Here is a 57,392-nt window from a genome sequence, read left to right as displayed (position 1 = left end):
GCACGATCGCCAGGTACTTGGCGTTGTCGTGGAACGCGTCCCGGCCCTTGGCCGCCCTCACCTCCGTAGGGGCCGGGGCGGTCGTCAGGCTCACAGGTGGCGGGTGATCGCGGGCATCAGGTCCTGGAAGGTCCGGCCCGCCGCCGGCTCCCCGATCGCTCTCAGCTTCCAGCCGGCGCCCTCGCGCTGGACCTTGGCCATGATCTGCGCGGTGTGGCCGCCGCCGCCCGCGAGGGTGTAGCGGGCGAGTTCCTGCCCGTTGGTCTCGTCGACGAGGCGGCAGTGCGCGCTGCCCACCTCGGCGAAGGTCTGCCCGGTGAACGAGTTCACGGTGAAGACGATCTGGTCCACCTCGCGCGGGACGCGCGGGAGTTCGACGGTGATGGACTCGTCGTCGGCCTGCCCGGTGCCGCCCACGAGGTTGTCGCCGCTGTGCCGCACCGAGCCGTCCTCGCTGACGAGGTGGCGGAAGAAGACGACGTCGACGTAGCTCTGCCCGGCGAAGAGCACGGCCGAGGCGTCGAGGTCGATCTCACGGGTGCCGGTCAGCTTGGCGAGGAAGCCCTTGCGGGGCGCGGCCTGCCAGCCGAGTCCCATCCGTACGACGGTCAGGGCGTCGCCGGAGTCCTTGCTGAGGCTGATCTGCTGGCCCTTGGCCAGGTTCACGGACATGCGGTGCCTTCTGGTCGGGCGGTCGGATGGTGTCGTACGAGGCGCCGCCCGCCCGGGGTCCCGGGGCGGGCCGCGCCGGAGCGGCGCGTGCCTCAGACGTTGACGCCGAAGTCCTGCGCGATGCCGGCGAGGCCCGAGGCGTAGCCCTGGCCCACGGCGCGGAACTTCCACTCCGCCCCGTGCCGGTACAGCTCGCCGAAGACCATCGCGGTCTCGGTGGAGGCGTCCTCGGAGAGGTCGTAGCGGGCGATCTCGGCGCCGCCCGCCTGGTTCACGACGCGGATGAACGCGTTGCGGACCTGGCCGAAGCTCTGGCCGCGCGGCTCGGCGTCATGGATCGACACGGGAAAGACGACCTTGTCGATCTCGGCGGGCACCCCGGCGAGATTCACCTTGATGCTCTCGTCGTCGCCCTCGCCCTCACCGGTGAGGTTGTCCCCGGTGTGCTCGACGGAGCCGTCCGGGCTGGCGAGGTTGTTGTAGAAGACGAAGTGCTTGTCCGAGAGCACCTTCCCGGACGCGTCGCACAGCAGGGCGCTCGCGTCGAGGTCGTAATCGGTGCCCGTCGTCGTGCGCACGTCCCAGCCCAGGCCGACCGTCACCGCGGTCAGGCCCGGCGCCTCCTTGCTGAGCGAGACATTGCCGCCCTTGCCCAGGGAAACTCCCACAGCTGCTACCTCCACATCATTTCCAACACTTGCGCAATACTTAAAGTGGCCCGCTTACAGTGGTGCCGCGGTCTCGTCGCTCTCCTTCATGGCCTTCGTCTCGCTCTTGAGGATGCGCAAAGACTTGCCCAGGGAGCGTGCGGTGTCCGGCAGCTTCTTGGACCCGAAGAGCACGATGATCACGACGCCCAGGACCAACAGGTGCCAGGGCTCCAGTGCGTTTCGGAACATGGCTTTCACCTCTTGTCGTGGTCGGACCGCGGCCGGGGTGGACGTGCCACCCGCACAGCCGCGCTTGCTACATTGCGCAACTGTACAACCAATGGGTGGACCGACAGCAAGGGCATGGGTATGGGGCGACGGCGTAAGCGCAGCCGACTGCGGATCACACTCGTGACGGGCCTTGCGATGCTCGTCCTGATCACCGGCGGGGCCGGGTGGCTGTACCTGAAGCTGAACGGCAACATCGACACGTTCGGATCGGACGGCCTGTCCAGGAACCGCCCCGCCGACACGTCCAAGGGCGAGAACGTGCTGGTGATCGGCACCGACGCGCGCACCGGCGGGAACAGCGATCTCGGCGGCGGCGACAGACACGACATCGGCCGCTCGGACACCGCGTTCCTGCTGCACGTCTACGCCGACCACCGGCACGCCGTCGGCGTCTCCGTCCCCCGCGACACCCTGGTCACGATCCCGCCGTGCAAGCTGCCCGACGGTACGTGGAGCAGCACACGCACCGACGTGATGTTCAACGCGGCCTATACGACGGGCCAGACCGCCGAGGGAAATCCGGCCTGCACCCAGAACACCGTCGAGCAGCTCACGGGGCTGCGCGTGGACCACACCGTCGTCGTCGACTTCAAGGGCTTCTCGCAGCTCACCGACGTGGTCGGCGGCGTCAGGGTCTGCCTGCCGAACGACGTCTACCAGAACGACCTCAACCCGAACCGGCCCACGCAGGGCAAGCGCCTCTTCAAGAAGGGCGAGCAGACCGTCTCCGGGCAGCGGGCGCTCGACTACGTCCGCATCCGGCACGGCATCGGCGACGGCTCCGACATCGGCCGCATCCAGCGGCAGCAGTCCTTCGTCTCCAGCCTCATCAAGAAGATCAAGTCCGACGGCTTCACCCCGACCAGGCTGCTGCCGCTCGCCGACGCCGCCACGAAGTCGATGACCGTCGACCCCGGCCTCGGGTCCGCGGACAAGCTGCTCGCGTTCGCGATGTCCCTGAAGAACGTCGACCTGCACAACACCAAGTTCGTCACCGTCCCCTGGAAGTACGAGGGTGATCGCGTCGCCGTCGTGCACCCGGACGCCGACGCGCTGTGGGCGGCGCTCAAGGAGGACCGCACGCTCGACGGCAAGGACGCGAGCGGGAAGAAGGGCGGCGCCAAGGCCGGCGCCTCCCCCAGCCCGAGCGCCACCGATGAGGTCTCCGGCAAGGGCGCCTCCGGGGAGGTCTCCGGCGAGGGCGTCTCCGTCAGCGTCTACAACGGCACCGCCACCCCCGGCCTCGCCGCCGACGCCGCCGCGGCGCTCACCGGCCGCGGCTTCACCGTGCCGGCGACGGGCAACGCCGCGGACCGGGCCCTGTCCACCACGACCATCACCTACGGCCCCGGCGAGAAGGCCCACGCCTCCGCCGTCGCCCGGCTCTTCCCCGACGCCGAACTGACCGCGGGCACGGCGCCGGGCATCGGTGTGGTGCTCGGCGCGGACTACCGGCCGGGCAGCGCGGCCTCGCCGACGCCGACCCCGACGACGGTGCCGTCCGGCGTGGCCTTCACCGCGCGCTCGGCCGACCAGGACATCTGCTCCCACCTGTCGTACGGGTGACGGGCCGGGCGGTGTCCTACGGGTGACGGGCCCGGCTGCGCCCTAAGGCCTCACCGGCCCGGCCGCCCGGCCGTCTTACGGGAGGTCCGCCCAGCTCCCCCGCCGCCGCAGCAGGACCAGCGCGAGCGCGTACGCCACGAGGATCGCCGCGAGCAGCGGATAGTAGAGCGGCGGCAGGCCCGAGACGCCGAGCCAGGGGCCGAGCGGGGTCAGCGGCAGCAGGATGCCGACGGCCGCGAGACCCGTCGCCGCCCAGCGCACGGGGCCCGGCGTCCGGCCCTCGGCGGTGCGGCGGCCGGTGCGCAGCAACAGCATCACGAGGGCCTGGGTCAGCAGGTTCTCGGTGAACCACCCGGCGTGGAAGCCCTGTTGATCGCCGAGGTCGAGGGAGCCGGGCAGGCACAGGGCGAGCGCGCCGAAGGTCGCGAGGTCGGCGAGCGCGCCCAGGGCGCCGAATCCGGTGATGAAGCGCAGGAAGGGCCGGGGCCGCAGCACGGTGGGGCGGCGCAGCGCGGCCGTCCGGGGCCGGTCGAAGGCGAGCGCGAGCTGGGCCGCGTCGAAGCACAGGTTCTGGACGAGGACCTGCGGCGGAAGCATCGGCAGGAACGGCAGCAGCAGGCCCGCCGCGAGCATCGCGATCACGTTGCCCAGGTTGGAGGAGAGCGTGATCCGCAGGTACGAGGCGATGTTGGCGCTGGAGTGCCGGCCCGCCACGACGGCGTGTTCGAGCGCGGTGAGGTCCTTGTCGGCGAGCACCACGTGCGCGCTCTCGCGGGCGACGTCGACGCCTCCGGCGGGGCAGACGCCGACGTCGGCGGCGCGCAGGGCGGGCAGATCGTTGACTCCGTCGCCGAGGAATCCGGCGGTGTGGCCGCGGCCGCGCAGGGCGGCGATGACGCGGGCCTTGTGGTCGGGGGTGCAGCGGGCGAACACGGTGGTGCGGGCGGCGAGCTCCCCGAGCCGGTCGTCGTCGAGGTGCTCGATGTCGGCTCCGACGACGACCTCGCCGGGCTCGATGCCGACGTCGCGGCAGACGCGGGTGGCGGTGGCCGGGTGGTCGCCGGTGAGCACCTTGACGGTGACGCCGCGCTCACCGAGGGCGCGTACGGCGTCGTGCGCGGTGTCGGCCGGGGCGTCGTGGAAGGCGACGAAGCCCTGGAAGGTCAGGCCGCGTTCGTCGGCCGGGGTGTAGCCGCGGGTGCGGGCGGTGCGGTGTGCGGTGGCCACGGCCAGCAGGCGCACGCCGTCGGCCGCGAGTTCCCCGGCCCGCTTCCGCAGTACGGCCCGCTCGTCCTCCTCTACGGCGCAGCGCTCCAGGACCTCCGCCACGGCGCCCTTCACCGCGAGGACGTGCACGCCCAGGGTGCCGGGTTCCTTGACGACGGCCGTGGCCATGCGGCGTACCGGGTCGAAGGGCAGCGCGTCCACCCCGTCGTACGCGTCCCAGTCCTCGGGTCCGGTGGCCGCGAGCAGTGCCTCGTCGAGCGGGTCGGGGTCGGTGAGTTCGGCGGTCTGAAGCGTCCACCAGGCCGAGGCACCCGCCCAGTGCAGGGCCTCGGGGTCGGTGCGCCCGGGGTCGACGGCCGGCTGGTCGCGGGTGAGGGTGCCGGTCTTGTCGACGCACAGCACGTCAACGGCGCCGAGGTCGTGCAGGGCCGGGAGGCGGCGCACGATGACGCCGTGCGAGCGGGCGAGGAGGGAGGCGCCGCGGGCCAGGCAGATGGTGACGATGACCGGCAGCATCTCCGGGGTGAGGCCGACCGCGACGGCCACCGCGAACGGCAGGGTCTCCAGGCCCCGGCCGCGTACCGCCGCGTTCGCCATCAGGACCAGCGGCGGGGTCAGCAGCATGAAGCGGATCAGCACCCAGGAGATGCCGTGCACGCTGCGGTCGAAGGCGCTCGCGGGCCGGTCGCGCCGCGCATTGTGCACGGCGGCGAACCGGGTGTCGGCGCCGGTGGCGACGACGACCGCGGTGCCGCTGCCGGAGGCGACACTGCTGCCCTGGAAGACCAGGTGCCCCTCGCCGTCCCCGTCCGGCAGGTCGGCCGGCTCCTTCGGCACGGGCGCGGACTCCCCGGTCAGGGCGGCCTGGTGCACGGTGAGGCCGCGCGCCTTCAACAGGCGTACGTCGGCGGGCACCAGGGCGCCGGGCGCGAGGCGCACCACGTCGCCGGGCACGAGGTCGTCGACCGGTGTCTCGCGCACCCGTGGCTCGTCGTCGGGGCCTTCTCTGCGCTGCACGCTCGCGGTGCCCGCGACCAGTTCGCGCAGCCCGGCGCCGGCCCGGTCGGCCCGGTACTCGCCGTGGGTGCGCAGCACGCTGCTGACGATCACCAGGGCGAGGATGACGCAGGCCGTGCCCCAGGAGGCGACGAGCGCGGAGACGAGCCCGAGGCAGAACAGCACGGTGGTGAAGGGGTCGCGCAGGCTGCGCCACAGCCGCAGCGGCCAGGAGGGCTGCCGGGCGGTGGGCAGGGTGTTGCCGCCGTACCGGGCCAGGCGCCGTTCGGCCTCGTCCGTGGTCAGCCCGCGCGGGCTGGTGTCCAGGGCACGCAGCGTCTGCAACGCCGTCGGTCCTTCGGGGGCGGTACGCGGCTGCGGGAGCGATCCGAGGGCGTCGGTCCGCTCGGCCGGTTCGGGAACGGCCACGGGCCGGCCTTCAGGCCCCCGCGCCACGCAGGCGGCGCACCGGCGCCTTCGCCTGCTCGGCGCGCTCGGCGAGCTGGCCGATCATGAGGTGGACCACGCTCACGACCTCGGGATCGTCGACGTAGTACACCTGCCGCCGGCCCTCGCGCCGGGACCGTACGAGGCCCGCGAGCTTCAGCTTGGTCAGGTGCTGGCTGACGGCGGGCAGCGCGCCGCCCACCCGCTCGGCGAGCCCGCTCACGTCGCTCTCGCCCTGCGCGAGCGCCCACACCATGTGCAGCCGCACCGGCGACGCGAGCAGCGCGAACGCCTCGGCCGCTTCGGCGAGCACGTCGGCGGACGGATCCTCGAACCGACTTGCCCTTGCCGTCACTGGCCCACTCCTGTCCCGCGCTCCTGTGTATGCGTACGGGGCAAGTCTAGGCGGGCGTACACCGTCGCCGGTTCGCGGTGGCCCTGCTCAGGCCCCGCCCTCCCACGTCTCCGGTCGCCAGAGCCCTGCGCGGTTCAGGGACTGCGGGCAGTGGAGGTAGATCTCGTCGATGTGCAGGAGGAGGGCCAGGCTCGGGGGCTCGCCCTTCAGCGCCATGTCCGTGAAGAAGTGGGCGTCGGTGAGGATGCGGGCCCTGCCGTTGATGCGCAGGACGTCCTTGGCGCCGGGTATCAGGAAGAGCAGGCCCGCGTGCGGGTTCTGGAGGATGTTGTGGAAGCTGTCGCCCCTGCGGTTGCCGGGGCGGTCCGGCAGGGCGATCGTGCGGTCGTCGACGACGTGCGCGAAGCCGGGGCCGTCGCCGCGCGGTGACGTGTCGCAGTTGCCGTCCGCGTCGGACGTGGAGACCAGACAGAACGGCGAGCGGGCCAGCAGCCCCCGGTCCTTCCCGGTGAGTTCCCCGTGCACCTTCTCGATCACGATGGGCCACGGCTCGCCGAGGATCTCGCGCAGCTGCTCCGGGGAGCGCAACTCCTCGTAGGTGTCCGTGACATGCGGGACGTGCGACAAGCCGACTCCTGGGTCCGGGGTGGTTGATTCCCGCACCTTATACGACGTTAAGTTAGGGTCACCTAACAAGCCTCACGTCACAGCCCCCGGTCACACCCTGCTCCCCGCCGCCGTGTCCGACGACAGCCGCTGCGCCACGTACACGGGGATCACCGACAGCAGCACGAGGACGACGGCCACCACGTTGACCACGGGGGCCTGCTGGGGCCTGGACATGTTGGAGAAGATCCAGATGGGGAGGGTCTGGACGCCCGCGCCCGCCGTGAACGTCGTCACCACGATCTCGTCGAAGGACAGCGCGAACGCGAGCAGGCCGCCCGCCGCGAGCGCCGAGCGCATCAGCGGAAACGTGATGTCGCGGAACGTACGGAAGGTGCCCGCGCCGAGGTCCATCGCCGCCTCCTCGTACGAGCCGGCCAGGCGGCGCAGTCGGGCCGCCACGTTGTTGAAGACGACCACGACGCAGAACGTGGCGTGGCCGACGATCACCGTGAACAGGCCGAGGCCGATGCCGATCGGTTCGAGGACCGTGCGGAAGGCCGTGTTGAGGGCGACGCCGGTGACGATGCCGGGCAGCGCGATCGGCAGGACCACCGCGAAGGAGATCGCCTCGCGGCCGAAGAAGCGGTAGCGGGCCACCGCGAACGCGACGAGCGTGCCGAGGACGAGGGCGATCGCCGTGGCGCCGACGCCGGCCTTCACCGACGTCCACAGCGCGTCCCTCGCTCCCGCGCTGTGCCAGGCGGCGCGCCACCATTCGAAGGTGAGGCCGGGCGGGGGCCAGCCCGAACTCCGGTCGGGATTCAGCGAGTTGATGACGACCAGGAGCAGCGGGACGTAGATCACGGCGAAGCCGAGGACGGCGCCGACGCGGAGCGCGATGCGTGCGGGGCGGGAGAGATGCATGCCTGGCCCCCTTCAGAGGCTGCTGAGCGCGCCCGTGCGGCGCACCGCCAGCAGGTACAGGACGATGACCACGACCGGCACGGTGCCGAGCGCCGCCGCCAGCGGCAGGTCGAGCGTGATGTTCGCGTAGACGAGATTGCCGATCAACTGCGTCTTCCCGCCCACGATTTGGACCGCGATGTAGTCGCCGAGGCTGAGCGAGAACGTGAAGACCGAGCCCGCCGCGACCGACGGCAGAACGAGCGGAAACAGCACCGTGCGGAAGGTGCGCCAGGCGCGGGCGCCTAGGTCGGCGGAGGCGTCGAGCATGCTGTCGGGGACGCGTTCGAGTCCTGCGTGGATCGGCAGGATCATGTACGGCAGCCAGAGGTAGGTCAGGACGAGGACCGTCGCGACGAGCCCGTAGCCGGGGGCATTGAGGCCGAACGGCTTCAACAGCCAGTCCAGCAGGCCGCCTTGGGCCAGCATGACGCGCCACGCGTACGCCTTGACCAGATAGCTCGCCCACAGGGGCGTGAGGATCGCGACCACCAGCAGCGGGCGCCATCGTGGCTTCGCGACGCGCGCCGTGTAGAAGGCGATCGGGAACGCGATCACGATGCACAACGCCGTCACGCCGAGCGCGACACCCACGCTGCGCAGGGCCACTTGGCGGTACACGGCGGTCGTGAACAGCGCCTTGAAGTTGTCCAGCGTCCACGTCCGCACGATGTCCGACGTGAACGGATCCGTGGTCCACAGGGCGGAGAGGAACAGGACCGCGAGCGAGCCGAGGTAGGCCACGACCAGCCAGGTCAGGGGCGCGGCGAGCAGCAGGGACAGGCGGAGCCGGGGGCTGCGGTGCAGCGCTCCGGCGGCCCGCTTCGTGGTCAGCGGCACGTCACCCCTTGATCTCCGTCCACGCCTGCACCCACTTCGCGTACGGCACGCACTTGGTGTCGGTGCGGCCGTCGAGGCACTGGGGGATGGGCGTGGTCCAGAAGTGGACCTTCTTCCAGTACGCGGCGTCGTCGGCGTGATAGGTCGCGCAGTGCTTCGGGTCGCTGGTCTGCTCGCAGGCCTTCGCGTTGGCGGGGGCCTCGCCGAAGTACTCGGCGACCTGGGCGTTCACCTTCGGCGAGACGATCCAGTCGAGCCATTTGTAGGCGCAGTTGGGGTGTTCGGCCTTGGCGGACACCATCCAGGTGTCGGACCAGCCGGTGGAGCCCTCCTTCGGGAGGACGGCCTTCACGGGGGCCTTCTCGCCCTGCGCGGTGTTCAGGATGACCTGCCAGCTGGTGCCGACGACGGAGTCGCCGCTCTTGAACGCGGAGACCTCCTTGAGGTAGTCGCTCCAGTACTCGCCGATGTTCGCGTTCTGCTTCTTCAGCAGGGCCACCGCCGCGTCGAACTGCTTCTGGTCGAGCGCGTACGGGTCCTTGATGCCGAGATCCGGCCGGGTCTTCATCAGGTACAGGGCGGCGTCGGCGATGTAGATCGGCGAGTCGTACGCGGTGACGCGGCCCTTGTGCTGCCCGGCGTCGTCGAAGACGGCCTTCCAGGAGTCCGGCGCGGGCTTCACCTTGTCCGTGCGGTACATGAGGAGGTTGGCGCCGCGGCCGTGCGGGATGCCGTACGCGACCTTCTTCACCGAGTTCCAGGGCTGCATCTTCAACCCCGGGAAAACATCCCGGTAGTTGGGCACGAGCTCGGTATTGACCGGGGCCGCGTCGCCGGACGCGATCAGGCGCAGTGAAGCGTCGCCGGACGCGGAGACGGCGTCGTACTGGCCCGTCTTCATCAGGTTGACCATCTCGTCGGAGGTCCCGGCGACCTTCGTGGAGACCTGACAGCCCGTCTGTTTCTCGAAGGGGTGCACCCAGTCCACTTTGGGGTCGTTGGAGCCGTCCTCGGCGTAGCCGGCCCAGGCGATCAGGTTGACCTTGCCCTCGGTCTTGCCGAGGGACTTCGGGGCGGACATCTTCGGCGGGGTGAAGCCCTGCCCGCCGGGCGCGCTCTTGCCACCGCCGCCGTCGTCGGAGGAGCCACAGGCGGTGGCGAGCAACAGCCCGCCGAGCGCGGTGGCGGCCATCAGGGTCCGGGTTGCGCGCACGTGAACACTCCCAGGTCGTCGGGGTGACTCAACTTGGCTGGTGCAGAGGGACGTTGTGCCGCCGGTGCCAGCGCAGCAGGACGCGGGCGCCGGGCGGCGCGGGGGCGTCCGCCGTGTCGGCCGCGTCGGCCGCGGTTCCGGTGTTCTGGCGTACGACGACGAAGCGCACGCCCGCGTCGGTGTCGACGACGACGCGGGTACTGTCCCCCAGGTACACGGCGTCGGTCACGGTGCCGCACACCTCGCTGTGGTCGGCGCGATCGTGCTCGGCCCCGGGGTCGAGGACCCGGATCTTCTCGGGTCTGACGCCGAACGTCCCGGGTTTCCCCACGAGCAGTTCGGCGGCGGATCCGGTGAGCGTGTTGGAGGTGCCGACGAAGGACGCGACGAAGGCGGAGGCCGGGCCCTCGTACAACTCCCTTGGTGTGCCGACCTGTTCGACGTGTCCCGCGTTCATGACGGCGACGCGGTCGCTGAGGGCGAGGGCCTCGGCCTGGTCGTGGGTGACGAGGACGAAGGTGATGCCGACCTCGCGCTGGAGCTCCTTCAGCTCGATCTGCATCTGTTCGCGCAGCTTGAGATCGAGTGCGCCGAGGGGTTCGTCGAGCAGCAGGACGCGGGGGCGCACCACCAACGCCCTTGCCAGGGCGACGCGTTGACGCTGGCCACCGGAGAGCTGTCCCGGTCTGCGCCCGCCGAAGTCCTCGAGCCGCACGGACGCGAGGGCGGCGCGGACCCGCTCGGCCTGCTCCCGGCGCGGGACGCCGCGCACCTTCAGGCCGTAGGCGACGTTCTGCTCGACGTTCATGTGCGGGAACAGGGCGTAGTCCTGGAAGACGGTGGTGACGTCGCGCTCGAAGGGGGCGCGCCGGGTCACATCCTCACCCGCGAGGTGGATCGAGCCGCCGGAGGGGGTCTCGAAACCGGCCACGAGCCGCAGCACGGTCGTCTTGCCGGACCCCGAGGGCCCGAGCAGCGAGAAGAACTCACCCTCGGCGACGTCGAGTTCGATCCCGTCGACGGCCCGCACCTCGCCGAACGACTTGCGCAGCTCCCGCAGCCCGATCGCTGCGCTCTCCTTGGCGGTGGCCATAGTCGTAGATCATGCACACTTCAATGACGGCCACAAGGGTGCGGCGCATGCCACCCGGCTCGACGAGCACTCCCCCGCCCCAGAGGGTGCCGATGGTCACACCAGCACCACGGTTGAACCCGGTGACAGAGGTCACTCGAATTTCGTCCGGCTTCAGGCGCACGGATTCCCTCATTCCGCCGTCTATTCATATGAGGCCGTGCAGTGGTCCCACCGTCCAGCCGTCACAAGGGAGCAGGCGTTGTCCGTCATCGAGCAAGCCGTCGAGGCCCGTCTCGTCGCCGCCGCGCCGCGCATGGCGCACATTCCGGCGACTCTGCGTTACGACGTGCGCGACCCGTTCGCCGTGCGCATGTCCTTCCCGGCCCCGGCCACACTCGAAGGCGTCGCCGTGAGCTGGACCTTCGCCCGTGAGCTGCTCGCCAGTGGGGTGAGCAGCCCGGCGGGCGCGGGCGACGTGCGGGTGAAGCCGTACGGGTACGACCGCACGGTCCTGGAGTTCCACGCGACGGAGGGGACGGCGATCGTGCACATCCGCACCGGAGAGCTGCGCCGCTTCCTGGCGGAGACGACGGAGCTGGTGCCGGTCGGCGAGGAGGCGTCGCACGTGGACGTGGACGCCGACCTGGAGGAGCTGCTGCGGGACGCCTGCTGAATCAAATCCTTTGACGTCCCCTGGAGGGGCTCCTATCGTGGTTGACGGTTCTGTTGCCGTCGATAGGAGAAGGACGTTGCTCCACTGAGGTCCTGAGACACCGCGCAAGTGACGCAGTCGCGTCATGTCGTCGTGCGTGTGCGACCTCGGTATCCCGAGCCGTCCTCCCCGCCGGAACAGGCCTTTTTTGTGGCCCTCGCCCCCGCGGTGTCTCGAACGCGTTGCATCCCACCGTTCACACCGAGCAACCGCGAGGCCACCTCATGTCACATCCCCAGAGCTATTCGGGCGCCGCTCCCGCCTCCGTCGCCTGCACCGCCCTCGACTTCGCCTGGCCCGACGGCACCGGCGTCTTCGACGACCTCCAGGTCGCCTTCGGCCCCGGCCGCACCGGACTCATCGGCCTCAACGGGTCGGGGAAATCAACCCTGTTGAAGCTGATCGCCGGTGAGCTGACCCCGGTCGAAGGCACCGTGCGGGTGTCCGGCGAGGTCGGTTACCTGCCGCAGAACGTCACCCTCGACACGGCGCTCCGCGTCGACCAGGCGCTCGGCATCGCCGGCACCCGCGCCGCCCTGCACGCCATCGAGGCCGGCGACGTACGGGAGGAGCACTTCACCGCGGTCGGCGACGACTGGGACGTCGAGGAGCGGGCGGCGGCCACGCTCGGCGAGCTCGGTCTCGGCCACATCGACCTGGACCGCACGATCGGCGAGGTCTCCGGCGGCGAGTCCGTGCTGCTGCGGCTCGCCGCGCTGCTCCTGCGCCGCCCGGACGTGCTGCTGCTCGACGAGCCCACCAACAACCTCGACCTGCGCGCCAGGCAGCGTCTTTACGCCACCGTTGAGGCCTGGTCCGGGGTCATGATCGTGGTCAGCCACGACCGTGAACTCCTCGACCGCGTCGACCAGATCGCCGATCTGCGCGACGGCGAGGTCGCCTGGTACGGCGGGAACTTTTCCGCGTACGAGGAGGTGCTCGCGGCCGAGCAGGAGGCGGCGGAGCGGACGGTGCGGGTCGCCGAGTCCGATCTGAAGAAGCAGAAGCACGAACTGACCGAGGCCCACGTCAAACTGGCGCGGCGCAAGCGGTACGGCCAGAAGATGTACGACATCAAACGCGAACCGAGGGCGGTGATGAAGCTGCGCAAACGGTCGGCCCAGGTCTCCGCGGGCAAGCACCGCATCCTGCACGAGGAGAAGCTCGCCGAGGCGAAGGAGCGGCTCGACGAGGCCGTGGAGGCGGTGCGCGACGACGACGAGATCCGCGTCGACCTGCCGTACACGGCCGTGCCACCGGGCCGCTCCGTACTCACCCTGCGCGAGCTCCAACTCCCTTACGGGGCACGGGTGGACGGCGAGTGGGAGCTGCGCGGTCCCGAACGCATCGCGCTCGTCGGGCGCAACGGCGCGGGCAAGACGACGCTCCTGCGCACCATCGCGGGCGAGCTCGACCCGGTCGCGGGCGAGACCCTCGCGCACGTCCCCCTGCGGTTCCTGCCGCAGCGACTCGATGTGCTCGACGAGGAGCTGAACGTCGCCGAGAACGTGGCCCGGTTCGCGCCGGACGCCACCAACAACCGGGTCCGGGCGCGGCTCGCCCGCTTCCTGTTCAAGGGGGCCAAGGCCGACCAGCCGGCGGCAACCCTGTCGGGCGGCGAACGCTTCCGTGCGGCGCTCGCCGCGCTGATGCTCGCCGAGCCCGCGCCGCAGCTGCTGATGCTGGACGAGCCGACGAACAACCTGGACATCGCCAGCGTGCACCAGCTGACGTCGGCCCTGGAGTCGTACGAGGGCGCGCTCGTCGTGGCCAGCCACGATCTGCCGTTCCTGGAGTCGATCGGTGTGACGCGGTGGCTGCTGATGGACGGGACGCTGCGGGACACGACGCTGGAGGAGGTGCGGGCCGCGTAACGCAGAAACGGTGGGATACCCGACAAAAGGTGTCGGGTATCCCACCTAACGTCGTCGGCATGAACTACCTGCACATCGTCGGCGCCCGCGAGAACAACCTCCAGGACGTCACCCTGCGCATCCCCAAGGAGCGGCTCACCGTCTTCACCGGGGTGTCGGGCTCGGGCAAGTCGTCCGTCGTCTTCGACACCATCGCCGTGGAGTCGCAGCGGCAGCTGAACGAGACGTACACCTGGTTCGTCCGCAACCGGCTGCCCAAGTACGAGAAGCCGCACGCGGACGCGCTCGAGGAGCTGACGCCCGCGATCGTCGTCGACCAGAAGCCGATCGGCGGGCACTCCCGGTCCACGGTCGGCACGATGACCGACGTGTACTCGGTGATCCGCGTGCTGTTCTCGCGGCACGGGACGCCGAGCGCGGGCGGCGCGACCGCGTACTCGTTCAACGACCCGAGCGGGATGTGCCCGGAGTGCGACGGGCTCGGCCGCACCGTGCGCCCCGACTACGGGCGCATCCTCGACCCGTCGAAGTCCCTCGCGGGCGGAGCCGTGCTCTTTCCGCCGTTCGCCGTCGGCACCTGGCAGGGGCAGACGTACACGAACACCACCGACCTCGACACCAGCAGGCCCGTACGCGAATTCACTGCCGCCGAGCGGGAGTTCCTGATGCGCGGGCACGGGCGGACCGTGAACGTCGCCAATACCGGCGGCCGGCGCGACATCGACTTCGAGGGGCTCGCCGACCGCTTCGAGCGGCTGTATCTCAACCGGGACCTGTCGACGCTGAGCCGGCGCACGCGCGACCTGGTCGGCCGGTTTCTGACCGAGGGCACCTGCCCGGTCTGCGACGGGGCGCGCCTGAACGCCGCCGCGCTCGCCACCCGCGTCGAGGGCCTGAGCATCGCCGAGTGCACGCGCATGGAGGTCGGCGAGCTGATCCCGGTGCTGCGCCGTATCAAGGGCGCGGTGGCCGGGCCGATCGCCGGGGCGGCCGTCACCGCGCTGGAGCGCATCGAGGCGATCGGCCTCGGCTATCTCAGCCTGGACCGGGAGACGTCGACGCTGTCCGGCGGCGAGGGCCAGCGCCTGAAGACCGTGCGGCACCTGGGCTCCAGCCTGACCGGGATGACGTACATCTTCGACGAGCCGAGCGTGGGCCTGCACCCGCGCGACGTGGGACGGCTCAACGATCTGCTGCTGCGGCTGCGCGACAAGGGGAACACCGTGCTCGTCGTCGAGCACGACCCCGATGTCATCGCCGTCGCCGATCACGTCGTCGACATGGGCCCGGCGGGCGGCGCCGACGGCGGGCGCGTGGTGTTCGAGGGCACGCCGGGCGCGCTGCGGCGCGCGGACACGCTCACCGGCCGGTGTCTGCGCCGCACGGGCGGGGTGAAGGAGGACCCGCGCGCGGCGACCGGCCACGTAAAGGTCGAGGGCGCCCGGGTCCACAACCTCAAGGACGTCACCGTGCGGGTGCCGACCGGCGTGCTCACCGCCGTCACCGGGGTCGCCGGGTCCGGAAAGAGCTCCCTCGTGTCGGGGGCGTTCTGCGCCGCGCACCCGGAGGCCGTGGTCGTCGACCAGTCGTCGATCGGGATCTCCGGGCGCTCCACCCCGGCGACGTATCTCGGGATCATGGACACCGTACGGAAGGTGTTCGCGCGCGAGACGGGCACGGAGCCGGGCCTGTTCAGCTTCAACTCCGGCGGCGCCTGCGAGCACTGCGAGGGGCGCGGCGTGATCCACAGCGATCTGGCGTTCATGGACCCGGTGACCACCGTGTGCGAGGCGTGCGGCGGGCGGCGCTTCAAGGACGAGGTGCTCGGCCTCACCGTGCGCGGCCGCAGTGTCGCGGACGTGCTCGACATGACGGCCGCACAGGCCCTCGACTACTTCGCCGACCTCGACGAGAAGGGCGTACGCCGCCGCCTGCAAGCCCTGCACGACGTCGGCCTCACCTATCTCACGCTCGGCCAGCCGCTGAGCACCCTCTCCGGCGGCGAGCGCCAGCGCATCAAGCTGGCGACGCAGCTGCACCGCACCGCGGCGACGTACGTCCTGGACGAGCCGACCACCGGGCTGCACATGGCGGACGTCGACGGGCTCGTGGCGCTGCTCGACCGGCTCGTCGACACGGGCAACACCGTGGTCGTCGTCGAGCACAACCTCGATGTGATCCGGCGGGCGGACTGGATCATCGATCTGGGCCCGGAAGGCGGCCGGCACGGCGGGGAGCTGCTTTTCGAGGGCACACCCGCCCAACTGCTCGACGCGGAGGGCTCGTTCACGGCGGAGCACCTGCGGCGGGCCGTCGCGGGCGCGGACAGGCCCGGTGAGGGGGAAGTGACGGCCGCGTGACAGGGGATTCCGCGACACGTGTCGCCCTGTGCATGATGTGGGCACCGTCACCCTCGCCCGTCGCCATGGAGTCAGCCGTGCCCAGCAAGAAGGCCCTCGTCCGCCGCCCGGGACCGCGCATCGCGGACGGGCTCGTCACCCACATCGAGCGGACCCCTGTCGACGCCGCGAAGGCGCAGGAACAGTGGAAGGGGTACGTGGCCGCCCTTGAGGCGCACGGCTGGGAGACGTTCCTCGTGGAGCCGGTCGACCTGTGCCCGGACGCGGTGTTCGTGGAGGACGCGGTGGTGGTCTTCCGGAACGTGGCACTGATCACCCGCTCCGGCGCCGAGTCGCGGCGCCCGGAGACACCGGGGGTCGAGGAGGCCGTGGCGCGCCTCGGCTGCTCCGTGAACTGGGTGTGGGAGCCGGGCACCCTGGACGGCGGCGACGTACTGAAGGTCGGTGACACGATCTACGTAGGGCGCGGCGGGCGCACCAACGCGGCGGGTGTCCAGCAGTTGCGCGCCGTCTTCGAGCCGCTCGGCGCGCGCGTGGTCGCCGTTCCCCTCTCCAAGGTGCTGCACCTGAAGACGGCGGTGACCGCGCTGCCCGACGGCACCGTCATCGGCCATCCGCCGCTGGTCGAGCACGCCTCGCTGTTCCCGCGCTTCCTGCCGGTGCCCGAGGAGTCCGGGGCGCATGTGGTGCTGCTCGGCGAGGACCGGCTGCTCATGGCGGAGAGCGCGCCGAAGTCGGCGGAGCGGCTCGCCGACCTCGGATACGAGCCGGTTCTGGTGGACATTTCCGAGTTCGAAAAGCTGGAAGGCTGTGTGACCTGCCTCTCAGTTCGCCTTCGAGAGCTCCACACGTAACCACTGTCTTTATGGGCCGCTTAACCTACGGCAACGTAACCTACGACACCGTAGGTATCTCCGCTCGTATTACCTCCGTCCCCCAGGAGCCTCCGTGACCGTCATCTCCCCCCGCCTCGGCTCGTCGACCACATGGACCGACGCCCGCCTGCTCCACGCGCTGGAAGAAGTCGTCGAGCAGGAGCTCAACCGGCACCTCAAGGTCGCCAAGGACTGGATGCCGCACGACTACGTGCCGTGGTCCGACGCCCGCAACTTCCCCGAGTTCTTCGAGGACGGCGAGGCCTGGTCCAAGGACCAGTCCAAGGTCACCGAGGTCGGCCGCGTCGCCCTCATCGTCAATCTGCTCACCGAGGACAACCTCCCCAGCTACCACCACGAGATCGCCTCGCTGTTCGGCCGCGACGGCGCGTGGGGCACGTGGGTGCACCGCTGGACGGCCGAGGAGGGCCGGCACGGCATCGTGATGCGCGACTACCTGCTCGCCTCGCGCGCCGTTGACCCGGACCAGCTGGAATCCTTCCGGATGTCGCACATGAGCGAGGGCTACCAGTCGGACAACAGCCACTCGATGCTGCACTCGGTCGCGTACGTCTCCTTCCAGGAGCTGGCCACCCGCGTCTCGCACCGCAACACCGGCCACCAGTCCGGCGACCCGGTCTGCGACCGCATGCTCGCCCGCATCGCCACGGACGAGAACCTGCACATGGTCTTCTACCGGAACCTGCTCAAGGCCGCGTTCGAGATCGCGCCCGACCTCACCATGCAGGCCGTGCGCGACGTCGTCGTGAACTTCCGGATGCCGGGCCACGGCATCCCCGGCTTCGAGCGCGCGGCGGCGCAGATGGCCATCGGCGAGGTCTACAACATGCGCATCCACCACGACGACGTGATCCAGCCCGTGCTGCGCTTCCTGAAGGTCATGGAGATCGACGGTCTCGGCCCCGAGGGCATCAAGGCGCAGGAGGAGCTGGGCCTGTTCATGAACGGTCTGGACACCGAGGCCTCGAAGTTCGACGAGAAGCTGGCGGCCCGCAAGGCACGGATGGCGGCGCGGGCGGCCGGCGCCTGACCGCTCCCCGCCCGGGTGCCCCGGTCCGGGGCGCCCGCATCGCGCCCGGAAGCGTCAGCCGCGCCTGAGCCGCTGTCGCTCCTTCTCCGAGAGTCCGCCCCACACCCCGAACCGCTCGTCGTGGGTGAGGGCGTACTCGAGGCAGCTCTGCCGGATCGGGCACAGGCCGCAGATCGTCTTGGCCTCGCGGACGGAGCTGCCCGGTTCGGGGAAGAAGAATTCGGCACCGGTCTGGGCGCACAGCGCCTGGTCCTGCCAGGTGGGGCCGGCAGGCGTAAGGGTCGTGTTCGCGTACATGGCGGCCAGTCTGCCGCCCGCCGAAAAACGTTTGATCAACGCTCGTTCAACGGGCGGCAATCGGGCACCGTGGGCGCTTCGGATGCCCGGACGGTCACTTCTGCTCGGGGTCCCCCTTGAGCACCGCGAACGTCGCGCCGAACGGATCCGTCAGTTTCGCGATCCGCCCGACGCCGGCGATGCTGACCGGCTCGGAGCGCACCGTGCCACCCAGCTCCTGCGTCCGGTCCGCCGTCGCGTCCACGTCCGGGACGTGGATGTACGTCGCCCAGTGCGGGCCCGCCGCGGCCTCCGAGGGGTCGCTGTCCAGCTTGGCGAGGCCGCCGAACATCGCGTTCTCGTCCGTGCCCTGCGGGTTGATCGTCGTGTAACTCCCGCCGGGGAACTCGACGTCGAACGCGCCCCAGTTGAAGACCGAGCCGTAGAACTGCTTCGCGGCGGCCACATCGGGGGCGTACAGCTCCACCCAGTTCAGCCCGCCGTCGTCCCTGGTGTACTCGAGGCCCTTGTTCTTCCCCGGCTGCCAGATACCGAAGGGGGCGCCCGCCGGGTCGTTGAAGACGGCCATGCGGCCCAGGTCGAAGACGTCCATCGGCTGGAGCAGGGCGCTGCCGCCGGCCTGCTCGACCGCCTTCGCCGTGGCGTCCGCGTCCGAACTCTGGAAGTACACGGTCCAGCCGGGCTCGCCCTGCTCGGCGGTGACGGTCATGGCGCCGCTCACCGTCCTGCCTTCGAGCTGGAACATTCCGTATCCGCCGGCCTCGGGGCCTGCCGACAGGAAGGTCCAGCCGAAGAGGCCGCCGTAAAAGGAGATCGCGCCGTCCATGTCGGGGGTACTGAGGTCCAGCCAGTTCGGCGCGCCGTCCACGAACTCGGTAGTGATCATGGGTCTTGCCCTCCTCGTCGAGGGTTTCTTTTCCGGACTGCCGAGTCTTCCACCGGGCACTGACAACCGCCCTCGCACCACGCTGACCTGGGCTGGTTCAGACCAGAGGAACCGAACGCTCCGCCTTCAACGGTTGAACACAAACAAATCGTGGGAGCGCTCCCTGCGCGAACTCTTGACGCCTCCGCCCCCTCTCGCCACAGTAGGGCTCCCCCACACACCCCCCACATTCGAGGAGTGTCCATCGTGATCTCGCGCAGAATATTTCTCGCCAGTGCCGGAGCGGGCCTCGCCACGACGGCCGCAGCACTCACCCTTCCCTCCTGGACCGCGGGCGCCGCACCCGCCACCTGTGAACTGGCCCTGGAGAACAAGTCGTTGAGCGGCACGGTCCGCGCATACGTCACCGGCCACGAGAACGGAACCGGCAACTGGGTGCTGCTGCGCTCCGACGGCAGCGTCTACCACCCCGAGTCGCCGAGCGCCCCGCAGACCCCGCTGCCCGTCGACTGCGCCATCCCGCTCGGCGCCGCCGGATCCGCCCCGAAGGTCGTGACGCTGCCTCAGATGTACGGCGCCCGCGTCTACTTCGTCCGCGACGACACGCTCGAGTTCTTCCTCAACCCGGGCCCCTCCCTGGTCGAGCCTGCCTTCGCCACGAAGGAGGACGCGAACTACGGCAAGACCTGGGCGTTCGCCGAGTTCACCTTCAACTCCGAGCAGTTGTACTCCAACATCAGCTACGTCGACCTGATCACGGCGCTGCCCATAGGGATCAAGCTGGAGGGCGACGCCACACACACCGTCGCCCCGTTCCCCGACGGCGCCATCGACAAGATCGCCTCGGATCTCGCCGCACAGGCCGCCAAGGACGGGCAGCCCTGGGACAAGCTCGCCATCAAGGGCGAGGACGGCAAGGTGCTGCGCGTGATATCGCCGCAGAACCTCATGGCGCCGTACTTCGACAAGCCCGACGAGATGCCGTTCCGCGACGTGTGGGGCGCCTACATCGACAAGGTGTGGGAGAAGTACGCCTCGACCGACCTGAAGATCGACCTCCAGGGCGGGCGCGGCGTCTTCACGGGCCGGGTCAGCGGCGACGCCCTCACCTTCAACGGCGGGCACACCTTCACCAAGCCCGCCTCGAAGGACATCTTCACCTGCAACCACGGGCCGTTCGCCAACAACCCGGACGACTCCGACGACAAGAAGGGCATCTTGTCCCGCCTCGCCGCCGGGTTCAACCGCAGCGTCATGCTCACGCACGCCGAGCAGCCCAACGGCCTCACGTCCGCGGACTACTACCAGGACGCCACGACCAACCACTGGTCGCGCATCGTGCATGCCAACTCACCCATCGGCTACGCCTTCCCGTACGACGACGTGCAGGCCGAGGGACAGCCGGATGTGTCCGGCGCGGCGCACGACGGCAATCCGCGCCGGTTCACGGTGAGTGTGGGGTCGTAACTCCCCTGGCGTGAGTTCGCAACTCCCCTGAAGAACAGCGCTACTTCGTGGCGTCCTCGCGGATCAGGTCCGCCGCCCGTTCCGCGAGGGCGACCGTGGGCGCGTGCGTGTGTCCGCGGGTGATGCGCGGCATCACGGAGGCGTCCACGACGCGCAGGCCCTCGGTGCCGCGCACACGCAGGCGGGGGTCGGTGACCGAGCCCTCGTCGGAGCCCATCCGGCAGGTGCCGACCGGGTGGTAGAGGGTCTCGGCGGTGGCGCGCACCGAGCGGGTGAGTTCCTCGTCGTCGACGACGCCGGGGTAGCCGCCCATCGGCCCGGTGTGGTGCGCGGCCAGGGCGCTCTGGGCGAGCAGTTCCTCGGCGCGGCGCACACCGGCGACGAGTGTGCGCACGTCCTCGTCGTGGGCCAGGTAGTCCGGGTCGATGCGGGGCTGCGCGTCGCGGCCCGTCGGGGTGATCCGGCCCTCGCTCTTGGGCTGGAGCAGGATCACGCCGAGGGTGAGGCCGTGCTCGGTGGGCTCCTCCAGGCCGTGGTTCACGAACGGCACCGGTGCGTAGACCAACTCGATGTCGGGCGCGGTGAGTTCGGGCCTGGTGGCGAGGAAGGCGACGGCCTCGCCGACGTTCGAGGTGAGCGGTCCGCGCCCGCCGAGCAGGAACCGGGCGATGTTGGCGGGCGAGTCGGCGCCGGTGAGCGAGATGGGCTTCGCGGCGCGGACGTTCAGCGCGTACATCAGGTGGTCCTGGAGGTGGCGGCCGACGTCCGGCGAGGCGACGAAGGCGTCGATGCCCGCCTCGGCGAGGGTCTCCGGGTCGCCGATGCCCGCCTGTTGCAGCAGCTGCGGCGAGTTGATGGCACCCGCGGAGAGGATGACCTCGCGGGTGGCGCGCAGGGTGCCGGCGGAGACCCCGGAGGCGACGACGCCGGCGGCGCGGGTGCCGTCGAAGTCGATGCGGATGACGCGGGCGTCGGTGTAGATGTCGAGGTTGGGGCGGCGCGCGGCGGGCTTGAGGTAGCCGTCGGCGGCGCTCCAGCGGCGGCCCTTGTGCTGGTTGAGCGGGGTCAGGGCGAAGCCGGAGTGGTCGGCCTGGTTCAACTCGCCGAGCTCGCGCAGTCCTTGGGCGCGGCAGGCGTCGAGGAACGCGGCCGTGGTCGGGTTCGGGTGGCGCGGCGGCGAGATGTGCAGCGGCCCCGCCGTGCCGTACACGGAGCCCTCCTGCGCAGCGCCCTGCCAGCGCTCGGCGCGCTGGAAGTAGCGCGCGAACTCGTCGTACGACCACGGGGATCCGGCGGCCTCGCCCCAGGCGTCGTAGTCGGCGCGGTGGCCGCGCACCCACATCATGGCGTTGATGGAGGAGGAGCCGCCGAGCGTGTGCCCGCGCGGCCAGTACAACTCCCGCTCGTCCAGGGCTGCTTGCTTGGTCGTCGAGTAGTCCCAGTCGTACGGCGTCTTGAACAGCTTCGGGAACGCGGCCGGGATCCTGATCTCCGTCTTGCGGTCGCGCGGCCCCGACTCGACCAGGGCAACCTTGACGGACGGGTCCTCGCTCAGCCGCCCGGCCAGCACACAACCGGCGGACCCGGCCCCCACGATCACGTAGTCGTACGTACGGTCCTTGCTCAACGCGGCTCCCTCGATGATCAGTGCCATGTGCAGGTGGCACCGATGCTCTACTCCCCGGTAAGCGCTGTCCAGAGCGGGTTGTGCGGGATGAGCAAGGATCGCGTCACGGGGCGGTCACGTCCCGCAGTCACGCGCTTCGCAGTCCGTGAACAGTCGGCGACGGAGAGCGGCGAGGGGCGGGCGGGGCGGGCTTCACCATCGATGCCTGACACCCCGTCACCGTCGACATCGACGCGTCCGACACCGACGGGGGGTGGGCCGCGCGCCGCACCACTGCCCCGCTCCGCCCCGGCTCGCTCAGTGGTGCGGCGCCTCGTACGGCGGGATCGTTCCGTCCGCCTTCTTCACCAGGAACAGGCCCGCCATCCCCATGTCCGAGTGACTCTGGACATGGCAGTGGTACATCCACGCCCCAGCTCCGACTCCCTCCCCCGCGACGATCTGGAACCCGAACGAGTCCGCCGGGCCGCAGATCTTGTTGTCGAGGACCTGGGTCGGGTCGTCGGGCCCCGTGAGCATGCCCGTGCGGTTGTCCGCCCAGCGGTGACCGTGCAGGTGGAACGTGTGATAGTACTCACCGTGCGTGATCATCACGATCTCGACGCGATCGCCCACCGTGGCCTCGAAGTCGGGCGCCTCGTGGGCCGCCTTGTTGTTGATCGTCATGTCGTTGAAGACGATCGTGAAAGTCCTGCCCGGGTCGGGCAGGACGTCACCCTTGCGGCGCACGACCACCGGGCCGTACAGGCCTTTTCTGATCCCGCCCGTGCCGTGGTCCGTGCCGACGACGTGATCGTGGTAGTGCCAGTAGCCCGCGGTCCCTGCCCGCCAGGTGCCGTCCTTCCTGCGCCCCGGGGCGTGTGTGCGCCAGGTGTAGGTGCGGGTACCGCCGGGTTCGACGTGGCTGCGATTCATCCGCGTACCGTCACTGGAGATCTCGTAGTCCATGCCGTGCACGTGCAGGCTCGCGTCGACGTCCGTGAGGTTGTGGAACTCGATGTGCGCCGCGTCGCCCTCGTTGAGCTCGATCAGCGGGCCGGGGATCGACGCCTTCCCCTTCTCGAAGCCGTAGCCGAGCCGGCCGTCCGCGAGATTCTCCGCGTACAGCGTCAGGCGCTTGACCTCGCCGCCCGCGGGCGCGGTGCGCGGCGGGGTGTCCGCCCCGGCCGCCGGTTCGGCCGACGCCCCGATGGACAACGATGTCACCCCGGCCGTTGCGGCCACGGCACCGCCGATCATCATGCGCCGGCTCAGTGCACGTCCGTCCTGTTCACTCGCCTGCGTCGACGCGTCGCGAGGTCTGTCGTGCTCGGTCACGGCCAACTCCCCAGTCTCGTACGGACTTTCACGTCGCGCAGGGCACCGTAACCACATGATCTTCGTTTATCCACACCCAGGACAAAGTTTGCGTCATATCGGTCATACCCCTTGGCGGACCACGAAAAGAGGTCTAGCTTCCACCGCGCCGTTGCTGTGTCCGACGAGGGGTGGGTGAACACATGCGTCGGTCGACGCATCAAAAGCCGTTGCCCGTACGAGAGTTCAGAGCGAGCCGAAGCAGACGTGCACGCGTCTGGGCGGTCGGGGTCGCCGCGGGAACCGTGACTGCCGGGCTGCTGGGCGGGCCGGCCGCCAGCGCGCGCCCGGCACCGGAACCGTCCCCGACAACGATGTCCGTCAAGTCGCCACCCGGCGGCGCGAATGTGCGGGTCCTGGTGTTCTACGGGTCCGCGGCCGGCGGCGACGAGTCGCCCACGGTCAACGCGGGCATCGAGGCGATCGAGAAGATCGGCCGGTCGGGACCCGAGGCCCAGCAGTTCACGATCACGGCGACGGACGACGCCTCCGTGTTCACGAACGCCACGAAGCTGGGACGTTTCAACTCGGTCGTCTTCCTGACCGGCGGGGGCGACGTCCTCGACCCCGACCAGGAGGCCGGCCTGGAGTCGTACATGGAGGCGGGCGGCGGTTTCGTCGGCGTCCATGACGCGGCCCGCGCCGAGCCGTACTCGGACTGGTTCACCGGCCTGATCGGGGCCCGGCCCGCCGCGTCGTCACCAACTGCCGCGCAGCGCGCGACGGTTGAGGTCGGTGACCGGCAGAACCCGGCGACGAAGGACCTGCCGGTGCAGTGGAAGCGCGCCGACAAGTGGCTGAACTGGTCGGCGAACCCGTCCGGCGACGTGCACACGGTCGCGCGGGTCAACGAGACCACGTACAAGCCGGGCGAGGGCGCGAACGGCGCCGACCACCCGGTGAGTTGGTGCCGTGACTACGACGGCGGCCGGTCCTTCTACACCGGGATGGGCGGCACGGTCTCCTCGTACGACGAGGTGGACTTCCGCGACCATCTGCGCGGGGCGCTGCTGTGGACGACGCGCATCGCGCGCGCCGACTGCAAGGCCGCGATCGACGCCAACTACAAGGCGGAGCGCCTGACCCAGGCCAATCAGGCGGGTCAGAACGACCAGATCGGCGAGCCGCACGGGCTCGTCACCGCTCCCGACGGGCGCGTGCTCTACATCGGGCGCGGCGGCGCGGACTCGTCCCAGCCGGTGATCACCGACTGGAACAACCCCGACGTCGGCAAGGGCATCGGCCAGATCCACGTCTACGACCCGAAGACGAAGAAGGTGACCCTCGCGGGGGCGCTGACCATCTTCGGCAACAAGGGCGGCGGGGACGAGCTGGTCAAGGTCGAGGAGGGTCTGCTCGGTATCGCGCTGGACCCGAAGTTCGAGCAGAACGGGTACGTGTACCTGCACTACACGCCGCACTCGGGGCTCGACCGCGACAAGCAGATGGCCGAGCGGCAGGTCTCCCGCTTCACGCTCGACCTGAGCACGAACAAGCTGGACCCGAGCAGCGAGAAGGTGCTGCTCAAGTGGCCGGTGCAGGTGCACAGTTGCTGCCACGCGGGTGGCGGGATGGCCTGGGACTCCAAGGGGAACCTGTACATCGCGACCGGTGACAACAACTCCTCGCAGTTCAGCGACGGTTACTCGGGCAACAACCCGGAGCCGAACTACAAGGGCGTCTCGTTCGCCGACGCGCGCCGCACCGCGGGCAACACGAACAACCTCAACGGCAAGATCCTGCGCATCCACCCGGAGGCCGACGGGACGTACACCCTGCCGGAGGGCAACCTCTTCACCGGCAAGGAGACGGCCGAGGGCGGCGGCAAGACGCGCGGCGAGATCTATGTGATGGGTGTCAGGAACCCGGCGCGCATCTCGATCGACCCGAAGACCGACACGCTGTACGCGGGCTGGGTCGGACCCGACGCGGGCGAGCCGTCCACGACGTGGGGCCCGGCCAAGTACGACCAGTTCGCCGTCATCACCAAGGCGAGCAACCGCGGTTGGCCCTACTGCATGGGCAACAAGCAGCCCTACCGCGACCGCAACCTGCCGGACCCGACGAAGCCGCTGGGCTGGTACGACTGCGACCACCCGAAGAACGAGTCGCCGAACAACAACGGCCTCGTCAACCTGCCGCCGGTGACCGGCAACAACATCTGGTACTCGCCGCAGGGCGGGGCGCCGGACTACCCGCGCGACGCGAACGGCGTTCCCTCGTACAAGAAGGAGGAGGCCAAGTACCTGCTGCCGTGGCTCAAGGGCGGCGGCCAGGCCGCGATGGACGGGCCCGTCTACCGTTACGACGCGTCGATCCCGAACGCCGACAAGTGGCCGAGCTACTGGGACGGCAAGTGGTTCGTCGGTGACTTCTACGACGCCGACCAGCCGCGCAACGCGGTCCTCACCGACCCGAAGACGCACGGCGACGGATCGATCCCGGTCCACTCGGAGTCGTTGAAGAAGATCATTCCGATCGGCAACGACGGCATCAAGAACCTCATGGACTGGAAGTTCGGTCCCGACGGTGCGCTGTATGTCCTCGACTACGGGCGCGGCTTCTTCACCTCCGACTCCAAGTCGGCGCTGTGGAAGGTCACTTACACCGGTGGCGAGGCGACCCCGGCCGCCGATCAGCTGGCCAGGAAGGGCTGATCACATGCGATCCACGCGACTGATGCGCCCCGTGCGCAGACACAGACTCCTGACCGCTCTGCTCGCCGCGATGCTGATGTGTCTCGGTCTCGGCTCGCTGCCGGCCGCGACCGCGGCGCCCGCGCCCGAGGCGGCGGCCGACCAGGTGCTGACCTGGACGGCCGGGGACGACATCACGAAGTACGCGTCGGTGCCCGAGACGGCGGTCGCCGGCAAGGCGACGATCGTCTTCGAGAACAGCACGGCGACCGGCAACACCACGGGAATGCCGCACACGTTGACGTTCGACGTGTCGGACCCCGAGTACAACAACGACGTGCCGCTGAACATCCTTGCCAACCCGAACGACGACATGGGCGGCAAGCACACGGCCGAGGTCACCCTCTCCCCCGGCAAGTACCGCTATCACTGCACGATCCCCGGGCACACCAGCATGACGGGGGTCCTGACGGTGACGGACGGGGGCGGCGGTGACGACACGACCGCTCCGGAGACCTCGGCGAAGGCCGAGGGGCAGACCAACGCCGACGGCGCGTTCGTCGGGTCCGCGTCCGTCTCGGTCACCGCGACCGACGCGGGTTCGGGTGTCGACAAGGTCGAGTACGCGCTCGACGGCGGCGCGTACACGCCGTACACGGCGCCGGTGGTCGTCGACCAGGTCGGCGCGCACACCGTGAAGTACAAGGCGACCGACAAGGCGGGCAACGCCGCCGCCGAGAAGTCGCTCGACTTCACCGTGGTCGCGCCGCCGACGGACGACACGACGGCGCCGGAGACCTCGGCGACGGTGACCGGCGACAAGGAAGACGCCGGTGGTTACGTCGGCATGGCCACGGTGACGGTCTCCGCGTCGGACGCCGGCTCCGGGGTCAACACCATCGAGTACGCGGTCGGCGCCGACGGCGCCTGGCAGCCGTACACCGCGCCGGTCATGTTCCACGACCCGGGCACGTACAAGGTGCGCTACCGAGCCGCGGACAAGGCGGGCAACGCCGCCGCCGAGAAGTCCGTCGACTTCACGGTCGTGGCGCCGCCCGTCCAGGACACGACGCCTCCGACGGTGTCGCTGGCGGTCGGCGGGGACAAGAACTCCGACGGCGCGTACATCAACAACGCGAAGCTGACAGTGACGGCGGCCGATGACATGTCGGGCGTCGACAAGGTCGAGTACTCGCTCGACGGCGGGCCCTATCTCGCGTACACCACCCCCGTGGTGGTGGACCGGGTCGGCGCCCACTCGGTGGCGTACCGGGCGAGCGACAAGGCGGGCAACACCGCCGCGGCACAGTCGTTCGTGTTCGCGGTGGCCTCGGGCGGCGGCGTTCCAGCACCCAACTGCCCGGAGCTGGACGAGCGTTCCACCGTCTTCGTCGGCACGACGGACACCGGCATCCCGAACCGGGTCACCAACAACCGGTGCCGCATCGGCGAGTTGATCGAGGACGAGAAGGAGTGGACGTCGCACGCGCTGTTCGTCAAGCACGTGAAGACGGTCACCGACAAGCTTCTCAAGGAAGGCGTCGTCGATCAGCGCGAGTACAACAAGATCAACAAGGCGGCGCGGCAGTCCCCGATCGGCACGCCCGGTCAGACCGACGGCTACAAGAAGATCCTGGACGGCACGCAGGAGCAGTTCGCGAAGTGGGAGCAGGTCGGCGGCGGCAAGTTCGCGCTGAACGCCGACGGGTCGATCACCAGCAGCACATCCGTCGACGGCATGGGCATGTTGTGGTTCCCGCAGCGCAAGTACGGCAACTTCTCGCTGAAGCTCCAGTGGCGTGACGACGCGCCGGGCACGGGCAACGCCAACGGCGGGGTGTTCGTGCGCTTCCCGTGGGTGCACGACAACCCGGAGGAGCCGAACCCGGAGTGGGTCGCCATCAAGTACGGGCACGAGATCCAGGTGCTCGACAAGCCCGATGGGGACATGTACAAGACCGGTTCGATCTACGGCTTCGACCGGGTCGGCCTCGCGGGCGCGGGCGTCACCCAGAAGGGCACGTGGAACGACTACGAGATCAAGGTGGTGGACCAGCGCTTCTCGATCTACCGCAACGGTGTGCTGATCAACGAGTTCGACAACACCGGTGGCCAGGTCTTCGAACCCCCGCGGGACGACGACCCGGGCACGGACGGCCGACGTTACTCCGAGGGGTACGTCGGGCTCCAGGTGCACAGCACCACGGACGTCATCTCGTACCGGGACATCCGCGTGAAGGAGCTCTGAGCCTGCCTGCACGTCAGTGAGTCGAGCCGGGTCCGTCCTCGTGCCGGGCCCGGCTCGGCTGCACCCGCTTGGGCTCCCCCGGCATCTTCGGGTACTCGGGCGGGTACGGCAGGTCGCCGAGGCCGCGGTCCTTCTCGTCGCGATCGGCCAGCTCCAGGAGGGCGTCGAGGGAGTACCTCTCCTTGTCCATGTCGGCGTGTACGTCGCCGAGTTCGGCGTACCGCTTCGGCATGGTGACGATGTCGAAGTCGCGGGGCAGCGCGTCGCCCAGCTCGTCCCAGGCGAGCGGGGCGGAGACGGGGGCGTGCGGGCGGGCGCGCACCGAGTACGCGGAGGCGATGGTGCGGTCGCGGGCCGTCTGGTTGTAGTCGACGAAGATGCGCTCGCCCCGCTCCTCCTTCCACCACGCCGTGGTGACGAACTCCGGCATGCGGCGCTCCAGTTCGCGGCCGCAGGCGATCGCGGCGCGGCGCACCTCGGTGAACGTCCAGCGCGGTTCGATGGGGACGAAGACGTGCAGTCCGCGGCCGCCGGAGGTCTTGGGCCAACCGCGCAGGCCGCCGAACTCGTGGAGCACGTAGCGGAGTTCGTTCGCCGCGTGCACGGCGTCGGCGTAGTCGGTGCCGGGCTGCGGGTCGAGGTCGATGCGCAGCTCGTCCGGGTGGTCGGGGTCGTCCCTGCGGACCGGCCAGGGGTGGAAGGTGAGGGTGCCGTACTGGGCGGCCCAGATCACCGCGGCGACCTCCGTCGGGCACATCTCGTCGGCCGTCCGCCCCGAGGGGAAGGTGATCGTGGCGGTGGGGATCCAGTCGGGCAGGTTCTTCGGCGCGCGCTTCTGGTAGAAGGACTCGCCGGTCACGCCCTCGGGGTAGCGCTCCAGGGTGGTGGGCCGGTCGCGCAGGGCGCGCAGGATGCCGTCGCCGACCGCGAGGAAGTAGTGCGCGAGGTCGAGCTTGGTGTAGGTCACCTTCCCGCCGTCGGGGAAGAACACCTTGTCGGGGCTGGACAGACGCACCGTCCGACCGCCCGCTTCCAGTTCCACTGCCGCACCCTTGCCGCCCATGCGCTCACGCTAGGCCGAAAGGACGTAATGCGCATACCGGGCGATACGACACCGTAGAGGACAGAATCGGGGCATGGACCTCCCCGTGATGCCGCCGGTCAAGCCGATGCTCGCCAAGTCCGCCGCCAGGATCCCCGAGGGGATGCACTACGAGGCGAAGTGGGACGGCTTCCGGGCGATCGTGTTCCGCGACGGTCCGGAGATCGAGCTCACGAGCCGGACCACCAAGTCGTTGACCAGGTACTTTCCCGAGCTCGTCGCGGCGCTCGCCGAGCGGCTCCCGGAGCGCTGCGTGCTCGACGGGGAGATCGTGATCGCGCGGGACGGGCGGCTCGACTTCGACGCGCTCACCGAGCGGATCCACCCGGCGGCCTCACGGGTGAAGACCCTGGCCGAGCGCACGCCCGCCTCCTTCGTGGCCTTCGACGTCCTGGCGCTCGGCTCCGAGTCCACGGTCGAGCTGCCACTGTCCGACCGCAGACCGCTCCTGGAACAGGCCCTCGCGGACGCCTCCGCACCGCTGCACCTGGCACCGGCCACCACCGACGCGGAGCTCGCGCAGACCTGGTTCGAGCAGTACGAGGGCGCGGGCCTGGACGGCGTCGTCGCCAAGCCGCTCACCCTGCGCTACCGGCAGGACGAACGCGTCATGCTCAAGATCAAGCACGAGCGGACCGCGGACTGCGTGGTCGCCGGCTACCGCTTCCACAAGAGCGGCCCGGTCGTCGGCTCCCTGCTCCTCGGCCTGTACGACGACGAGGGCGCCCTCCAGCACGTCGGGGTGTGCGCGGCCTTCACGATGAAGCGCCGCACCGAACTGGTCGCCGAGCTGGAGCCCCTGCGCATGGAGGACGCCGAGGGCCACCCGTGGGCGGCGTGGACCGACGAGGCGGCACACGAGGGCCGGCGGATGCCGGGCGCGACCAGCCGCTGGACCGGCAAGAAGGACCTCTCCTGGATCCCGCTGCGCCCGGAGCTCGTGGCCGAGGTCGCCTACGAGCACATGGAGAACGGCGCCCGCTTCCGCCACACGGCCCGCTTCCGCCGCTGGCGCCCGGACCGGGCACCCGAGAGCTGTACGTACGCACAGCTGGAGGAGCCGGTGAAGTTCGACCTGGCGGATGTGCTGCGCTGAGCGTGTGACGGGAACGCCGATCGCGCCGGTCCGCCGGTCACGTTCCCCCGGAGTGAGCGGGGTGTGCCCGTGGGTATCCAAGAGGCGTGGACGAGATGCGCAGGCGTGCGGTCATGGTCGGGGCTCTCGGGGCGTTCGCCTCGGCGTGTACGGCGAGTCGGCTGCCCGGGGGCGGGAGTTCGGCGTCGGCGCGTGCGCCGCTGCTCGCCGTGAAGATCGACAACGTGGGACCCGCGCGGCCGCAGACCGGGCTCGACGAGGCCGACCTCGTGTACGTGGAGCAGGTCGAGGCGGGGCTCAGCAGGCTGATGGCAGTGTTCGGCTCGCGGCTGCCCAAGGTGGTCGGGCCGGTGCGCAGCGCCCGCGAGACCGATCTTGAGCTGTTGCGCCAGTTCGACCGGCCGACGCTCGCGTACTCGGGGGCGCAGAGCGCGCTGCGGCCCTCCATCGAGTCGGCGCCGCTGCGGGCGGCGCCGCCGGGTGAGGCCGGGAGCGCGTACTTCCGTGGCAACGACAAGCCCGCGCCGCACAACTTGTATCTGCGACCCGCGAAGCTGGGCGATCCCGCGGCGGGGGTGCACGCCGGGGAGGCGGCCGGGTTCGAGTTCGCCGAGCGGGCACCGAAGGGTGGGCGGGCCGAGACGGAGCACACGGTGCGCTTCCCTGCCGCCCGGTTCACCTTCAACTGGTCGGCGGAGGACGGGCGTTGGCTGGTGGGCATGGACGGGCGCGCCGCGACGACGGCGACCGGCAAACGACTCGGCGCGCCGACGGTGGTCGTCCAGTACGTCGACGTGGCGCCTTCCCGCTTCCACGACCGGTCCGGCAACACGTCGCCGCTGTCGCGCACGGTCGGCGACGGTGACGCGGTGGTACTGCGGGACGGGCGGGCCTACGACGCGCAGTGGCGGCGACCGTCTCCGACGAGCGGCACGACGTACTCGGCGGCGGACGGCGCCGCGGCCCTACCGTTTGCGCCGGGGCCGGTGTGGGTGGTCTTGGCTAAGCGATGACACCTACCCGGGGTCACGGCCTCGGGGCTCTGCCCCGGACCCCGCGCCTCAATCGCCGGCGGGGCTTGATTTGCCGGACTCGAGCGTCTCGGCCGCCGGTGGGGCTTGATCATTCAAGCCCCTGCGGCGATTGAGCAGCGGGGTCCGGGGCAGAGCCCCGTGGCCGCCACGCCGGGTGGGCGCAACAGGTCAAGAACTCGCCGCCGCCTCCACCTCACCCGGATACCGAAGGCCCTCCGCCGCATCGCACACCCGTTGGATCAGGTCGAAGAACACCCCGCGCTCATCAGCGTCGAGCGGCGCCAGGAAGATCTGGTTCATCCGGGCCGTGCGCACCGCCAGCTTCTTGTGCGTGCGCAACCCCCCGGGCGTGAGGCGGAGCAACCAGCGGCGACCGTCCTGCGGGTCACGGACCTTGTCGACCAGCTCGCGCCGCGTGAGCCGGGTGATCACCTCGGCGATCGTGGAGCGGTCAAGACCGACCCGCTCCCCCACCGTGCGCTGATCCAGACCCGGCTCGGCCACCAGCGCGTTGAGGACCGCGAACTGCGGCGACGTGATCTCCTCGGAGACCATCGTGTTCCACAGCAGATAGTGCGCCTGCTGGAGCCGCCGGGCGAGGTGCCCGGGATGGGTGGTCAGATCCACCGCGGCCATGGCGGTCCTCCGTCTGCAGTCGTTGCGCCGCTGAACACGGCCGTGCACTGAGCAAGGATCCGGCACCCGGCATCCCCTTGTCGAGTCCATCCATGCGTTTCCCTTGGGACTCTTGACGGTTCACACACCCAGTGGCAACGTGAGCGGCATCCAGAAAATGCTCAGTGCGCTGAGTACTTCAGAAGCACTTCACGGGCAGTTCATGGCACTTCGCGGAGATGAGGGCTGGCAGGGATGGACAAGGTTGTCGCCACGGCCGCTCAGGCCGTCGCCGATGTGGGGGACGGTTCGTCCCTCGCGGTCGGCGGGTTCGGCTTGAGCGGCGTACCGAACGTGTTGATCAAGGCGCTGTACGAGCAGGGCACGGGGAACCTGTCGGTGGTGTCGAACAACTGCGGCGCCATGGACTCCGGCCTCGCCGTCCTGCTGAGCGCCGGGCGGATCGACCGCGTCACGGGCTCGTACATCGGCGGGAACAAGGAGTTCGCCCGGCAGTACCTGGCCGGTGAGATCGAGGTCGAGATGATCCCGCAGGGCACGCTCGCCGAGCGGCTCCGCTCGGGCGGCGCCGGCATCCCCGCCTTCTACACCCCGGCCGGCGTCGGCACCCAGGTCGCGGACGGCGGACTCCCCTGGCGCTACGACGGCAACGGCGGGGTCGCGAAGGCCTCGCCGCCGAAGGAGGTGCGGGAGTTCGACGGCGTCGAGTACGTGATGGAGCGCGGCATCCGTACGGACTTCGCGCTCGTCCGGGCCGCCAAGGGCGACCGGCACGGCAACCTGGTCTTCAACAAGTCCACGCGGAACTTCAACCCCCTCGCCGCGCAGGCCGGAAAGATCACGATCGCCGAGGTGGAGGAGCTGGTGGAGCCGGGCGAGATCGAGCCGGACGCCGTGCACCTGCCGGGAATTTTCGTGCAGCGCGTGATCGCCCTGACGCCCGAGCAGGCCGCCGACAAGGGTATTGAGAAGCGGACGGTGAGCAACTAGCCATGGCCTGGACACGAGAAGACATGGCCGCACGCGCCGCACGCGAGCTGCGCGACGGTCAGTACGTGAACCTCGGCATCGGTCTGCCGACGCTGATCCCCAACTACCTCGGCGGCGACGTGGAGGTGATCCTGGAGTCCGAGAACGGGATCCTGGGCACCGGCCCGTACCCCACCGACGACGCGGTCGACCCGGACCTGATCAACGCGGGCAAGGAGACGGTCACCGTCCTGCCGGGCGCCTCGTTCTTCGACTCCGCGCTCTCCTTCGGGATGATCCGCGGCGGTCACATCGACGTCGCCGTGCTCGGCGCCATGCAGGTGTCGGCCACCGGCGACCTCGCCAACTGGGCCGTCCCCGGCAAGATGATCACCGGCATCGGCGGCGCCATGGACCTGGTGCACGGTGCCCGTACCGTCCTGGTCACCATGACGCACACCGCGAAGGACGGCTCCCCGAAGATCGTCGAGGAGTGCTCGCTGCCGCTGACCGGCAAGGGCTGCGTCGACCGGATCATCACCGACCTCGCCGTGCTCGATGTGACCGAAGACGGCCTGGAACTGGTGGAGTTGGCGCCCGGCGTCACCGCCGAGGAGGTCGTCGAGAAGACCGCCGCGAAGGTACGCGTCCCGCAGCAGGAGGCAGCCAAGTGAGCAGGAACGTCAAGGACGTCTACATCGTCGATGCCGTACGCAGCCCCATCGGCCGCTACAACGGCGCGCTCGCGGCCGTCCGCCCCGACGACCTCGCCGCGCACGCGATCCGTGAACTGGTCGCCCGTACACCGGAGTTGGACCCGTCCCGGATCGAGGACGTGTACTTCGGCAACGCCAACGGCGCGGGCGAGGAGAACCGCAACGTGGCCCGCATGGCGGGACTGCTCGCCGGGCTTCCGACGTCCGTGCCGGGTGTCACCGTGAACCGGCTGTGCGCCTCCGGCCTGGAGGCCGTGATCCAGGCGGCCCGCGCCATCGCGGTCGGCGACGCGTCGATCGCCGTGGCCGGTGGCGTCGAGTCGATGACCCGCGCGCCCTACGTGCTGCCGAAGAACGACAAGCCGTTCCCGGCCGCGAGCACCGAGCTGTTCTCCACCACGCTGGGCTGGCGCATGGTCAACCCGAAGATGGAGCCGCAGTGGACGGTGCCGCTGGGCGAGTCGGCCGAACTCATCGCCGACAAGCACCACATCACGCGCGAGCAGCAGGACGAGTTCGCGCTCGCCAGCCACCAGAAGGCCGCCGCCGCGCAGAAGAACGGCCTGTTCGACGCCGAGCTCGCGTCGGTCACCATCCCGCAGCGCAAGGGCGACCCGACCGTCGTCTCCGCCGACGAGTCCGTGCGCGCGAACAGCTCCCTGGAGGCGATGGCGAAGCTCAAGCCGTCCTTCCGCAAGGACGGCGGCACGGTCACGGCGGGCAACGCCTCGCCGCTCAACGACGGCGCCGCCGCGCTGCTCCTCGTCGACGAGGAAGGGCTGAAGGCCACCGGGCGCGAGCCTCTCGCCCGGATCTCCACCACCGGTGTCTCCGCGATCGACCCGCACTACTTCGGGCTCGCGCCCGTCGAGGCGACGAACCGGGCGCTCGCCAAGGCGGGCAAGGGATTTGCCGATCTGTCGACACTGGAGCTGAACGAGGCGTTCGCCGCGCAGGTGCTCGGCTGTGTCGCCGAATGGCCCGAGTTCGATACCGCGATCCTGAACCCGCAGGGCGGCGCCATCGCGCTCGGCCACCCGCTCGGCGCGTCCGGCGCCCGGCTCGCGGGCACGGTCGCCCACCAGCTCGCCCGCAAGGGCTCCGGCGTCGGCGTCGCCACGCTCTGCATCGGCGTGGGCCAGGGCCTCGCCCTCGTCCTGGAACGCTAGGTAGGAAGGTCCCCACCCCCATGTCACTCACCCAGGCCGACATCGACCGTGAGATCACCGCCAAGCGCGACGCCTACTACAAGGGCCTCGCCGACGGCGCACCCGTCGAGAACCACCCGCGGCGCGACTACGCCCCGTACCGCTCCTCCACCTTCCGGCACCCCAAGCAGCCGCCGATCAACATCGACGTCTCCAAGGACCCGGAGCTGATCGAGCTCACCGCTCCCGCCTTCGGCGAGCGCGACATCACGAAGATCGACAACGATCTGACGATCCAGCACGCGGGCAAGCCGATCGGCGAGCGCATCACCGTCGAGGGCCGCCTCGTCGACCGCGACGGGCGGCCGCTGCGCGGTCAGCTGATCGAGCTGTGGCAGGCCAACTCGGCAGGCCGTTACGCGCACAAGATCGAGGTGCACGACGCGCCGCTCGACCCGAACTTCACGGGCGTCGGCCGGGCGCTGACCGACGACGACGGCTGGTACAAGTTCACGACCATCCAGCCGGGCCCTTACCCGTGGGCCCAGCACACCAACGCCTGGCGCCCGGCGCACATCCACTTCTCCGTCTTCGGCTCGGCGTTCACCCAGCGCCTGGTGACGCAGATGTACTTCCCGAGCGACCCGCTGTTCGCGTACGACCCGATCCTCCATTCGGTGACCGACGACGCGGCGCGCCAGCGCCTCGTCGCGACGTACGTGCACGAGAAGTCGGTTCCGGAGTTCTCGATGGGCTATCAGTGGGACATCGTCCTCGACGGCCCGAACGCCACCTGGATGGAAGAAGGGCGCTGACCAGCCATGACGACGATCGACATCAACAACCCCGAGTCCGTGCTGCCCACCCCGTCGCACACGGTCGGGCCCTGGTACGGCTACGCGCTGCCCTTCGAGGGCGGCGGTGACATCGCCCCGGTCGGCCACCCGGAGACGATCGCCGTGCACGGCTACGTCTACGACGGCAACGGTGCCCCCGTCCCCGACGCGTTCGTCGAGGTCTGGGGCGCGGACCCCGAGGGCAACGCCTCCACCATCGACGGCTCGATGCGCCGCCAGCCCTTCACGGGCGGGTACCTGGGCCGCAACGGCGTGGAGTTCACCGGCTGGGGCCGCATCGAGACGGACGCGAACGGGCACTGGGCCGTCCGCACCCTCCGCCCGGGGGCGCGTGGCGAGTCGGCGCCGTACCTCGCCGTGGTGATCTTCTCCCGCGGTCTGCTCCACCACCTGTACACGCGGATCTACTTCGCCGGTGACGAGGCGCTCGCCACGGACCCCGTGCTCCGGCAGGTCGACGCCGAGCGGCGCGACACGCTGATCGCGCAGCGGCAGGCGGATGGCACGTACCGTTTCGACATCCGCCTTCAGGGCGAGGGCGAGACGGTCTTCCTGGAGTTCACGTGACGTTGTTCGACCCCGGCAGCGAGGGTGCGCCCACCGAGCGCACCACGTCCGAAGAGGCCTTCCTTCAGGCCCTGTTGGACGCGGAGGCGGGCCTCACGCGGGCGCAGTCCTCGCTCGATCTCGCGCCCGTCGCCGCGGGTGGGGCCGTCACCGCGGCGGCCGTCGCCGAGCGGTTCGACGTGCGGGACCTCGCGCGCCGTTCGCGTGGTGGCGGCAATCCGGTGATTCCGCTGGTCGCGGACCTTACGGCGGCGGTGGTCGCGGAGGACAAGCAGTACGCGGAGTACGTGCACCGGGGTGCGACGAGTCAGGACATCCTCGACTCGGCGCTGATGCTGGTCGCGGCGCGCACGCTGGACGTGCTGCTCGACGAGCTGTCCGGCACGGAGGGCGCGTTGGCGGGCCTCGCGCGCGAGCACCGGGACACCGCGATGCCCGGTCGTACGCTCACGCAGCACGCCGTGCCGACGACGTTCGGCCTCAAGGCGGCCGGGTGGCGCTCGCTGGTGCTCGACGCGCGGGACCGTCTGCGGAGTGTGCGGGGGGCGCTGCCGGTTCAACTGGGCGGTGCGGCGGGGACGTTGGCGGCGTTCGGGGCGTACGGGTCGGAGGATCCGCTCGCTCTCGTGGCGGCGTACGCGCGTGAACTCGGGCTCGCAGAGCCGGAGTTGCCGTGGCATGTGCTGCGGACGCCGGTGGGGGATCTGGCCGGGGCGCTGGCCTTCACGGCCGGTGCGCTCGGCAAGATCGCGGCGGATGTACTGGTCCTCTCCCGTACGGAGATCGGTGAGTTGGCCGAGGGGGCGGGTGGCGGGTCCTCCGCGATGCCGCACAAGGCGAACCCGGTGCGTTCCGCGCTCGTCGCCGCGGCGGCTCGCCGCGCTCCTGCGCTCGCCGCGACGCTCTACGCCTCCGTGGCCGCGGAGGACGAGCGGCCCTCGGGTGCGTGGCACGCGGAATGGGCCACGCTGCGGGAGCTGTTGCGGGTGGTCGGTGGTGCGGCACGGGACGCTTCCGCTTTGGTCGGCGGGTTGGTGGTGCGGGTGGATGTGATGCACGCGCATCTGTCGCTGACGGGCGGGGCGATCGTGTCGGAGCGGCTCTCGGCGGAGTTGGCCGGGGTGCTCGGGCGCGGTGTGGCGAAGGAACTTCTGGCGTCCGCCTCGCGGCGGGCCCGGGAGTCGGGCCTGCCCCTCGCCGACGTCCTCTCTGCCGAGCCGGCGCTCAAGGACTCCGGCATGGACGTGGCCGAGCTGACCGATCCGTCGCGGTACACCGGGGCGGCGGGGGCGTTGGTGGATCGGGCGTTGGGGCGCCGGTGACATGTCCCCCACCCCGCCCCTTCCCGAAATCCCTGCGGGCGCGTGCAGGGGGTGCGGGCCGCGCCGGGCGCAGGTCGTCGCCGGTTTCCGGTGGGGCGGGGCCGGGGTGCGCAGTTCCCCGCGCCCCTTTAAGGGGCGCGGGACTGTATCCCTCAGTGGCTCCGCCACGGGGCGCAGCCCAGCCACGCACGACGTACACCCGACGGCACCCCGAACCCCGTCCCACCCAGGGGCGCGGGGAACTGCGCGCCCAGCCACGGACGACCCGTAGCCGACGACGACCGAAGACTTCGACCGCCCAAGTCGTAATCCGACCCACCGGGAGCCCACCCATGAACGCAACCCGTCTGAACCACCACACCGAGGGCTCGCCCACCGCTCCGCCGCTGGTCCTCGGCCCCTCCCTCGGGACGAGCCTCGCCCTGTGGGACGGGGTCGCACCCGAACTGTCCAGCGCCCACCGCGTCGTACGGTGGGACCTCCCCGGCCACGGCGGGTCGCCCGCCGACCTGGTCACGGCGGGCGCCACCGTCGGAGACCTCGCCGACCTCGTCCTCGCACTCGCCGACGACCTCGGCATCGACCGCTTCGCCTACGCCGGCGTATCCCTCGGCGGCGCCGTCGGCCTGCACCTCGCCGTGCACCACCCGGAACGCCTCACCAGCCTCGCCGTCATCTGCTCCTCCGCCCACTTCGGCGGCGCCAAGAACTGGGAGGAGCGGGCCGCCCTCGTCCGCAAGGAGGGCACGGGAGGCGTGGCCGAGACCGCGCCCTCCCGCTGGTTCACCCCCGGCTTCCGCGTGGAACGCCTCGTGCAGGACAACCACGACGCCGACCCCGCGGGCTACGCGGCCTGCTGCGACGCCCTCGCCGCGTTCGACCTGCGGGACCGGCTCCCCGACATCACCGTGCCCACCCTCCTCATCGCCGGCCGCGAGGACCCCGCCACACCGCCGGCGCACCTGCGCGAGATCGCCGACGCCGTACCGGACAGCGAACTCGTCGAGCTGGCGGGCGCCTCGCACCTCGCCCCCGCCGAACGGCCGGAGGCGGTCGTCGGGCTATTGCGCACCCACCTCGGGCAGGCCGCGAAGCGCGGCATGGAGGTGCGCCGCGAGGTGCTCGGAGACGCGCACGTCGACCGGGCGCAGTCGCGGCAGACGCCGTTCACGGCCCGGTTCCAGGACTTCATCTCGCGCTACGCGTGGGGCGAGATCTGGACCGACCCGACGCTCAGCCGCCGCGAGCGCAGCATGATCACGATGACCGCGCTCGTCGCCCACGGCCACCTCGACGAGTTCGGCATGCACGTCCGCGCCGCCCTGCGCAACGGCCTCACCCCGGACGAGATCGGCGCCGTGGTGCAGCAGTGCGCCGTGTACGTGGGCGTGCCCGCCGCCAACTCCGCGTTCGGCGTCGCCCAGCGGGTGCTCGCCGAGGAGGGCCTGGCGTAACGCGCGGCATAACCCCGACAGGCGTACGTACAGGGGGGTCATGCCCGACCCGGGGCCTCCCCCCTAGCCTGGACGCATGGCCACACTCCTGATCACCGGTGCCACCTCCGGCCTCGGCCGGTACCTCGCCTTCGAGCTCGTTCGCGGCGGGCATGTCGTGCTCGCCCACGGCCGGGACGAGAAACGTACGGACGCGCTCGTCGAGGAGCTACGGGCCACCAGCGGGCGCGCCGAGGGCTTCGTCGCGGACCTCGCCTCCCTGGAGCAGGTCCGCGACCTCGGCGCCCGCGTCGCCGCCGCCCACCCGGAGCTCGACGTCCTCGTCAACAACGCCGGCGTCGGCACCGGGGCCCCCGGCTCCGGCCGCGAGCCGAGCGCCGACGGGCACGAGCTGCGGTTCGCCGTCAACGTGCTCGCCCCGGTCGCCCTCACCCGCACCCTGCTGCCCACCCTCCAGGCCAACTCGCCGTCCCGTGTGGTGAATTGCGGATCGCTCGGGCAGTCCCCGCTCGACTTCGACGACCTGGAATTCGACAACGACTACAGCGGCACCGAGGCGTACTGCCGCTCCAAGTTCGCCCTCGCCGCGCACACCTTCGCCCTCGCCCGCGAACTGTCCGGCACGGGCATTCACGTCAACGTCATCCACCCGGCGACGTACATGGACACGGCGATGGTCCGCGAGGCCGGCGTCGGCCCGATGAACACCGTCGAGGACGGCGCGGCCGGCGTACTGGCCCTGGCCGTCGGCGAGTTGGGCGGCGAGGCCACCGCGGGCTTCTTCGACGGCGAGCAGCCGACGCTCGCACAGGCGGAGACGTACGACCGCGAGGTCCAGGACCGCCTCGACATCGAACTCGACCGCATCTTGGGGCCGTTCAAGCCCTAGGTCCTGTCGTCAAACTCCCGTCGTCGCCCGGAGACGGGGCGCGGCTAGCGCAGCCCCCGTCCCGTCTCCAAAACCTCCCGCGCCCGCGCCGTCAACGCGTCCGCCCCGCACGAACGGGCCAGCTGCAGACCGCGGTTGAGCTCGGACAGTGACCGCGCGGCGATCCCGTACTCGACCCGCGCCCGAGCGTGTTCGTACGCGCAGGGGGACGCTTCGAGGTACGTGACGGCCTTCGCGTACAGGGTGAGCTGTTCCCGTCCCGTGGCCAGCGCGGCAGCGACCCGCAGCGCCTCGCCGATCGCGGTGTCCGTACCGAACCGCTCGGCCTGGACGCGGGACTGGGCGGCGAGTTCGGCGGCGCGCCGCGGGTCGGTGTCGGCGAGGGCGAGGGCCAGGTCGCCGGCCCACGACGCGACGACGGTGTTGTGGCCGCCGCGGGCCAGGGCGACCTTGCCGCCGGTCTCCAGTTCGCTGATGCCCTCTTCGGTGCGGCCGACGGCGAGCAACAGCCGGCCGCGCACCGAGTGGGCGTCGGGCAGCAGGATCATCGACGGGTAGGGCGCGGCGAATCCGTACCGGTCGGCGATCCGGAGCGCCTCGTCGGGCTTGCCGCGGGCGAGCAGCGTGTCGATGAGCATGGCCGCCGCGGACCAGTGCATGGGCAGCCCGCGGCCCACCCGGTCGGCCAGGCGCAGCCCCTCACGCAGGAACGCTTCCGCATCGTTGAGCCGGCCGCGCCTGCGGTGGACGTACCCGACGAAGGCGTGCGCGAGGGAGAGGTGGCCGCCGCTCCAGCCGGCGGTCTCGTAGGCCCGCATGCTCTCCGTGAACAGGCTCTCGGCGCGGTCGAGTCGGTCGGAGAAGAGGTAGGAGAGGCCGAGCGCGATGAGGATCTCGAAGCCCCACTCGGGGTCGGTCCAGCCGAGGCCCGGCGCGAGGCGTCCGTTGACCAGGGAGCGGTCGCAGTACTCCGCGACCTCCTCGGCGTTCTCCCCGCGGTTCATCATGTCGAAGGCGCGCAGGATCAGCAGGACGCGCTCGGGGTTGTCGCGCCCGGTGACGCGCCCGGCGAGTTCGGCAAGGCTGCGGGAGCGGTCCTGCGGATCGTGCTCGCCGGCGTAGATGCACTCCCAGAAGAGGCGGGTGGCCCGCAGGCGCAGCCGCTGGTTCCCCTCCTTCTGCTGAGCGGTCTCGGCGTCGAGGGCGGTGAGCGCGTCGTCCAACTGGTTGGTGTGGACGAGGGCCTGAGCGAGCCGGCACACCGCGTCGACGCGGTCCTCGCCGAAGAGCCCGGGGGCGGAGTCGAGGGCGGCGCGCAGGTGCGCGACGGTGGTGGACGGCGAGGTGAGCAGCGTGGCGCAGCCCAGCTCGTACAGCACGTGCGGCCGGACCTCGGGCAGCGGCGGTTCCTGGAGGGCGCGCTCCAGGCAGCGCCGGGCCGCGGTGGGCGCACCGACGGCGAGGTGCTCGCGGGAGGCGGCACGCAGCTGCTCGACGAGCTCGGGGTCGTCGTCCGGATGCACCTCGAGGAGGTGCCGGGAGGCCGCGGCGGGGCCGTGCCCGGACGCGGTGACCGCCCACGCGGCCTGGCCGTGCATGGCGGTACGGGTGGCCGGCGGGATCGCGTCGTACACGGCGGACGCGATCAACGGGTGGACGAACTCCAGGGTGTCGGTGGCGCCGTACCCCGATCCGGGGGACCCGGTGTCGGTCAGGATGCGGGCGGTGCGCAGCTGCTCGGCGCAGCGTCCGGCCTGCTCGGGGTTCATGCCGGCGAGCAGCGCGGCAAGGCCCGGCTCGATGTGGGTGCCGAGGATGGCGGCGGCCCAGGCGAACCGGGTCGCGTCGGTGCCGAGCCCTTCGAGGCGGGTGACCAGGCCGCGGCCGCGGGCGGACCGGTTGAGCGCCCGCAGTTCGACGGCTGCCCGCTCGTCGGGCTGAAGCTCGCTGTCCTGGACCTTGGCGAGCAACTCGACGGTCTCGTACGGGTTTCCGCCCGTGACGGCCCACACCTCGCGGCAGAACGGGTCGTCGGCGTGGGCGCCGAGCGTGGCGCGGGTCAGGCCCGCGGTGGCGTCCGGGGTGAGGGCGCTCAGCCGGGAGACGCCGGGGCGGGCGGCGGCGGCCACCGCGTCCAGGCAGGCGGCGGCGCGCCCGTCCTCGGCCTCGCGCTGCGCCACGACGACGAACACCGGCAGGTCGTCGAGGCGTTCGGCGAACGCGGCGAGCCACTCCAGGGTCTCCACGTCGGCCCAGTGCGCGTCGTCGATGAGCAGCACCAACGGCCAGTGCAGGCGGGCCAGTCGGGACGCGGCGGCGACGAGTCCGTCGCGCACGCCCTGCGGGTCGGCCTGCCGCCCGGTGGGCTCCGCGATACCGAGGGCGGGGCCCGCGATGTCGTACCAGTCACCGAAGTACTCTCGGGCCTCTTCCTCGGAGAGCACCGCGAGGGCGGGCTGCAGGAGTTGGCGTACGACGTTGAAGGGGACGGAGGTGACCGTCTCGCCGCCCCGCGCCGACCACACGGTGGCCCGGCCCGCCGCCATCTCGCGCACGCCGGAGAGCAGGGCGGTCTTGCCGATGCCCGCCTCTCCCTTGTAGACGACGAGGCTGCCCGAGGCCGCGGAGTCGCCGTACAGCTCATCGAGGGCGCGTGCCGCGACGTCGAGTTCGGACTCCCGCTCCCACAGGCGCGCGCCCTCCTGCAGAGGAGAGCCGGAGGGCGCGGCTTCGGCATGCCGTCCCTGGGTCATCCCGCAGCCTCCCGTTGTCGTTCCCGGTGTCGTCCCGGTGTCCGGTCGCAGCCGATCACATGGAGCGATCGACGTACTGGTCACGAGACTAGTCCGCGAGGCCCTGACTTCGTGGGGCGTCTCGGCAGCCGGTGACATTTGGCCCGAGATGGGACCCCGGTCCGCCAACTCGGGCCGGGGCCGGGCCGGGAGCCGAGCCGGGAGTCGGGCCGGAGCCGAGCCGGAGTCGGGCCGGAGGCCCAGCCCGGGGGCCCGGCCGCCCCCGATAACGATCCCGACCGCATCGGCGAACCCTCTCATCCCCTTTTCAGGCGGGCCTCATACTGTTCCGTCCATGACGTCGCAGACTCCCGCAGGCTGGTACTCCGATCCGGGGCAGGTTCCAGGCGGCCCGCGCACCGAACGCTGGTGGGACGGCGCCCGCTGGACCGACCAGACCCGGCCCGCCACCACCCCGCCGCAGCAGCAGGCCCCGGCACAGCAACAGGCCCCGGCGCCGTTCACGCAGCAGCCGACCCCACCCGGAGCGAATCCGGCATACCCCAACTACCCGGCATATCCGGGCCAGTTGCCGCAGAAGTCGCGCGGCAAGGGGCGAATAGCCATCGCCGCGGGGATCGCGGTCGTGGTGCTCGCGGGGATCGGCACCGGCGTCTACGCCCTCACGTCGGGCGGCGACGGCGACAACAAGAACGACAAGGCGGACTCCCGGTCGCAGAGCCCGAAGGAGGCGAACCCCGAGGGGCCCGGCGCCCCCGGCGACAGCGGGGGCGCCGGAGGCGGCGAGAGCCCGACGCCCGACGCTCCGGGGGCCTCGCCGCAGGCACCGCTCGACAAGGGCTTCGCCACCGACGTCAGCAACGGGGTGGCGATTCCGGTCATCAAGAACTGGACCGGCACCGACGGCGCGGGCGTCGCCGGCATCACCATCGGCCCGTACCCCTGCCCCAACTCGAAGGACGACGTCTGCGTGAAGGGCGGCGCGTCCACCTCGTCGGCGAAGCGCCTCAAGCTCGACGCGAAGTCGGCGAAGGCGGCCGCGAAGGAGGACATCGCCAAGAACGCGAAGTCGTCCTACGGCGGCAAGACCTACCAGGGGATCACGGGTCACAAGCAGGTGTTCGCGAAGGCGGTCACGGTCGCCGGGCAGAAGGGCTACCGGGTCCGCTGGAGCGTCGAGACGAAGTCGGGCGTCGACGCGTGGGTGGAGTCGGCCGCCTTCCCCTCGCCCGCCAACCCCGACAAGCTCGTCGTGCTGCGCGTCGGCGTGGACATGCCGCACACCGCCGCCGACAAGTCGACAGGGCCGAAGGCCGAGTCGATCGACAAGATCCTCAAGGGCATCAAGAAGGCCACGGTCACCGGCAACGGCGACGCCGGCGAAAACGTCTGAGTACCGCGGCGAAAACGGTATGAGCGCCGCCGGCACCGCTCCGGCCCCCGTACGAATTCGGCCGGGCGGGTCCCCCTCCGCTCAAGGAGGAACCCGCCCGGCCGGGGGTGCGCGCCGCCCCCGTCCCCACGGTGCGGCGCGGGCAGACCACCGGTCGGTCATCCCTGCGACCGGCGGCCTCCCGTTCAGGTGGCCCGACCCTCCAGAGTCGGACCCGAGGGCTTGCTCGCAAGCCCCAGCCCCGGAACCAGCGCGCTCTCGACGAAGCGGACCAGATAGTCCCCGTCGGCGTCGCGCCCTTCCAGGATCGGTCGGCTGCGCATGACTCCGAAGAGCTGCGCGGCCACGTAGGGCAGCGCGGGATGGTCCGCGGCGATCTCGCCGCGCGCCACCGCCCGCTTCACCATCGAGTCGATCGACGCGAGTTCCGGCTCGATCAGCGCCTCGCGCAGCGCGCCCTTCAGCTCGTCGTCCTGGAGGGCGGCGTGGCCGAGGGCCTGCAACAGTACGGTGTCCGGCTTGGCCTGCGACGCCGCGTTGCGCGCGGCTGCGCAGAGGTCTCCCGCGAGCGTACCCGTGTCGGCTGTGAAGAACTTGCCACAGCGTCCGGCCCGCAGCGCGGCGGCCACGAGCTGCGGCTTCGTCTTCCACTGCCGGTACAGCGTGGACTTGCTGCAACAGGCCTGCGCGGCGACGCCCTCCATGGTGAGCGCCCCGTACCCGGACTCCCGCAGCTGATCGAGGACGACGTCGTAGAACTCCTGCGCCCGCTCAGGGGTGATCTTGGAGCGGCGCGAGGCGGCGGGCGCGGCTTCGGTGGCCTGGTCTCGCGTCGTCATGGCCCTCACTCACTCCTCGGTCGGCGGCAGTGTCGATGAGATCACACCGGACTATCGATACGCCAGTGTACCGGTACGCCACCGTATCGGTACACTGGCGTATCGATGAACGGGAACATGAGGGAACCGGAGCAGCACGCCGTCCGGCCACCCCTGATACGTGAGCTCTTGCTGGTCGTGGGACTTTTCCTCGTCTACAAGCTCGGGCGGCAGCTGGCCAACGGCCACACCGCCGAGGCGTTCCACAACGCCGACCACGTGTGGAGCTTCGAGCGTGCCGTGCACCTGCCCGGCGAGGGCGCGGTGCAGGACGCGCTACTGAGCAGCGACACCCTCGTGCACGCCGCGAACATCTATTACGCGTCCGTGCACTTCCCGGCCACGATCGCGCTGCTCGTCTTCCTCTACCTGCGCCGCCCGCGCCACTACCTGTGGACGCGGCGCGTGCTCGCGGTACTGACCGCGGCCGCGCTCGTGCTGCACCTGACGTTCCCGCTGGCCCCGCCGCGGATGCTGGGCGCCGCGCACCTCGTCGACACGGCGCAGGTCTACGGCCCCTCGGTGTACGCCGCGAAGCCCGCCACGGACACCATGGCCAACCAGTTCGCCGCGATGCCCTCACTGCACTTCGGCTGGGCCCTGATGGTCGCGATCGGCCTGGTCGCCGCGACCCGCTCGCGGTGGCGCTGGCTGTGGCTGCTGCACCCGCTGTTCACGCTGCTCGTGATCGTGGGTACCGCCAACCACTACTGGCTCGACACGATCGTGGCGACGCTGCTGCTCGGCGCCGCGCTCGCGGTGATCCGGCTGCCGCGCGCGGTGGACGCGACCGGCTTCTGGCGCCACCTGTTCCCGGTGCCGGCCCCCACGACCGCGACCGCGCCGCACATCATGGAGACCCGACACACGCCGACGCCGTGGACGCCGGCTCCGGCCGCGTTCCGTACGCCGCCCGACGCGCTCACGGCCGCCGACGTGCTCGCCGCGGCGACTCCGACGCACATACCGTTCCAGGTGATCACCGCGCCGGACTCCGCCTCTGCCTCTGCCTCTAACGCGTCCCAGCCGACCGCGAGCCTCGCGACCGGAGCGGCACGATGACCGCCACACTGCTCGCCGTCGCCCTCTCCCTCGTCTCCGCCGTCGCCTACGCCGCCGCGGCCGTGGCCCAGGAGCGGCTCGCCGCCAAGTCCGGGGCGGGTGTGCTGCGGCTGCTCGGAACGGGGGCCTGGTGGTGGTCGGTCGGGCTCAACGCCCTGGCCGCGCTGCTGCACGTCGCCGCGCTCAAGTACGGCCCGCTCACCCTCGTCCAGCCGCTCGGCGCGCTCACCCTCGTCGCGGCGGTGCCGTTGGGGGCGCGGGTCGCGGGGCGGCACGTCACGCCCGGCGAGTGGCGGGGCACGGCGCTTACGCTCGTGGGCCTCGGCGCGCTGCTCGTGACGGCGTCAGGACCCGCCCCCGACGACACGCTCTCACTGCCCGAGGCGCTCGGCGTAGCCGCGGTGACGGCGGCGCTCATCGGCGCGCTCTCCCGGCGCGGCGCGAAGCCGGGCCTGCGCCACGCCACCGCGTCCGGCGTCGCGTCCGGCGTGGCCTCCGCCCTCACGCAGACCGTGACGGTGGCGGTCACCGACCGCACGGGCCCGCTGCTCGACGTACGAGTGATCGCGGTCGCGCTACTGGTGGCAGCCTTCGCGGCAGGCGGCCTCCTGCTCTCCCAGACGGCCTACCGCGGCGGCCTCGGCGCTCCGCTCGCGATGGTGACCCTCGCGAACCCCATGGCCGCATCGATCATCGGCCTGGCCCTCCTGGGCGAGCACCTCCAGGGCGGCGCAGCCGGCTGGAGCCTCGCGGCCGTGGGAGCAATCCTGGCAACGGGGGGCGTGGTGCTACTCACCCACACACATCACGCACAGACCGACCAAGCCACGCTGCCCGAGCAGGCCACTGTGGCCGATCAAGCGGCTCTGGCAAATTAAGCCCCTGCGGCGATTGAGCAGCGGGGTCCGGGGCAGAGCCCCGTGACCGCAACCCCGTAGAGCCGCAACACAAAACAGGTCACCCGAACCCGCGGGAGTCCTGCTTCAACGCCGTATCCACCGTGAGCGCAGTCGCAACGACCAGGCTCAACAACGGCTCCGGCAACTGATAGCGCACCTGCAACACATAGTTGTCCGCAGTCGTGAACATCGTCTTGGCGAGCCCCTCCCACGTCTTCGTGATCCGCGCGACCTCGTTGTCCGCATGGTCGACGATCGCGAAGTTCCAGGCCCGCCAGTTCTCCGCCTTGATCGCGCCGATCTGCTGACCGTTCGCCATCATCGCGAAGTTGATCTTGCCGATGGCGTTCTGCTGGACGATCTCGCCGACCGGCGCCCCGTCCGGGCGCTCGACGACGACCCGCGACTTGATGAACTTCGCGGGCCGCGTGAGCACCATGTGCGGCTGCCCGTACGCGTCCCGGATCTCCAGCCGGTGCGTCATGAACTGGTCGACGCTGGCGACGAAGCGCAGCGCCTTCTTCATGGCGCTCTGGCCGACCTGGACGACGGAGCCCAGGTGGTTGCCGTGCTGATCCATGACGCTGTACTCGTTCGTCAGCTCGATCAGCTTGGCCTTCTGGTTCACCACGAGGACCGGCTCGGTGAACAGCGTGCCGCCGCCCTGCCCGGCCCCCGCGACGCCCGCCTGCTGCTGCACCTGACGCTGCACCCCGGCGGCCTGCGCCTGCGCCTGCTGCTGCGGCACCTGGCCCGCAGCCTGGGCGGGGGCCACGGCCTGCGCCTGACCGGCGTGCGTGTGCCCGGTCCACTGGGCGCCGTCCCACCACCGCAGCGCCTGGGGCGCCCCCTGGGGGTCCGGATACCAACCTGCAGGAGTGTTCGAATGCGTCGTCACCGGGGCACACTATCGCGCCATACCGGACATGGATCCAGCCCTCAGCGGGCGCCCTCCCACAGCTCCCGCTCGGCCGCCCGCGGGTCCGCCTCGACCCGGCAGGCGCCCGCGTCGAACACCATGGTCGCCCGCTCCCCCGCCGGGTCGTACGCCGCCCAGCCGGGGTCCCCGGACGTGGCGAACGCGACCCACGCGCCGTGCATCGCGCGGGCGAGGTCCGCCGGGGCGTCCTTGCCGGCGAGCGCCGCGTAGTCCGGGTCGTCGACGCGGTCGAAGACGAAGCCGAGCTCCAGGGCGTGGCAGGCCCCGAGCTCGCCGCCGAACTGCGGGGACCGCCAGGCGAACTCGTAGACGTACGAGCCCGGCACGGACTCGGCGAGGCGCAGCGCGGGGATCCGCCAGAACCAGTCGGTGACGATGGCGTCGAGGAGTTCGCCGGGGCTCGCGTCCGGCCGGCTCGCCCGGTACCCGTCCAGGTCGGCGCCGAAGGCCTCGGCGCCGCGCTTCACCCGCCCCTCGCTGATGGTGGCGAAGCGCCCGGTCGGCACCATGTAGAGCCGGTTCTCCTCGCGGTTGCTGCCGACGAGGATGTCCACGCCCGCGTCCGGCCCCGGCAGCGTGCGCTCGTCGGCGACCGGCTCGAAGACCATCCCGTTCAGCGCCGCGTCGCCCCACACCGCCGGGTCGGGCCGCCGCTTGAACTCGTCCGTCAACGCGCCCTGCGCCGCGATCAGTTCCGGCAGCGGCACCGCCGCGAACGCCTCCGCGGTGTGCGGCACGCCGAGCCGCTCGGCCATCCGCTCCCCGATGCGGCGCGCGGTGTCGGGCCGCACGAAGTGGTGGCAGGCCCCGCTCTGCAGGACGGCACGCCGGAACAGGCCGCGGGCGCGCGGCTCGACGAGCAGCCGGCCGATCGCCACCCCGCCCGCCGACTCACCGAACACGGTCACCCGGTCCGGGTCCCCGCCGAACGCCTCGATGTTGTCGCGCACCCACTCAAGCGCGGCGATCATGTCGAGCAGGCCCCGGTTGTCGGGCGCCCCCGGCAGGTGCAGGAATCCGTCCACGCCCAGGCGGTAGTTGACGCCGACGAAGACGACGCCGTCGCGGGCGAAGGTGTCGCCGCGGTAACCGGAGGAGTTCGCGGAGCCGTTGGAGAAGGACCCGCCGTGCAGCCACACCATGACGGGAAGGCGGGCGCCGGGGCCCGGCTCCGGGGTCCAGACGTTCAGGTTGAGGCAGTCGGGCCCGTCCTGACTGGTCTCCGGGATCAGCGCGTCGAACGGCGGGGCGTACGGGGCCTTGGGCGCGCTCTGCCCGTACTCCGTGGCGTCGCGCTCCCCGGTCCACGGCTCGGCGGGCCCGGGCGCGGCGAAGCGGCGGGGGCCGAACGGGGCGGCGGCGTACGGCACTCCGAGGAAGGCGGCGATCCCGTCCTCGGTGCGGCCGCGCAGGGTTCCCTGCCTGGTGACTGCGGTGGCGTCGGTCATACGGTGGTGCTCCCTCAGCGACGGGGCGGGCGGCCGGTCGGCCACTCCTCTCGTACCCCGCCGTCCACCGTCCGTAAAGATCACCGGCGAGTCGTGTCAGCCACACCCCGCGCCGCCGAGGGCGCGCTCGCCGCCCTCGCCCGCGGCCGATACGGGCCCGAATGGCTCGCCCGCCAGCCACTGGGCGACGGCGCGGCCGATGGGCTGCCCCGTCTCGATCTCGATGAAGCCGAACTGGCCGGACTGGTTGCACTCCAGGAACCACCAGATGCCGTCGGCGTCCTCGGCGAAGTCGAATGCCCCGTACGCCAGTTGGGCGCGGGTCAGATAGGCGCGCGCCGCGTCGGCGACGCGGCGGGGCACGGGTATCGGGCGCCAAGGGCCCGCGGCAGCGTCGAACCGCACGTCGTCCACGGTTGCCTCGTCGCTCTGCCGCGCGTCCTCGGCGTCCGGCGAACCCGCCGCGCGCGCCGCGAACAGTTGGTCGCCCACACAGGTCAGGCGGATGTCCGCGGCCCTGCGCACCCGTCGCTGCAGCAACGTCGGTCCGTTCGCGACGTCCTGGTAGTCCTCGCCCGGGCGCACGCGTGTGGTCGGCACGGCGAGCCCGACGTCGTCCGGGTGCTTGCCGGAGACCGGCTTCACGATCAGGTCGGGGTAGCGCGCGGCGAACTCACGGGCGGCGCGCGGGAATGTGGTGATCAGCGTGGGGGGCACGGGCAGTCCGCAGGCGCGTGCCAGCCATAACTGCCAGGGCTTGTGGCGGGCCTGGCGGGCGGAGTCGGGGTGGTTCATCCAGCGCGCCTCGGTGCACCGCAGCATCCCGTACAGGGACTGCGAGGCCTCCTCGGTGAGCCAGGGCGAAGCGGCTTCCGCGTGGGCGGCGGGCACGCCGGGGCGGCGCACCCAGATGGAGCGCAGGCCGCTCATGCTGACGACCCGGCCACCGACCGACAGGTGGCCGTGGAACGTCCCGTGCGCGAACTCGCCCGAGAGGCCTACGCCGCCCGGCAGTTCGGCGGGGTCGAGCCGTAGGACAGGGATTCCATTGGCATTCATTTCGACGACAGCCATGTCTGCCGTCACATCCTGTTCACTCGTCAGGATCAGCACGGTCATTTCCGCAGGGCCGTTCAGTCGTCGAAATGGGTTTTCGAACCCGCGGTGGAGGTGGTGGCCGCGAACTCCCGCAACACTGCGTAGTCGCGCGCCGCCACTGCGCCGTCGGCGAGCACGTTCAACTGCAGTGTTGCGTCGTACATATACGGCGCCCTGACCTCTGCCTCTCGCGTGGGGCGGGCATAGTTCAGTGCGAACGGTCGCATGAGCTCTCCTAGTTGGGGGTTCGCCAAGTCAAGCGCATGGTGACTCTCCGGCGTCACACCTCGAGCGGATTTCTCGGTCTCGTTTTGAGTAAGACGCGTCACACCCGGGAGGAGTTCATTCCGCCACGCTGCGTGATGACACAACGTCAGCCAGGCAATGCCAGGCCATAGCTGGGGGCTTTGCGGTCACTCCCCCTATACGGCGCCTTTACAACCCTTTACATCTCTGGGCGCAGGCGTACGGCGGCAATCCGCCACCCTGCCCGAACGTCCCCTGCGCGCACCGATCATGGGGCAGGGTGACTTTCATGACCCGGCACAAGAAGTGGCACAAAAGACGCTCCGCGCTGACCCTGGCCACCGCCCTGGGCGCCCTGACGCTCGGCGCGACCACGGCGTCCGCCGCGCCCACCTGGACCGAGACCGGCACCTCGCACGTGAATTCGCTGACGGGCAGCCAGGGCCTGGCCTCCCGCGCGGACGGGACGCTCGTGTACCGCGGCCTCGGCTCGGTGCCGCTGCCCCTGCGCGTCGCGGGCTGGAGTCACGTGGGCGACCCGGACGTGGCGCGCGGCCTCACCTTCGACGCGTATCAGGGAGGCGACAGCGCGACGAAGAAGATGTTCGCGGTGACCACGGCGGACGGGAAGCGCACCACGTACGAACACGCCCTGGACCCGGGCGAGATGCTCAACAACTCGTTCGCGTCCGTGTCACCCGATGACCAGTGGCTGGTGTCCGGCGAGTGGGGCACGCGCGACCGCCTCCAGGTCTTCCCGGCCCCCGTCCTCAACCCCTCCGCGCCGCAGCCCGGCACCAACCTCCCGCAGGCCGGCCAGATATCCCTCGACAAGCCGGTCACGAACATCCAGGGCTGCGACTTCACCGACGCCACCCACCTCCTCTGCTCGTCCGACGCCACGACCAAGGAGGTCCTCGACATCACCCTGGACCGCCCCCTCGACGGCCAACCGGTCACCGGCCACGTGACGTCCGCCTTCGCGATCCCCCAACGCAGCGTCTGCAAGGGAACGTTCGAGTCCGAGGGCATCGACTACGACGCGACGCGGGGCACCCTGCGCGTCGAGATGGTGCCACCGGCTCCGTGCCTGGTGACGACGGCCGTGATCGCCTACAAGCGGGGGTAGCCGCACGGCGGGGGCGTAGGGACGGTCACCGGACGGCTCGTTCCCGGCAGCCGGCGGCCGTGGATCACTGCCGGTCCCGGGAAAGGTTCATGCGGCCCGAGATCCCCCACAATGGGAACATGCCGGAAGCCACGTACACCCCGCCGCGCTTCCCCTGGGCCTGGCTGGCGGCCGGCGTGTTGCTGCTGGCCGGGATGGTCGCCTGGGGCGTCGCCGTGTATCCGCACCTTCCCGACCGCATCCCGCAGCACATCGGCGGCGGTGGCGTGGACGCCTGGACGGACAAGAGCGTGGGCGCCGCGTTCACCCTCGTCTTCGTCTACGCGGGTGTGACCGTGCTGCTGCCCGTCACCGCCGCGCTGCTGCTGCGGGCCACGCCGGCCGCCGAACTGCCCGACGGCGAACCCCGGTTCGCGATCGGCGGCAGCCAACGCCCCGCGACACGCACCGGAGCCCGCCGGATGGCCGTGGCACTGCTCGTCACCAACATCGGAATCGGGCTGTCCTTTGTCATCGCCAACATCGTGATGTGGCGCACCACCACCACGCCCGAGGTCCCGTGGTGGTTCTTCGTCGGGATCCTGACACCGATCGCGATCGGCGCGGCCCTCACACTCGCCGTGGGCGTACAGGACCGCCGACAGGGCAACAAACTCCACGCCGCCGCCGGTTCCGAGCGCGGCAACCGCTAAGGCCGTCCAACAACGGCCACCCCGGGCCGGAGCCGTTCACGCGGGGAGGGCGTCTCCGGGGAAGCCATGACATCCGCACGTACACGGCTGAAGCGGCCCTGACAGCAGAACGGCCCCAGGGACCCCGCTTGTGGCTACGGTGGCTCTCACGACACCGCACGACCCGCCGACCACGACCTCCCGCGGCCGCGGTCCCACGAGAGAGCAGAGCCGGGATGAACGTGCACGACCTGACCCTGTACGCCTGCGCCGCCGCCGTGGTCGGCCCGGGCCTCAAGGTGCTCGACTCCTCCCTCGCCGCACCGGCCGGGCCGCGGAGCCGGGTGCCGTCCGTCCTGCGCGCCTGGCGCCCGCCGATACCCGTGACCGCGGCCGCCATGGTCGGGGTGATGGCGGCCTTCAACGTCGCGCAGACCATCTGGCCAAGCTTGACCGGCCACCTGGAAAGACGGCCCGACGGTGCGTGGTGGCGCGCCGGTACGGCGCTGCTGATCCAGTCCAGCGGCCGGCTGCAACTCCTGTTCAATCTGGCGGCGCTGATCGCGGTCGCCCCCGTCGCCCAGCGCGTCTTCGGCTCCGTCAGCACCCTCACGCTCTACCTGCTCCCCGGCGTGGCGGCGCAGGCGGTGAGCATGGAGGCCTGGAACCCGCACGGCGGTGGCAACTCGGTCGCCATCTGCGGCCTGGTCGGCGCGCTCGCCACCGTCTGCGCCCTGCGCGGCCCGAATCCCGGACTCCGCCGCCTTGCGCTGCTCGTGCCGGCCGCGGGACTCGTGCTCTGCGTGATGGCCAACAACCACGGCGTGGGCCTGCTCGTCGGAGCCGCCCTGGGCGCCGCCATGACGGCCCTCGACCCCGCCGGACGCCGCATCCGCCTGCCAGCCCGCCCCGAAACCGCCGCCTCCTGACCCACGGGGCGTTCAGCCTCGAACAACGGCGGGCAGGTCATCGTGGACACCAACCGCTGATGGCGTTCGTCGATCACGGCCCGGCAGGCAGCGGGGAGCCTGCGGGACTGCTGCGGCCCGGCGTGATGTGGCGCACCACCACATCCGAGGTCCCGTGGTGGTTCCTCGTCGGGATACCGACACCCCTGGCCGCGACCGTTCACACGGGGAGGGCGTCTCCGGGAAAGCCGTGGCACGGGTGAACCTCGCAGCGCATCATCCCGGCCTGCACACAGGGGTCCCCGGCCATGATCTTCTCGGCCTCCTCGGCCGACACGGTCATGATCGCGACGCCGGCCACGGTGTCCGAGCCGACCGGACACAGGATCGCGATCACCCCTTCAGCACGCAGCGACACCATGCGCCGCTGGTGTTCGAGCTCGATCGCGCCCGCGCCGTCCATGGTCCGCTCCGGGCCCCACTGAAGGATCGCCAGGCTGTAGGGCTTCGCGGTCGCGGCCAGAGCCTGAATCTGTTCGTCGGTCACGGTTGTGCTCATGATGTCCCCTCATTTCTCGACACTTCTCGATGCGCTCGGCCAATGATGGGCACCGCATGGTCGGTTGTCATCGGTCCGGCGGCGGAACGTCCCGGGTGACGGCGATGTGTCGACTCCGTCAAACCGATCGTGAACAGGCACTTCGCGCGGTTAGCGTCAGGATCATGACAGAGACGATCAAGACCGCCGCCCCGCCGACCCACCCGGTCAGGCAACTGCTCGCCGCCTCCGTCGGCAATGCCGTCGAGTGGTACGACTGGTATGCGTACACCTTTCTGGCGACGTACATCGCCGATCAGGTGTTTCCGAAGGGTGCCGAGAACTCGCTCGTTCCGTTGCTCGCCACCTTCGCGGTGTTCGCGGTCGGGTTCTTCATGCGGCCGGTGGGTGGGCTGGTGATGGGGGCCGTCGCCGACCGGCGTGGGCGGCGGGCCGCGTTGACGGTGACCATTCTGCTGATGGGTGGCAGCAGTCTGCTGGTCGGGATCACGCCGACGTACGCGTCGGTGGGGGTGCTCGCGCCGATCGTGCTGGTCCTTGCCCGGCTGCTTCAAGGGCTGTCCGTGGGAGGGGAGTTCGCGGCGTCGACGACGTTTCTCGTGGAGTCCGCGGGGCCCGGACGGCGCGGGCTGTTCTCGTCGTTCCAGTATGTGTCCACGTCCATCGGGCAGTTGATCGCGTCCGGCGTCGCCGCGGTGCTCGTGGCCACGCTCGCCGAGGGGCAGATGGACGGCTGGGGGTGGCGGGTGCCGTTCCTCGCGGGGGCCGTGCTCAGCCTTGTCGGGTTCTGGATCCGGCAGGGCGCGCAGGAGACGCGGAGCGAGGTGCACGAGCGGCCGGGGCTGTTCGACGCGCTGCGTCAGTACCCGCGCCAGTCGCTGCTCATCTGCGGCATCACGGCCGGCGGCACGCTCGCGTACTACACGTGGACCTCGTACCTGCCGACGTACGCGGAGTTGAACACGGACATCGACAAGTCGCAGGCGCTGACCGTGGGCACGATCTCGCTGGCGTTCTTCGCGCTGCTGCAGCCGATCGGCGGGATGCTCTCCGACCGCTTCGGCCGCAAGCCGCTGCTGCTGTTCTTCGGGCTCGGGTTCGCGCTGCTGAGCGTGCCGTTGCTGCACTCGCTGACGGGTTCCTTCGCCTCGCTGCTGTTCACGCAGTGCGCCGGCATGGTGCTGCTGACCGGCTTCACATCGATCTCGGCCGCGGTCAACGCGGAGGTGTTCCCGGCGCGGGTGCGGGCGGCGGGCATCGGCTTCCCGTACTCGCTGACGGTGGCGCTGTTCGGTGGCACGGCGCCGTACATGGGCACGCTGTTCAAGGACCTCGGGCACAGCGGGCTCTTCCCCTGGTACGTCGCCGTGCTGTGCCTCGTGTCCTCGGTCGTGTATCTGCGGCTCCCGGAGAGCGCGCACCGGGAGCTCGATCGCTGAGTCTCGACAGCCAAGACTCGATCGCTGAGAGCGGTTCAGCCGCCGGGGCCCCGTCCGGCGGCTGCCGCGTGCTCACGCCCCCGGCACCGGACCGCTTGTACGCCGCGTTCCCGTAGTCGCTCGGGGAAAGCAGCGAGTTCATGGTGTTCCACTCGACGTGCATGGGGCGCTGTTCGTCCGAACGGCCGAGCCCGCCCCCCCCTGGCGCAGACGCAGGCGCTCAGTGTTTCCAGTACCCGCAGAACATGATGCGGTCCTTCGGTACCCCCTGAGCCACCCAGTGCCGGCGCACCCCGGTGGCGAGCCCCGACTCCCCGACCGCCCACCCGTACAACGGACCCTTGGGAAGCGGAAGTTGACGGACGCGGTCCAGGGCCGTCGCACCGGGCACCGGCGGGGTCGTGTCGTCGCCCCGGTCGACCCACATGACCTCCACACCGGGCGGCGCCGTGAGTTTCTGGCGGTCCTCGGCGGTCGGCACTTCCGCGACGGCCCAGCCCGTGGTGTCTGCGGGCAGCGAGGCGAGCACACCTGCGAGCGCGGGCACGCCCGACTCGTCGGCGGTGAGGGCGACTTGGCCGATTCCCTCGGGCATGTTGAAGCCGGTGCCCTCGTCGACGAGGACGACCGCGTCGCCGGGTCCGCAGTTGCTCGCCCAGGTCGCGGCGGGTCCTGCGGCGGCCTCGTCGTCGTGGCCGTGGAGCACGAAGTCGACGTCCAGCTCCGGACCCTGGGGGCCTTCGGCGCGATGCGCGCGGACCGTGTAGTTGCGCAGGACGGGCCGGGATTCCTTGGGGCCGCCGAGGAGTTTCAGGTAGCTGACCGCACTCAGCCGGTCAGGGACCCGGCCGAGCGAGGCGTCCGCGTCGGGCCCCGCCGGGAGGAAGAGACGGAACCACTGGTCGTAGCCCATCGGCCGGAAGTGCGCGATGTCACCGCCCCCGAGGGTGACCCGGACGAAGTGCGGCGAGAGGCGTTCGCTGCGCAGGACGTGCAGGCGCAGGGGCCGCGCCGACTCGGGCTTGACGCGGGTGGCGGTGATGTTGCCGCGCTGCATGGCGCCTCCGTTCAGCGGTGCGCGCGGGCGGCCGCGACGTCGAGGAGTTCCTGGATGCGGTGGCCCACTTCGTGGGGGCCGATCGCGGGGGTGTGGAAGGTGATGCGGACGTCCTCGTACTCCTCGGCGGCGCGTTCGAGGCGCAGGACGAGACCCCTGCGGTCGAGGCGTACGGGCCGGATGTCCGCCACCTCGGACAGGTCCAGATCCCCGGCCATTTCCGCGAGTTGGACGAGCAGGTCCGCGTGGCCCGTGTCCAGGTGCGAGAGCAGTTCCGCCTCGACCCCTGCCAGCGGGTCGGGCGCCGCCGCGGCGAGTTCCGTCACGTCCAGGACGCGCACGGAGTCGTCCTCGGCGAAGGCGGCCCGCGCGGGACGGAACACCAGGGTGTCGGGACCCGCACCCCCGAGGCGCCCGCTGAAGGCGAGGCGGGCCCGCACCCGGTCGCGTACGACGACGGGGGCCACGTCCGTGAACTCCGCGTACGCGGCGAGGCCCGAGTGCGGCGCCGTGGCGAGCGCCGCGGTCAGCCGGGGGTCCGCGGGGTCGAGCAGGATGAGCCGGGACGCGGCGTCCACGGCGTAGAGCCCCACGCAGTCCAGCCGAAGCCGGGCCTCGGTCGTGGTGGTCAGGGTCAGGGTCAAGGTGTCGGCCGCGGCGAGGATCGTCCGCGCCCGCTCGGCGGGGGTGAGCTCCTGGTGCGCCACTGGGTTGACCATCTCCACTCCAAACTTAGGTAAGGCTCACCTTACTCACGTCTGGGATGTGGTGTCACCCCCGCCCCCGTGCCCTCATGCACCGGTCCCCCGCTGGGCGAAGTTGATGCGCG

51 protein-coding genes and 2 pseudogenes (2 of these 53 running past the window's edge) are annotated in these 57,392 nt (G+C 70.9%); 26 read left to right on the top strand and 27 right to left on the bottom strand.

Going from position 1 to position 57,392, the window contains the following annotated elements; genetic code table 11:
* The 4 genes and pseudogenes from OG746_RS18210 to tatA all read right to left on the bottom strand — a co-directional run.
* A protein-coding gene (locus OG746_RS18210; RefSeq protein WP_266715766.1) for an acyltransferase family protein crosses the window boundary here: on the bottom strand, positions 1–94 show its 5' portion. The gene continues 971 nt to the left of window position 1, outside the view; 94 of the gene's 1,065 nt are visible here — the first part of the coding sequence; it begins with the start codon at positions 92–94; its stop codon lies beyond the left edge, outside the window.
* On the bottom strand, positions 91–672 hold the full coding sequence (locus tag OG746_RS18205; protein ID WP_266715764.1) for a TerD family protein: 582 nt from the start codon (positions 670–672) through the stop codon (positions 91–93). Before OG746_RS18205 ends, OG746_RS18210 begins: the two co-directional genes overlap by 4 nt.
* Positions 673–764: 92 nt before the next feature.
* Positions 765–1,340: a TerD family protein gene (locus OG746_RS18200; RefSeq protein ID WP_266715762.1), complete on the bottom strand. Its 576-nt coding sequence runs from the start codon at positions 1,338–1,340 to the stop codon at positions 765–767.
* A gap of 69 nt (positions 1,341–1,409) precedes the next feature.
* Positions 1,410–1,571: pseudogene (tatA, locus tag OG746_RS18195) on the bottom strand (Sec-independent protein translocase subunit TatA); the annotation flags it as partial.
* Between the two features lie 114 nt (positions 1,572–1,685).
* Here tatA and OG746_RS18190 point away from each other — a divergent pair.
* On the top strand, positions 1,686–3,179 hold the full coding sequence (locus OG746_RS18190; RefSeq protein ID WP_524540425.1) for an LCP family protein: 1,494 nt from the start codon (positions 1,686–1,688) through the stop codon (positions 3,177–3,179).
* 75 nt (positions 3,180–3,254) lie between these two features.
* Here OG746_RS18190 and mgtA read toward each other — a convergent pair whose 3' ends face one another.
* From mgtA to OG746_RS18155, 7 genes are all read right to left on the bottom strand, one after another.
* The gene (mgtA, locus tag OG746_RS18185) at positions 3,255–5,831 is read right to left on the bottom strand and encodes a magnesium-translocating P-type ATPase (RefSeq protein ID WP_266715756.1); all 2,577 of its coding nucleotides are present in this window, start codon (positions 5,829–5,831) and stop codon (positions 3,255–3,257) included.
* A gap of 10 nt (positions 5,832–5,841) precedes the next feature.
* A complete protein-coding gene (locus tag OG746_RS18180; RefSeq protein WP_266715755.1) occupies positions 5,842–6,204 on the bottom strand; it encodes an ArsR/SmtB family transcription factor in 363 nt (120 codons plus the stop codon).
* 87 nt (positions 6,205–6,291) lie between these two features.
* A complete protein-coding gene (locus OG746_RS18175) occupies positions 6,292–6,831 on the bottom strand; it encodes an MSMEG_1061 family FMN-dependent PPOX-type flavoprotein (RefSeq protein WP_266715754.1) in 540 nt (179 codons plus the stop codon).
* A 90-nt stretch (positions 6,832–6,921) separates the two neighbouring features.
* Positions 6,922–7,737, bottom strand: coding sequence for an ABC transporter permease (locus OG746_RS18170; RefSeq protein WP_266715752.1), 816 nt, complete (start codon positions 7,735–7,737; stop codon positions 6,922–6,924).
* A 12-nt stretch (positions 7,738–7,749) separates the two neighbouring features.
* Positions 7,750–8,616, bottom strand: a complete 867-nt coding sequence (locus tag OG746_RS18165) for an ABC transporter permease (RefSeq protein ID WP_404076874.1) — start codon at positions 8,614–8,616, stop codon at positions 7,750–7,752.
* Between the two features lies 1 nt (position 8,617).
* Positions 8,618–9,829: an ABC transporter substrate-binding protein gene (locus OG746_RS18160; protein WP_323179624.1), complete on the bottom strand. Its 1,212-nt coding sequence runs from the start codon at positions 9,827–9,829 to the stop codon at positions 8,618–8,620.
* A gap of 28 nt (positions 9,830–9,857) precedes the next feature.
* Positions 9,858–10,922 carry an ABC transporter ATP-binding protein gene (locus OG746_RS18155; RefSeq protein ID WP_266715750.1) on the bottom strand — a complete coding sequence of 355 codons (1,065 nt, stop codon included), beginning with the start codon at positions 10,920–10,922 and terminating at the stop codon, positions 9,858–9,860.
* Positions 10,923–11,217: 295 nt separating this feature from the next.
* Between OG746_RS18155 and ssgD the strand changes: the two genes are divergently transcribed.
* From ssgD to OG746_RS18130, 5 genes are all read left to right on the top strand, one after another.
* The gene (gene ssgD / locus OG746_RS18150) at positions 11,218–11,577 is read left to right on the top strand and encodes a spore wall synthesis regulator SsgD (protein ID WP_266719036.1); all 360 of its coding nucleotides are present in this window, start codon (positions 11,218–11,220) and stop codon (positions 11,575–11,577) included.
* Between the two features lie 263 nt (positions 11,578–11,840).
* Positions 11,841–13,490: an ABC-F family ATP-binding cassette domain-containing protein gene (locus OG746_RS18145; protein ID WP_266715748.1), complete on the top strand. Its 1,650-nt coding sequence runs from the start codon at positions 11,841–11,843 to the stop codon at positions 13,488–13,490.
* Positions 13,491–13,549: 59 nt separating this feature from the next.
* Positions 13,550–15,850 carry an ATP-binding cassette domain-containing protein gene (locus OG746_RS18140; protein WP_266715746.1) on the top strand — a complete coding sequence of 767 codons (2,301 nt, stop codon included), beginning with the start codon at positions 13,550–13,552 and terminating at the stop codon, positions 15,848–15,850.
* A gap of 77 nt (positions 15,851–15,927) precedes the next feature.
* Positions 15,928–16,704, top strand: a complete 777-nt coding sequence (ddaH, locus tag OG746_RS18135) for a dimethylargininase (protein ID WP_266715744.1) — start codon at positions 15,928–15,930, stop codon at positions 16,702–16,704.
* Between the two features lie 94 nt (positions 16,705–16,798).
* Complete coding sequence (locus OG746_RS18130) at positions 16,799–17,776, top strand: acyl-ACP desaturase (protein WP_266715742.1); 978 nt, start codon at positions 16,799–16,801, stop codon at positions 17,774–17,776.
* A gap of 54 nt (positions 17,777–17,830) precedes the next feature.
* Here the strand turns inward: OG746_RS18130 and OG746_RS18125 are convergent, their stop codons facing one another.
* Both OG746_RS18125 and OG746_RS18120 read right to left on the bottom strand, forming a co-directional pair.
* Positions 17,831–18,073: a WhiB family transcriptional regulator gene (locus OG746_RS18125; protein WP_266715740.1), complete on the bottom strand. Its 243-nt coding sequence runs from the start codon at positions 18,071–18,073 to the stop codon at positions 17,831–17,833.
* Positions 18,074–18,167: 94 nt separating this feature from the next.
* Entirely contained in the window at positions 18,168–18,959 is a 792-nt protein-coding gene (locus tag OG746_RS18120; RefSeq protein ID WP_266715738.1) for a VOC family protein, read from the bottom strand.
* 246 nt (positions 18,960–19,205) lie between these two features.
* Here OG746_RS18120 and OG746_RS18115 point away from each other — a divergent pair, with 246 nt between their 5' ends.
* Complete coding sequence (locus OG746_RS18115) at positions 19,206–20,426, top strand: glycoside hydrolase family 64 protein (RefSeq protein ID WP_266715736.1); 1,221 nt, start codon at positions 19,206–19,208, stop codon at positions 20,424–20,426.
* 40 nt (positions 20,427–20,466) lie between these two features.
* Here OG746_RS18115 and OG746_RS18110 read toward each other — a convergent pair whose 3' ends face one another.
* On the bottom strand, positions 20,467–22,080 hold the full coding sequence (locus OG746_RS18110; protein WP_266715734.1) for a GMC family oxidoreductase: 1,614 nt from the start codon (positions 22,078–22,080) through the stop codon (positions 20,467–20,469).
* Positions 22,081–22,350: 270 nt separating this feature from the next.
* A complete protein-coding gene (locus OG746_RS18105) occupies positions 22,351–23,295 on the bottom strand; it encodes a multicopper oxidase domain-containing protein (protein ID WP_266719034.1) in 945 nt (314 codons plus the stop codon).
* A 257-nt stretch (positions 23,296–23,552) separates the two neighbouring features.
* Here OG746_RS18105 and OG746_RS18100 point away from each other — a divergent pair, with 257 nt between their 5' ends.
* Positions 23,553–26,066: a ThuA domain-containing protein gene (locus OG746_RS18100; protein ID WP_266715732.1), complete on the top strand. Its 2,514-nt coding sequence runs from the start codon at positions 23,553–23,555 to the stop codon at positions 26,064–26,066.
* 4 nt (positions 26,067–26,070) lie between these two features.
* Entirely contained in the window at positions 26,071–28,293 is a 2,223-nt protein-coding gene (locus OG746_RS18095; RefSeq protein WP_524540424.1) for a cupredoxin domain-containing protein, read from the top strand.
* A gap of 13 nt (positions 28,294–28,306) precedes the next feature.
* On the opposite strand, the gene ligD is transcribed toward OG746_RS18095, so the two are convergent.
* Complete coding sequence (gene ligD / locus OG746_RS18090) at positions 28,307–29,356, bottom strand: non-homologous end-joining DNA ligase (protein WP_266715730.1); 1,050 nt, start codon at positions 29,354–29,356, stop codon at positions 28,307–28,309.
* Positions 29,357–29,429: 73 nt separating this feature from the next.
* On the opposite strand from ligD, the gene OG746_RS18085 reads away from it, so the two are divergent.
* Complete coding sequence (locus OG746_RS18085) at positions 29,430–30,491, top strand: ATP-dependent DNA ligase (RefSeq protein ID WP_266715728.1); 1,062 nt, start codon at positions 29,430–29,432, stop codon at positions 30,489–30,491.
* Between the two features lie 95 nt (positions 30,492–30,586).
* Entirely contained in the window at positions 30,587–31,504 is a 918-nt protein-coding gene (locus OG746_RS18080; RefSeq protein WP_266719030.1) for a DUF3048 domain-containing protein, read from the top strand.
* A 189-nt stretch (positions 31,505–31,693) separates the two neighbouring features.
* On the opposite strand, the gene OG746_RS18075 is transcribed toward OG746_RS18080, so the two are convergent.
* Complete coding sequence (locus OG746_RS18075) at positions 31,694–32,161, bottom strand: MarR family winged helix-turn-helix transcriptional regulator (RefSeq protein WP_266715726.1); 468 nt, start codon at positions 32,159–32,161, stop codon at positions 31,694–31,696.
* Between the two features lie 234 nt (positions 32,162–32,395).
* Here OG746_RS18075 and OG746_RS18070 point away from each other — a divergent pair, with 234 nt between their 5' ends.
* The 8 genes from OG746_RS18070 (at position 32,396) to OG746_RS18035 (ending at position 40,083) form a co-directional block, all read left to right on the top strand.
* Complete coding sequence (locus tag OG746_RS18070) at positions 32,396–33,151, top strand: CoA transferase subunit A (protein WP_266715724.1); 756 nt, start codon at positions 32,396–32,398, stop codon at positions 33,149–33,151.
* 2 nt (positions 33,152–33,153) lie between these two features.
* Complete coding sequence (locus OG746_RS18065; protein ID WP_266715722.1) at positions 33,154–33,804, top strand: CoA transferase subunit B; 651 nt, start codon at positions 33,154–33,156, stop codon at positions 33,802–33,804.
* Positions 33,801–35,015 carry a thiolase family protein gene (locus tag OG746_RS18060; RefSeq protein ID WP_266715720.1) on the top strand — a complete coding sequence of 405 codons (1,215 nt, stop codon included), beginning with the start codon at positions 33,801–33,803 and terminating at the stop codon, positions 35,013–35,015. Before OG746_RS18065 ends, OG746_RS18060 begins: the two co-directional genes overlap by 4 nt.
* A gap of 20 nt (positions 35,016–35,035) precedes the next feature.
* Positions 35,036–35,809 (top strand): protocatechuate 3,4-dioxygenase subunit beta, encoded by a 774-nt coding sequence (gene pcaH / locus OG746_RS18055; RefSeq protein ID WP_266715718.1) that lies wholly within the window; start codon positions 35,036–35,038, stop codon positions 35,807–35,809.
* Between the two features lie 6 nt (positions 35,810–35,815).
* Entirely contained in the window at positions 35,816–36,418 is a 603-nt protein-coding gene (gene pcaG, locus OG746_RS18050; RefSeq protein ID WP_266715716.1) for a protocatechuate 3,4-dioxygenase subunit alpha, read from the top strand.
* The gene (pcaB, locus tag OG746_RS18045) at positions 36,415–37,740 is read left to right on the top strand and encodes a 3-carboxy-cis,cis-muconate cycloisomerase (RefSeq protein ID WP_266715715.1); all 1,326 of its coding nucleotides are present in this window, start codon (positions 36,415–36,417) and stop codon (positions 37,738–37,740) included. The genes pcaG and pcaB overlap by 4 nt, the downstream gene beginning before the upstream one ends.
* Before the next feature lie 332 nt (positions 37,741–38,072).
* Entirely contained in the window at positions 38,073–39,194 is a 1,122-nt protein-coding gene (gene pcaDC / locus OG746_RS18040; RefSeq protein WP_266715714.1) for a bifunctional 3-oxoadipate enol-lactonase/4-carboxymuconolactone decarboxylase PcaDC, read from the top strand.
* A 76-nt stretch (positions 39,195–39,270) separates the two neighbouring features.
* Positions 39,271–40,083 carry an SDR family NAD(P)-dependent oxidoreductase gene (locus OG746_RS18035; protein ID WP_266715712.1) on the top strand — a complete coding sequence of 271 codons (813 nt, stop codon included), beginning with the start codon at positions 39,271–39,273 and terminating at the stop codon, positions 40,081–40,083.
* A 44-nt stretch (positions 40,084–40,127) separates the two neighbouring features.
* On the opposite strand, the gene OG746_RS18030 is transcribed toward OG746_RS18035, so the two are convergent.
* The gene (locus tag OG746_RS18030) at positions 40,128–42,836 is read right to left on the bottom strand and encodes an ATP-binding protein (protein ID WP_266715710.1); all 2,709 of its coding nucleotides are present in this window, start codon (positions 42,834–42,836) and stop codon (positions 40,128–40,130) included.
* Positions 42,837–43,170: 334 nt separating this feature from the next.
* Here OG746_RS18030 and OG746_RS18025 point away from each other — a divergent pair, with 334 nt between their 5' ends.
* Complete coding sequence (locus tag OG746_RS18025) at positions 43,171–44,229, top strand: DUF2510 domain-containing protein (RefSeq protein ID WP_266715708.1); 1,059 nt, start codon at positions 43,171–43,173, stop codon at positions 44,227–44,229.
* Between the two features lie 185 nt (positions 44,230–44,414).
* Here OG746_RS18025 and OG746_RS18020 read toward each other — a convergent pair whose 3' ends face one another.
* On the bottom strand, positions 44,415–45,068 hold the full coding sequence (locus OG746_RS18020) for a TetR/AcrR family transcriptional regulator (RefSeq protein ID WP_266715706.1): 654 nt from the start codon (positions 45,066–45,068) through the stop codon (positions 44,415–44,417).
* A gap of 117 nt (positions 45,069–45,185) precedes the next feature.
* On the opposite strand from OG746_RS18020, the pseudogene OG746_RS18015 reads away from it, so the two are divergent.
* Positions 45,186–45,896, top strand: a pseudogene (locus tag OG746_RS18015) (phosphatase PAP2 family protein); the annotation flags it as partial.
* A 269-nt stretch (positions 45,897–46,165) separates the two neighbouring features.
* On the top strand, positions 46,166–47,047 hold the full coding sequence (locus OG746_RS18010) for a DMT family transporter (RefSeq protein ID WP_266715703.1): 882 nt from the start codon (positions 46,166–46,168) through the stop codon (positions 47,045–47,047).
* Positions 47,048–47,126: 79 nt separating this feature from the next.
* On the opposite strand, the gene OG746_RS18005 is transcribed toward OG746_RS18010, so the two are convergent.
* The 4 genes from OG746_RS18005 to tgmA all read right to left on the bottom strand — a co-directional run bounded on the left by OG746_RS18005 (position 47,127) and on the right by tgmA (position 50,781).
* Positions 47,127–47,966: an LURP-one-related family protein gene (locus tag OG746_RS18005; protein WP_266715702.1), complete on the bottom strand. Its 840-nt coding sequence runs from the start codon at positions 47,964–47,966 to the stop codon at positions 47,127–47,129.
* Positions 47,967–48,007: 41 nt separating this feature from the next.
* Complete coding sequence (locus tag OG746_RS18000; RefSeq protein ID WP_266715700.1) at positions 48,008–49,456, bottom strand: carboxylesterase/lipase family protein; 1,449 nt, start codon at positions 49,454–49,456, stop codon at positions 48,008–48,010.
* Positions 49,457–49,552: 96 nt separating this feature from the next.
* Positions 49,553–50,575, bottom strand: coding sequence for an ATP-grasp ribosomal peptide maturase (gene tgmB / locus OG746_RS17995; protein WP_266715698.1), 1,023 nt, complete (start codon positions 50,573–50,575; stop codon positions 49,553–49,555).
* Between the two features lie 14 nt (positions 50,576–50,589).
* Entirely contained in the window at positions 50,590–50,781 is a 192-nt protein-coding gene (gene tgmA / locus OG746_RS17990; protein ID WP_266715696.1) for a putative ATP-grasp-modified RiPP, read from the bottom strand.
* Between the two features lie 308 nt (positions 50,782–51,089).
* Here tgmA and OG746_RS17985 point away from each other — a divergent pair, with 308 nt between their 5' ends.
* The 3 genes from OG746_RS17985 to OG746_RS17975 all read left to right on the top strand — a co-directional run bounded on the left by OG746_RS17985 (position 51,090) and on the right by OG746_RS17975 (position 53,529).
* Complete coding sequence (locus OG746_RS17985) at positions 51,090–51,929, top strand: hypothetical protein (protein ID WP_266715694.1); 840 nt, start codon at positions 51,090–51,092, stop codon at positions 51,927–51,929.
* Between the two features lie 119 nt (positions 51,930–52,048).
* Positions 52,049–52,621, top strand: coding sequence for a DUF1648 domain-containing protein (locus tag OG746_RS17980; protein WP_266715692.1), 573 nt, complete (start codon positions 52,049–52,051; stop codon positions 52,619–52,621).
* A gap of 215 nt (positions 52,622–52,836) precedes the next feature.
* Positions 52,837–53,529 carry a rhomboid family intramembrane serine protease gene (locus OG746_RS17975; protein ID WP_266715690.1) on the top strand — a complete coding sequence of 231 codons (693 nt, stop codon included), beginning with the start codon at positions 52,837–52,839 and terminating at the stop codon, positions 53,527–53,529.
* 199 nt (positions 53,530–53,728) lie between these two features.
* On the opposite strand, the gene OG746_RS17970 is transcribed toward OG746_RS17975, so the two are convergent.
* On the bottom strand, positions 53,729–54,055 hold the full coding sequence (locus OG746_RS17970; protein ID WP_266715688.1) for a YciI family protein: 327 nt from the start codon (positions 54,053–54,055) through the stop codon (positions 53,729–53,731).
* 176 nt (positions 54,056–54,231) lie between these two features.
* Between OG746_RS17970 and OG746_RS17965 the strand changes: the two genes are divergently transcribed.
* Positions 54,232–55,506, top strand: coding sequence for an MFS transporter (locus OG746_RS17965; RefSeq protein WP_266715687.1), 1,275 nt, complete (start codon positions 54,232–54,234; stop codon positions 55,504–55,506).
* Positions 55,507–55,726: 220 nt separating this feature from the next.
* On the opposite strand, the gene OG746_RS17960 is transcribed toward OG746_RS17965, so the two are convergent.
* From OG746_RS17960 to OG746_RS17950, 3 genes are all read right to left on the bottom strand, one after another.
* On the bottom strand, positions 55,727–56,563 hold the full coding sequence (locus tag OG746_RS17960; protein WP_266715686.1) for a siderophore-interacting protein: 837 nt from the start codon (positions 56,561–56,563) through the stop codon (positions 55,727–55,729).
* Between the two features lie 11 nt (positions 56,564–56,574).
* Positions 56,575–57,282, bottom strand: a complete 708-nt coding sequence (locus OG746_RS17955) for a DUF2470 domain-containing protein (RefSeq protein WP_266715685.1) — start codon at positions 57,280–57,282, stop codon at positions 56,575–56,577.
* Positions 57,283–57,354: 72 nt separating this feature from the next.
* A protein-coding gene (locus OG746_RS17950) for a glycoside hydrolase family 3 C-terminal domain-containing protein (protein WP_266715684.1) crosses the window boundary here: on the bottom strand, positions 57,355–57,392 show its 3' end. The gene runs 2,812 nt beyond the window's last position; only the last 38 of its 2,850 coding nucleotides appear in the window; its start codon lies beyond the right edge, outside the window; its stop codon occupies positions 57,355–57,357.

This window comes from Streptomyces sp. NBC_01016, assembly GCF_026341035.1.
Classification (GTDB): domain Bacteria; phylum Actinomycetota; class Actinomycetes; order Streptomycetales; family Streptomycetaceae; genus Streptomyces.
The sequence above is the reverse complement of the archived record's forward strand: the minus strand, read 5'-3'. Positions and strand labels throughout refer to the sequence as shown.

Bases quoted from the DNA above. Each gene is read 5' to 3' on its own strand.
- OG746_RS18025 (WP_266715708.1), top strand. From the start codon at position 43,171: ATGACGTCGCAGACTCCCGCAGGCTGGTACTCCGATCCGGGGCAGGTT.
- OG746_RS18085 (WP_266715728.1), top strand. From the start codon at position 29,430: ATGGACCTCCCCGTGATGCCGCCGGTCAAGCCGATGCTCGCCAAGTCC.
- OG746_RS17985 (WP_266715694.1), top strand. From the start codon at position 51,090: ATGACCCGGCACAAGAAGTGGCACAAAAGACGCTCCGCGCTGACCCTG.
- OG746_RS18125 (WP_266715740.1), bottom strand. From the start codon at position 18,073: ATGTACGCGAACACGACCCTTACGCCTGCCGGCCCCACCTGGCAGGAC.
- ssgD (WP_266719036.1), top strand. From the start codon at position 11,218: ATGGCGCACATTCCGGCGACTCTGCGTTACGACGTGCGCGACCCGTTC.
- tgmB (WP_266715698.1), bottom strand. From the start codon at position 50,575: ATGACCGTGCTGATCCTGACGAGTGAACAGGATGTGACGGCAGACATG.
- OG746_RS18140 (WP_266715746.1), top strand. From the start codon at position 13,550: ATGAACTACCTGCACATCGTCGGCGCCCGCGAGAACAACCTCCAGGAC.
- OG746_RS18010 (WP_266715703.1), top strand. From the start codon at position 46,166: ATGACCGCCACACTGCTCGCCGTCGCCCTCTCCCTCGTCTCCGCCGTC.
- OG746_RS18070 (WP_266715724.1), top strand. From the start codon at position 32,396: ATGGACAAGGTTGTCGCCACGGCCGCTCAGGCCGTCGCCGATGTGGGG.
- OG746_RS18065 (WP_266715722.1), top strand. From the start codon at position 33,154: ATGGCCTGGACACGAGAAGACATGGCCGCACGCGCCGCACGCGAGCTG.
- pcaDC (WP_266715714.1), top strand. From the start codon at position 38,073: ATGAACGCAACCCGTCTGAACCACCACACCGAGGGCTCGCCCACCGCT.
- OG746_RS17965 (WP_266715687.1), top strand. From the start codon at position 54,232: ATGACAGAGACGATCAAGACCGCCGCCCCGCCGACCCACCCGGTCAGG.
- OG746_RS17960 (WP_266715686.1), bottom strand. From the start codon at position 56,563: ATGCAGCGCGGCAACATCACCGCCACCCGCGTCAAGCCCGAGTCGGCG.
- pcaH (WP_266715718.1), top strand. From the start codon at position 35,036: ATGTCACTCACCCAGGCCGACATCGACCGTGAGATCACCGCCAAGCGC.
- OG746_RS18205 (WP_266715764.1), bottom strand. From the start codon at position 672: ATGTCCGTGAACCTGGCCAAGGGCCAGCAGATCAGCCTCAGCAAGGAC.
- OG746_RS18020 (WP_266715706.1), bottom strand. From the start codon at position 45,068: ATGACGACGCGAGACCAGGCCACCGAAGCCGCGCCCGCCGCCTCGCGC.
- OG746_RS18110 (WP_266715734.1), bottom strand. From the start codon at position 22,080: ATGGCACTGATCATCGAGGGAGCCGCGTTGAGCAAGGACCGTACGTAC.
- OG746_RS18075 (WP_266715726.1), bottom strand. From the start codon at position 32,161: ATGGCCGCGGTGGATCTGACCACCCATCCCGGGCACCTCGCCCGGCGG.
- OG746_RS18030 (WP_266715710.1), bottom strand. From the start codon at position 42,836: ATGACCCAGGGACGGCATGCCGAAGCCGCGCCCTCCGGCTCTCCTCTG.
- pcaG (WP_266715716.1), top strand. From the start codon at position 35,816: ATGACGACGATCGACATCAACAACCCCGAGTCCGTGCTGCCCACCCCG.
- OG746_RS18100 (WP_266715732.1), top strand. From the start codon at position 23,553: ATGCGTCGGTCGACGCATCAAAAGCCGTTGCCCGTACGAGAGTTCAGA.
- OG746_RS17955 (WP_266715685.1), bottom strand. From the start codon at position 57,282: ATGGTCAACCCAGTGGCGCACCAGGAGCTCACCCCCGCCGAGCGGGCG.
- OG746_RS18155 (WP_266715750.1), bottom strand. From the start codon at position 10,922: ATGGCCACCGCCAAGGAGAGCGCAGCGATCGGGCTGCGGGAGCTGCGC.
- ligD (WP_266715730.1), bottom strand. From the start codon at position 29,356: ATGGGCGGCAAGGGTGCGGCAGTGGAACTGGAAGCGGGCGGTCGGACG.
- OG746_RS18080 (WP_266719030.1), top strand. From the start codon at position 30,587: ATGCGCAGGCGTGCGGTCATGGTCGGGGCTCTCGGGGCGTTCGCCTCG.
- OG746_RS18170 (WP_266715752.1), bottom strand. From the start codon at position 7,737: ATGCATCTCTCCCGCCCCGCACGCATCGCGCTCCGCGTCGGCGCCGTC.
- OG746_RS18190 (WP_524540425.1), top strand. From the start codon at position 1,686: ATGGGTATGGGGCGACGGCGTAAGCGCAGCCGACTGCGGATCACACTC.
- OG746_RS18120 (WP_266715738.1), bottom strand. From the start codon at position 18,959: ATGATCACTACCGAGTTCGTGGACGGCGCGCCGAACTGGCTGGACCTC.
- OG746_RS18035 (WP_266715712.1), top strand. From the start codon at position 39,271: ATGGCCACACTCCTGATCACCGGTGCCACCTCCGGCCTCGGCCGGTAC.
- OG746_RS17980 (WP_266715692.1), top strand. From the start codon at position 52,049: ATGCCGGAAGCCACGTACACCCCGCCGCGCTTCCCCTGGGCCTGGCTG.
- OG746_RS18095 (WP_524540424.1), top strand. From the start codon at position 26,071: ATGCGATCCACGCGACTGATGCGCCCCGTGCGCAGACACAGACTCCTG.
- OG746_RS18145 (WP_266715748.1), top strand. From the start codon at position 11,841: ATGTCACATCCCCAGAGCTATTCGGGCGCCGCTCCCGCCTCCGTCGCC.
- OG746_RS18105 (WP_266719034.1), bottom strand. From the start codon at position 23,295: ATGATGATCGGCGGTGCCGTGGCCGCAACGGCCGGGGTGACATCGTTG.
- tgmA (WP_266715696.1), bottom strand. From the start codon at position 50,781: ATGCGACCGTTCGCACTGAACTATGCCCGCCCCACGCGAGAGGCAGAG.
- OG746_RS18000 (WP_266715700.1), bottom strand. From the start codon at position 49,456: ATGACCGACGCCACCGCAGTCACCAGGCAGGGAACCCTGCGCGGCCGC.
- OG746_RS17975 (WP_266715690.1), top strand. From the start codon at position 52,837: ATGAACGTGCACGACCTGACCCTGTACGCCTGCGCCGCCGCCGTGGTC.